Source organism: Albidovulum salinarum, assembly GCF_025673475.1.
Taxonomy (GTDB): domain Bacteria; phylum Pseudomonadota; class Alphaproteobacteria; order Rhodobacterales; family Rhodobacteraceae; genus Albidovulum; species Albidovulum salinarum.
Map to the genome: position 1 here is coordinate 109,584 of NZ_JAOVQO010000011.1, position 51,025 is coordinate 160,608.

The 51,025-nt window shown below is 63.9% G+C and carries 62 protein-coding genes and 1 tRNA gene (1 of these 63 running past the window's edge); 36 read left to right on the forward strand and 27 right to left on the reverse strand.

From position 1 onward, the window contains the following. From rpsA to OEZ60_RS12930, 7 genes are all read left to right on the forward strand, one after another. Window positions 1-939: the 3' portion of a 30S ribosomal protein S1 gene (gene rpsA, locus OEZ60_RS12900; RefSeq protein ID WP_263336802.1), read on the forward strand. Its footprint begins 741 nt before the window's first position; the window shows 939 of its 1,680 coding nt (coding positions 742-1,680); its start codon lies off the left edge, out of view; its stop codon occupies window positions 937-939. A 325-nt stretch (window positions 940-1,264) separates the two neighbouring features. Further along, window positions 1,265-1,546 (forward strand): integration host factor subunit beta, encoded by a 282-nt coding sequence (gene ihfB / locus OEZ60_RS12905; protein ID WP_263336805.1) that lies wholly within the window; start codon window positions 1,265-1,267, stop codon window positions 1,544-1,546. Between the two features lie 18 nt (window positions 1,547-1,564). Then, window positions 1,565-1,918, forward strand: coding sequence for a LapA family protein (locus OEZ60_RS12910; protein WP_317852834.1), 354 nt, complete (start codon window positions 1,565-1,567; stop codon window positions 1,916-1,918). Window positions 1,919-1,956: 38 nt separating this feature from the next. After that, the gene (locus tag OEZ60_RS12915; protein WP_263336807.1) at window positions 1,957-2,610 is read left to right on the forward strand and encodes a phosphoribosylanthranilate isomerase; all 654 of its coding nucleotides are present in this window, start codon (window positions 1,957-1,959) and stop codon (window positions 2,608-2,610) included. Beyond that, a complete protein-coding gene (locus OEZ60_RS12920) occupies window positions 2,607-3,056 on the forward strand; it encodes a GNAT family N-acetyltransferase (RefSeq protein ID WP_263336809.1) in 450 nt (149 codons plus the stop codon). Before OEZ60_RS12915 ends, OEZ60_RS12920 begins: the two co-directional genes overlap by 4 nt. Window positions 3,057-3,069: 13 nt before the next feature. Further along, window positions 3,070-4,302 (forward strand): tryptophan synthase subunit beta, encoded by a 1,233-nt coding sequence (gene trpB / locus OEZ60_RS12925; protein ID WP_263336811.1) that lies wholly within the window; start codon window positions 3,070-3,072, stop codon window positions 4,300-4,302. A 338-nt stretch (window positions 4,303-4,640) separates the two neighbouring features. Then, window positions 4,641-4,946, forward strand: a complete 306-nt coding sequence (locus OEZ60_RS12930) for a hypothetical protein (protein WP_263336814.1) — start codon at window positions 4,641-4,643, stop codon at window positions 4,944-4,946. 62 nt (window positions 4,947-5,008) lie between these two features. On the opposite strand, the gene OEZ60_RS12935 is transcribed toward OEZ60_RS12930, so the two are convergent. The 9 genes from OEZ60_RS12935 to OEZ60_RS12975 all read right to left on the reverse strand — a co-directional run bounded on the left by OEZ60_RS12935 (window position 5,009) and on the right by OEZ60_RS12975 (window position 12,081). Further along, window positions 5,009-5,383, reverse strand: coding sequence for a DUF2237 family protein (locus OEZ60_RS12935; RefSeq protein ID WP_263336817.1), 375 nt, complete (start codon window positions 5,381-5,383; stop codon window positions 5,009-5,011). Continuing rightward, on the reverse strand, window positions 5,377-6,429 hold the full coding sequence (locus OEZ60_RS12940) for a DUF2332 domain-containing protein (RefSeq protein WP_263336820.1): 1,053 nt from the start codon (window positions 6,427-6,429) through the stop codon (window positions 5,377-5,379). Before OEZ60_RS12940 ends, OEZ60_RS12935 begins: the two co-directional genes overlap by 7 nt. Beyond that, window positions 6,426-7,115 (reverse strand): aminoacyl-tRNA hydrolase, encoded by a 690-nt coding sequence (gene pth / locus OEZ60_RS12945; protein WP_263336824.1) that lies wholly within the window; start codon window positions 7,113-7,115, stop codon window positions 6,426-6,428. The genes OEZ60_RS12940 and pth overlap by 4 nt, the downstream gene beginning before the upstream one ends. Before the next feature lie 255 nt (window positions 7,116-7,370). Continuing rightward, window positions 7,371-7,997: a 50S ribosomal protein L25/general stress protein Ctc gene (locus tag OEZ60_RS12950; RefSeq protein ID WP_263336827.1), complete on the reverse strand. Its 627-nt coding sequence runs from the start codon at window positions 7,995-7,997 to the stop codon at window positions 7,371-7,373. Window positions 7,998-8,105: 108 nt separating this feature from the next. Continuing rightward, window positions 8,106-9,269, reverse strand: coding sequence for an alpha-hydroxy acid oxidase (locus tag OEZ60_RS12955; RefSeq protein WP_263336829.1), 1,164 nt, complete (start codon window positions 9,267-9,269; stop codon window positions 8,106-8,108). Between the two features lie 199 nt (window positions 9,270-9,468). After that, window positions 9,469-9,948 carry an MEKHLA domain-containing protein gene (locus OEZ60_RS12960; RefSeq protein WP_263336831.1) on the reverse strand — a complete coding sequence of 160 codons (480 nt, stop codon included), beginning with the start codon at window positions 9,946-9,948 and terminating at the stop codon, window positions 9,469-9,471. After that, window positions 9,938-10,729 (reverse strand): tryptophan synthase subunit alpha, encoded by a 792-nt coding sequence (gene trpA / locus OEZ60_RS12965; RefSeq protein WP_263336833.1) that lies wholly within the window; start codon window positions 10,727-10,729, stop codon window positions 9,938-9,940. The genes OEZ60_RS12960 and trpA overlap by 11 nt, the downstream gene beginning before the upstream one ends. Window positions 10,730-10,809: 80 nt before the next feature. Further along, window positions 10,810-11,247 (reverse strand): nuclear transport factor 2 family protein, encoded by a 438-nt coding sequence (locus tag OEZ60_RS12970; RefSeq protein WP_263336835.1) that lies wholly within the window; start codon window positions 11,245-11,247, stop codon window positions 10,810-10,812. 126 nt (window positions 11,248-11,373) lie between these two features. After that, window positions 11,374-12,081, reverse strand: coding sequence for a DUF6778 family protein (locus tag OEZ60_RS12975; RefSeq protein ID WP_263336838.1), 708 nt, complete (start codon window positions 12,079-12,081; stop codon window positions 11,374-11,376). A gap of 124 nt (window positions 12,082-12,205) precedes the next feature. Here OEZ60_RS12975 and OEZ60_RS12980 point away from each other — a divergent pair, with 124 nt between their 5' ends. The 3 genes from OEZ60_RS12980 to ychF all read left to right on the forward strand — a co-directional run bounded on the left by OEZ60_RS12980 (window position 12,206) and on the right by ychF (window position 14,724). Further along, window positions 12,206-12,475 (forward strand): MoaD/ThiS family protein, encoded by a 270-nt coding sequence (locus tag OEZ60_RS12980; protein ID WP_263336842.1) that lies wholly within the window; start codon window positions 12,206-12,208, stop codon window positions 12,473-12,475. A gap of 3 nt (window positions 12,476-12,478) precedes the next feature. After that, window positions 12,479-13,558: a WD40/YVTN/BNR-like repeat-containing protein gene (locus OEZ60_RS12985; protein WP_263336844.1), complete on the forward strand. Its 1,080-nt coding sequence runs from the start codon at window positions 12,479-12,481 to the stop codon at window positions 13,556-13,558. A 68-nt stretch (window positions 13,559-13,626) separates the two neighbouring features. Then, window positions 13,627-14,724, forward strand: a complete 1,098-nt coding sequence (ychF, locus tag OEZ60_RS12990; protein ID WP_263336847.1) for a redox-regulated ATPase YchF — start codon at window positions 13,627-13,629, stop codon at window positions 14,722-14,724. A 21-nt stretch (window positions 14,725-14,745) separates the two neighbouring features. Here the strand turns inward: ychF and OEZ60_RS12995 are convergent, their stop codons facing one another. After that, the gene (locus tag OEZ60_RS12995) at window positions 14,746-15,099 is read right to left on the reverse strand and encodes a phasin family protein (RefSeq protein ID WP_263336850.1); all 354 of its coding nucleotides are present in this window, start codon (window positions 15,097-15,099) and stop codon (window positions 14,746-14,748) included. A 168-nt stretch (window positions 15,100-15,267) separates the two neighbouring features. Beyond that, window positions 15,268-15,738, reverse strand: coding sequence for an aminoacyl-tRNA deacylase (locus OEZ60_RS13000; protein WP_263336852.1), 471 nt, complete (start codon window positions 15,736-15,738; stop codon window positions 15,268-15,270). Between the two features lie 166 nt (window positions 15,739-15,904). Between OEZ60_RS13000 and OEZ60_RS13005 the strand changes: the two genes are divergently transcribed. Beyond that, a tRNA-Ser gene (locus tag OEZ60_RS13005) sits at window positions 15,905-15,994 on the forward strand. A 620-nt stretch (window positions 15,995-16,614) separates the two neighbouring features. After that, entirely contained in the window at window positions 16,615-16,995 is a 381-nt protein-coding gene (locus OEZ60_RS13010) for a hypothetical protein (RefSeq protein WP_263336854.1), read from the forward strand. 214 nt (window positions 16,996-17,209) lie between these two features. Here the strand turns inward: OEZ60_RS13010 and OEZ60_RS13015 are convergent, their stop codons facing one another. The 4 genes from OEZ60_RS13015 to OEZ60_RS13030 form a co-directional block, all read right to left on the reverse strand. Continuing rightward, a complete protein-coding gene (locus OEZ60_RS13015; RefSeq protein ID WP_263336856.1) occupies window positions 17,210-17,986 on the reverse strand; it encodes an MOSC domain-containing protein in 777 nt (258 codons plus the stop codon). 307 nt (window positions 17,987-18,293) lie between these two features. Beyond that, the gene (locus tag OEZ60_RS13020; RefSeq protein ID WP_263336858.1) at window positions 18,294-19,139 is read right to left on the reverse strand and encodes a class I SAM-dependent methyltransferase; all 846 of its coding nucleotides are present in this window, start codon (window positions 19,137-19,139) and stop codon (window positions 18,294-18,296) included. 420 nt (window positions 19,140-19,559) lie between these two features. Next, window positions 19,560-20,276 carry a winged helix-turn-helix transcriptional regulator gene (locus OEZ60_RS13025; protein WP_263336861.1) on the reverse strand — a complete coding sequence of 239 codons (717 nt, stop codon included), beginning with the start codon at window positions 20,274-20,276 and terminating at the stop codon, window positions 19,560-19,562. 719 nt (window positions 20,277-20,995) lie between these two features. Beyond that, window positions 20,996-21,343 carry a hypothetical protein gene (locus tag OEZ60_RS13030; protein ID WP_263336862.1) on the reverse strand — a complete coding sequence of 116 codons (348 nt, stop codon included), beginning with the start codon at window positions 21,341-21,343 and terminating at the stop codon, window positions 20,996-20,998. Window positions 21,344-21,452: 109 nt separating this feature from the next. Here OEZ60_RS13030 and OEZ60_RS13035 point away from each other — a divergent pair, with 109 nt between their 5' ends. Beyond that, a complete protein-coding gene (locus OEZ60_RS13035; protein WP_263336865.1) occupies window positions 21,453-23,144 on the forward strand; it encodes a winged helix-turn-helix domain-containing protein in 1,692 nt (563 codons plus the stop codon). A gap of 283 nt (window positions 23,145-23,427) precedes the next feature. Here the strand turns inward: OEZ60_RS13035 and OEZ60_RS13040 are convergent, their stop codons facing one another. Genes OEZ60_RS13040 through OEZ60_RS13050 form a run of 3 tightly spaced genes read right to left on the reverse strand, consistent with a single transcriptional unit; the run spans window position 23,428 to window position 25,537 of the window. Beyond that, the gene (locus OEZ60_RS13040; RefSeq protein ID WP_263336868.1) at window positions 23,428-23,781 is read right to left on the reverse strand and encodes a hypothetical protein; all 354 of its coding nucleotides are present in this window, start codon (window positions 23,779-23,781) and stop codon (window positions 23,428-23,430) included. Continuing rightward, the gene (locus OEZ60_RS13045) at window positions 23,778-25,085 is read right to left on the reverse strand and encodes a recombinase family protein (RefSeq protein ID WP_263336871.1); all 1,308 of its coding nucleotides are present in this window, start codon (window positions 25,083-25,085) and stop codon (window positions 23,778-23,780) included. The genes OEZ60_RS13040 and OEZ60_RS13045 overlap by 4 nt, the downstream gene beginning before the upstream one ends. Beyond that, on the reverse strand, window positions 25,085-25,537 hold the full coding sequence (locus OEZ60_RS13050; protein ID WP_263336874.1) for a DUF2924 domain-containing protein: 453 nt from the start codon (window positions 25,535-25,537) through the stop codon (window positions 25,085-25,087). The genes OEZ60_RS13045 and OEZ60_RS13050 overlap by 1 nt, the downstream gene beginning before the upstream one ends. Window positions 25,538-25,844: 307 nt before the next feature. On the opposite strand from OEZ60_RS13050, the gene OEZ60_RS13055 reads away from it, so the two are divergent. From OEZ60_RS13055 to OEZ60_RS13090, 8 genes are all read left to right on the forward strand, one after another. Next, complete coding sequence (locus tag OEZ60_RS13055; protein WP_263336876.1) at window positions 25,845-28,028, forward strand: hypothetical protein; 2,184 nt, start codon at window positions 25,845-25,847, stop codon at window positions 28,026-28,028. Between the two features lie 80 nt (window positions 28,029-28,108). Then, the gene (locus OEZ60_RS13060) at window positions 28,109-28,339 is read left to right on the forward strand and encodes a hypothetical protein (protein ID WP_263336879.1); all 231 of its coding nucleotides are present in this window, start codon (window positions 28,109-28,111) and stop codon (window positions 28,337-28,339) included. Between the two features lie 120 nt (window positions 28,340-28,459). Next, the gene (locus tag OEZ60_RS13065; protein WP_263336882.1) at window positions 28,460-29,167 is read left to right on the forward strand and encodes an RNA polymerase sigma factor; all 708 of its coding nucleotides are present in this window, start codon (window positions 28,460-28,462) and stop codon (window positions 29,165-29,167) included. Between the two features lie 85 nt (window positions 29,168-29,252). Continuing rightward, on the forward strand, window positions 29,253-29,447 hold the full coding sequence (locus OEZ60_RS13070) for a hypothetical protein (protein ID WP_263336885.1): 195 nt from the start codon (window positions 29,253-29,255) through the stop codon (window positions 29,445-29,447). Beyond that, window positions 29,444-29,674: a helix-turn-helix domain-containing protein gene (locus tag OEZ60_RS13075; protein ID WP_263336888.1), complete on the forward strand. Its 231-nt coding sequence runs from the start codon at window positions 29,444-29,446 to the stop codon at window positions 29,672-29,674. The genes OEZ60_RS13070 and OEZ60_RS13075 overlap by 4 nt, the downstream gene beginning before the upstream one ends. Window positions 29,675-29,688: 14 nt before the next feature. Beyond that, window positions 29,689-30,363, forward strand: coding sequence for a hypothetical protein (locus OEZ60_RS13080; RefSeq protein WP_263336890.1), 675 nt, complete (start codon window positions 29,689-29,691; stop codon window positions 30,361-30,363). Then, window positions 30,363-30,671 carry a hypothetical protein gene (locus OEZ60_RS13085; protein WP_263336893.1) on the forward strand — a complete coding sequence of 103 codons (309 nt, stop codon included), beginning with the start codon at window positions 30,363-30,365 and terminating at the stop codon, window positions 30,669-30,671. The genes OEZ60_RS13080 and OEZ60_RS13085 overlap by 1 nt, the downstream gene beginning before the upstream one ends. After that, window positions 30,668-32,074, forward strand: a complete 1,407-nt coding sequence (locus OEZ60_RS13090; protein ID WP_263336896.1) for a toprim domain-containing protein — start codon at window positions 30,668-30,670, stop codon at window positions 32,072-32,074. The genes OEZ60_RS13085 and OEZ60_RS13090 overlap by 4 nt, the downstream gene beginning before the upstream one ends. Before the next feature lie 108 nt (window positions 32,075-32,182). Here OEZ60_RS13090 and OEZ60_RS13095 read toward each other — a convergent pair whose 3' ends face one another. From OEZ60_RS13095 to OEZ60_RS13110, 4 genes are all read right to left on the reverse strand, one after another. After that, the gene (locus OEZ60_RS13095) at window positions 32,183-32,350 is read right to left on the reverse strand and encodes a hypothetical protein (RefSeq protein WP_263336900.1); all 168 of its coding nucleotides are present in this window, start codon (window positions 32,348-32,350) and stop codon (window positions 32,183-32,185) included. Between the two features lie 90 nt (window positions 32,351-32,440). After that, window positions 32,441-32,728, reverse strand: coding sequence for a hypothetical protein (locus OEZ60_RS13100; protein ID WP_263336901.1), 288 nt, complete (start codon window positions 32,726-32,728; stop codon window positions 32,441-32,443). A 269-nt stretch (window positions 32,729-32,997) separates the two neighbouring features. Beyond that, on the reverse strand, window positions 32,998-33,657 hold the full coding sequence (locus OEZ60_RS13105) for an SDR family oxidoreductase (protein WP_263336902.1): 660 nt from the start codon (window positions 33,655-33,657) through the stop codon (window positions 32,998-33,000). A gap of 334 nt (window positions 33,658-33,991) precedes the next feature. Further along, window positions 33,992-34,315 carry a DMT family transporter gene (locus OEZ60_RS13110; protein ID WP_263336903.1) on the reverse strand — a complete coding sequence of 108 codons (324 nt, stop codon included), beginning with the start codon at window positions 34,313-34,315 and terminating at the stop codon, window positions 33,992-33,994. 300 nt (window positions 34,316-34,615) lie between these two features. On the opposite strand from OEZ60_RS13110, the gene acpP reads away from it, so the two are divergent. From acpP to OEZ60_RS13145, 7 genes are all read left to right on the forward strand, one after another. Then, a complete protein-coding gene (gene acpP, locus OEZ60_RS13115) occupies window positions 34,616-34,870 on the forward strand; it encodes an acyl carrier protein (protein ID WP_263336904.1) in 255 nt (84 codons plus the stop codon). 340 nt (window positions 34,871-35,210) lie between these two features. Beyond that, window positions 35,211-36,518: a site-specific DNA-methyltransferase gene (locus OEZ60_RS13120; protein ID WP_263336906.1), complete on the forward strand. Its 1,308-nt coding sequence runs from the start codon at window positions 35,211-35,213 to the stop codon at window positions 36,516-36,518. Next, window positions 36,518-37,003, forward strand: coding sequence for a hypothetical protein (locus tag OEZ60_RS13125; protein WP_263336907.1), 486 nt, complete (start codon window positions 36,518-36,520; stop codon window positions 37,001-37,003). Before OEZ60_RS13120 ends, OEZ60_RS13125 begins: the two co-directional genes overlap by 1 nt. 26 nt (window positions 37,004-37,029) lie before the next feature. Then, window positions 37,030-37,203, forward strand: coding sequence for a hypothetical protein (locus OEZ60_RS13130; RefSeq protein WP_263336909.1), 174 nt, complete (start codon window positions 37,030-37,032; stop codon window positions 37,201-37,203). Between the two features lie 288 nt (window positions 37,204-37,491). After that, entirely contained in the window at window positions 37,492-37,950 is a 459-nt protein-coding gene (locus OEZ60_RS13135) for a phage terminase small subunit P27 family (RefSeq protein ID WP_263336910.1), read from the forward strand. Between the two features lie 55 nt (window positions 37,951-38,005). Continuing rightward, the gene (locus OEZ60_RS13140) at window positions 38,006-38,554 is read left to right on the forward strand and encodes a phage terminase small subunit P27 family (RefSeq protein WP_263336911.1); all 549 of its coding nucleotides are present in this window, start codon (window positions 38,006-38,008) and stop codon (window positions 38,552-38,554) included. A gap of 237 nt (window positions 38,555-38,791) precedes the next feature. Next, on the forward strand, window positions 38,792-39,262 hold the full coding sequence (locus OEZ60_RS13145; protein ID WP_263336913.1) for a DUF1203 domain-containing protein: 471 nt from the start codon (window positions 38,792-38,794) through the stop codon (window positions 39,260-39,262). A 77-nt stretch (window positions 39,263-39,339) separates the two neighbouring features. Here OEZ60_RS13145 and OEZ60_RS13150 read toward each other — a convergent pair whose 3' ends face one another. Beyond that, on the reverse strand, window positions 39,340-40,953 hold the full coding sequence (locus OEZ60_RS13150; RefSeq protein WP_263336916.1) for an amidohydrolase family protein: 1,614 nt from the start codon (window positions 40,951-40,953) through the stop codon (window positions 39,340-39,342). 269 nt (window positions 40,954-41,222) lie between these two features. Between OEZ60_RS13150 and OEZ60_RS13155 the strand changes: the two genes are divergently transcribed. Next, window positions 41,223-41,909 (forward strand): recombinase family protein, encoded by a 687-nt coding sequence (locus OEZ60_RS13155; protein ID WP_263336918.1) that lies wholly within the window; start codon window positions 41,223-41,225, stop codon window positions 41,907-41,909. A 308-nt stretch (window positions 41,910-42,217) separates the two neighbouring features. Here OEZ60_RS13155 and OEZ60_RS13165 read toward each other — a convergent pair whose 3' ends face one another. Together OEZ60_RS13165 and OEZ60_RS13170 are read right to left on the reverse strand one after the other, a co-directional pair. Beyond that, window positions 42,218-43,990 (reverse strand): SLC13 family permease, encoded by a 1,773-nt coding sequence (locus OEZ60_RS13165; RefSeq protein ID WP_263336921.1) that lies wholly within the window; start codon window positions 43,988-43,990, stop codon window positions 42,218-42,220. A 640-nt stretch (window positions 43,991-44,630) separates the two neighbouring features. Further along, on the reverse strand, window positions 44,631-45,110 hold the full coding sequence (locus OEZ60_RS13170; RefSeq protein WP_263336924.1) for a hypothetical protein: 480 nt from the start codon (window positions 45,108-45,110) through the stop codon (window positions 44,631-44,633). Window positions 45,111-45,776: 666 nt separating this feature from the next. Here OEZ60_RS13170 and OEZ60_RS13175 point away from each other — a divergent pair. The 7 genes from OEZ60_RS13175 to OEZ60_RS13205 all read left to right on the forward strand — a co-directional run bounded on the left by OEZ60_RS13175 (window position 45,777) and on the right by OEZ60_RS13205 (window position 50,000). Further along, window positions 45,777-46,091 carry a hypothetical protein gene (locus OEZ60_RS13175; protein ID WP_263336927.1) on the forward strand — a complete coding sequence of 105 codons (315 nt, stop codon included), beginning with the start codon at window positions 45,777-45,779 and terminating at the stop codon, window positions 46,089-46,091. Beyond that, window positions 46,088-46,474 (forward strand): hypothetical protein, encoded by a 387-nt coding sequence (locus OEZ60_RS13180; RefSeq protein ID WP_263336933.1) that lies wholly within the window; start codon window positions 46,088-46,090, stop codon window positions 46,472-46,474. Before OEZ60_RS13175 ends, OEZ60_RS13180 begins: the two co-directional genes overlap by 4 nt. After that, on the forward strand, window positions 46,471-46,944 hold the full coding sequence (locus tag OEZ60_RS13185) for a hypothetical protein (RefSeq protein WP_263336936.1): 474 nt from the start codon (window positions 46,471-46,473) through the stop codon (window positions 46,942-46,944). Before OEZ60_RS13180 ends, OEZ60_RS13185 begins: the two co-directional genes overlap by 4 nt. A 260-nt stretch (window positions 46,945-47,204) precedes the next feature. After that, complete coding sequence (locus OEZ60_RS13190) at window positions 47,205-47,945, forward strand: hypothetical protein (protein ID WP_263336938.1); 741 nt, start codon at window positions 47,205-47,207, stop codon at window positions 47,943-47,945. A gap of 34 nt (window positions 47,946-47,979) precedes the next feature. Further along, window positions 47,980-48,786, forward strand: a complete 807-nt coding sequence (locus OEZ60_RS13195) for a transglutaminase-like domain-containing protein (protein ID WP_411709804.1) — start codon at window positions 47,980-47,982, stop codon at window positions 48,784-48,786. Window positions 48,787-49,132: 346 nt separating this feature from the next. Beyond that, window positions 49,133-49,666: a hypothetical protein gene (locus tag OEZ60_RS13200; protein ID WP_263336944.1), complete on the forward strand. Its 534-nt coding sequence runs from the start codon at window positions 49,133-49,135 to the stop codon at window positions 49,664-49,666. A gap of 82 nt (window positions 49,667-49,748) precedes the next feature. Then, window positions 49,749-50,000 carry a hypothetical protein gene (locus OEZ60_RS13205; protein WP_263336946.1) on the forward strand — a complete coding sequence of 84 codons (252 nt, stop codon included), beginning with the start codon at window positions 49,749-49,751 and terminating at the stop codon, window positions 49,998-50,000. Window positions 50,001-50,364: 364 nt separating this feature from the next. Here the strand turns inward: OEZ60_RS13205 and OEZ60_RS13210 are convergent, their stop codons facing one another. Beyond that, window positions 50,365-50,811 (reverse strand): hypothetical protein, encoded by a 447-nt coding sequence (locus tag OEZ60_RS13210; RefSeq protein ID WP_263336948.1) that lies wholly within the window; start codon window positions 50,809-50,811, stop codon window positions 50,365-50,367. Window positions 50,812-50,832: 21 nt separating this feature from the next. After that, on the reverse strand, window positions 50,833-51,025 hold a 193-nt coding region (locus OEZ60_RS13215), incomplete at its 5' end, for an integrase core domain-containing protein (RefSeq protein ID WP_263336950.1).

The window sequence follows — 51,025 nt, forward strand, 5'->3', positions numbered from 1 at the left end:
GTCCAGGTGATCAAGATCAACAAGGAAACCCACCGCATCTCGCTCGGCATGAAGCAGCTTCTGTCCGATCCGTGGGATACCGTGGAAGCGAAGTTCCCGATCGGCTCGGTCCACAAGGGCCGCGTCACGAACATCACCGATTACGGTGCGTTCGTGGAGCTGGAAGCCGGCGTCGAGGGCCTCGTCCACGTCTCCGAGATGTCCTGGACCAAGAAGAACGTCCATCCGGGCAAGATCGTCTCGACCTCGCAGGAAGTCGACGTCATGGTGCTCGAGATCGACACTGCGAAGCGTCGCGTCTCGCTCGGCCTCAAGCAGACGATGCGCAACCCGTGGGAAGTCTTCTCGGAAACCCACCCGGTCAACACCGTCATCGAAGGCGAAGTCAAGAACATCACCGAATTCGGTCTGTTCATCGGCCTCGAGAACGACATCGACGGCATGGTGCACCTCTCCGACCTCAGCTGGGAACAGCGCGGCGAGGATGCGATCCAGAACTACCGCAAGGGCGACGTGGTCAAGGCCGCCGTCACCGAGGTCGACGTGGAGAAGGAGCGCATCTCGCTCTCGATCAAGGCGCTCGACGCCGACACGTTCTCCGATGCGGTTGACGGCGTGAAGCGCGGCTCGGTCATCACCACCACGGTCACCGCGATCGAGGATGGCGGCATCGAGGTCGAGTACAACGGCATGAAGTCCTTCATCCGCCGTTCGGACCTCGCCCGCGACCGCGCCGACCAGCGCCCCGAGCGCTTCCAGGTTGGCGACCATGTCGACGCCCGCGTGACCAACGTGGACTCGAAGACCCGCCGCCTCGGCCTGTCGATCAAGGCGCGCGAGATCGCCGAAGAGAAGGAAGCCGTGGAACAGTACGGCTCGTCCGACTCGGGCGCCTCGCTCGGCGACATCCTCGGCGCCGCGCTGAAGGGCAACAAGTAAGCATCGCTTTTGCGACGATAAGGAAAGGCCCCGCGGTTACCGCGGGGCCTTTTCGTTTCCGCCGGGCGACGGGCGCGCCGCCCCGCCGGGCGAATCACGGCGCGCGCGCCCACTCCGCGCCCGTCGTTATTCGGCATCCCTCCCTGCCGGTGACCGGGCTGTGGCTTCGCCTTGGCGGGCCCCGGTTGTTCAATTCTTGCCGAGCGGGCGGAAATGCTGCTTTTCCAAAGGCTTTCCTGTTTGTCGAGTCGCGCTTTCCGCCTATAGTTTCGGGCGAAGAAAACTGCGGCTGGCAACCAAGCCGGCACGCGAAGGGGGGTTCCGTATGATCCGGTCTGAACTGATCCAGAAGATTTCCGAGGAGAATCCACATCTCTTTCAGCGCGACGTCGAGAGGATCGTGAACACGATCTTCGAGGAGATCATCGAGGCGCTCGCCCGTGGCGACCGGGTCGAACTGCGCGGTTTCGGCGCGTTTTCGGTGAAGAAGCGCGACGCCCGTATCGGCCGCAACCCCCGCACCGGCGAGTCGGTCGAAGTCGAGGAGAAGCACGTGCCCTTCTTCAAGACCGGAAAGCTCTTGCGGGACCGGCTCAACGGGGGGTAAGGATCGCGCATGTTGCGCATGTTCCGCCTGATTTTTCTTGCCCTTCTGGCCATCGCCCTCGTAGCGGTTGCCTCGGCAAATCGTGACACGGTGACCCTGCGGCTCCTGCCGCAGGAACTCGACGCCTATCTCGGCTTCGGCTGGTCGGCGGAGTTGCCGTTGTTTCTCGTGATCTTCGCCGGCATCGTCGCCGGGCTCGGCATCGGTTTCGTCTGGGAATGGTTCCGCGAGGCCAAGCACCGCGCCGCCGCGAGCCAGCACAAGCGCGAGGCCGGACGGCTGGAGCGCGAGGTGTCCCGGCTCAAGGCCGCCAAGCCCGAGCCCGAGGACGAGGTGCTGGCGATTCTCGAAGGCAAGGGCGCGGCGCGCTGAGCGTATCCCCGCGCCCGACCGGAGCCGGAAACGACCGCATGGACCAGATCCGCGTGAAAATCTGCGGGCTTCGCGATAAAGCCCATGTCGAGGCCGCCGTGACGGCGGGGGCGGCCTACCTCGGCTTCGTTTTCTTCGCGAAATCGCCGCGCCATCTCGAAATTGCCGACGCTGCCCGGCTCGCCCTCGACGTGCCGCCTGGAGTGGCCAAGGTCGCGCTGACGGTGAACGCTACCGATGCCGAGCTCGACGCGATCACCGGCGCGGTGCCCCTCGACATGCTCCAGCTCCACGGCACCGAAAGTCCCGACCGCGTGGCCGAGGTCCGCGCGCGCTACGGCCTGCCGGTGATGAAGGCGGTGGGCGTCGCGGGTCCCGAGGATCTTGCCGCGCTCGATGCCTATGGCCGGGTGGCCGACCAGCTTCTGGTCGACGCCAAGCCGCCGAAAGGGGCGGCGCTTCCCGGCGGCAACGGGCTCGCCTTCGACTGGAGGCTCGTCGCGAAGAAATACTGGCCCTGTCCCTGGATGCTCGCGGGTGGACTCACCCCCCTGAACGTCGCCGAGGCGATCCGGCTCACCGGCGCGCGGCAGGTCGACGTGTCGTCAGGCGTGGAAAGCGCGCCGGGCGTCAAGGATGCCGAGCTGATCCGCGCCTTCATCGCCGCCGCCCGCGGCGCCGTCCCGGCATGACCCGCTTCCGCGAGGGCCGGCGCGAGGATGTCGTGGCGGTGATCGCGCTTCTCGCCGACGACGACTACGGCGCCGGGCGCGAGACCGCGCCGCTCGACGCCTATCTCGCCGCCTTCGATGCGATGCAGGCTGAGGGCACGAACCACCTGATCGTCGGAGAGCGGGACGGCCGCATCGTCGCGACCTATCAGATGACCTTCATCACCGGGCTCTCGCACCGCGCCACGCGCCGCGCCCAGGTCGAAAGCGTCCGTGTCGCCGCCGACCTGCGCGGCCAGGGGATCGGCCGGGCGATGATGGCGGATGCCGAGGCCCGCGCCCGCGCCGCCGGTTGCCGGATGATGCAGCTCACTACCCAGAAGGGCCGCAACCGGGCGCGGGAATTCTACGACCGGCTCGGCTTTACCCCATCCCACATTGGCTATAAACGCGAGTTGAGCCCCTGAAGGAGACGCGACGATGGCCGACGACCTGTTCAACAGCTTCATGAACGGACCCGACGAGCGGGGCCGCTTCGGCGATTTCGGCGGCCGCTTCGTCTCGGAAACGCTGATGCCGCTGATCCTCGATCTGCAGGCCGAGTACGAGAAGGCGAAGACCGACGCGAGCTTCTGGGCCGAGATGGACCATCTCTGGAAATACTATGTCGGCCGGCCTTCGCCCCTCTATTTCGCCGAGCGCCTGACGACGCATCTCGGCGGCGCGAAGGTCTACATGAAGCGCGACGAGTTGAACCATACCGGCGCGCACAAGATCAACAACGTCTTGGGCCAGATCATCCTTGCCCGCCGCATGGGCAAGACCCGGATCATCGCAGAGACCGGCGCCGGGCAGCACGGTGTGGCGACCGCGACGGTCTGCGCCAAGTTCGGGCTGAAGTGCATCGTTTACATGGGCGCGCATGACGTCGAGCGGCAGGCGCCGAACGTCTTCCGCATGCGCCTCCTCGGCGCCGAGGTCGTGCCGGTGACCTCTGGCCGCGGCACGCTCAAGGACGCGATGAACGACGCGCTTCGCGACTGGGTGACCAATGTCCGCGACACGTTCTACTGCATCGGCACGGTCGCCGGTCCCCATCCCTACCCGGCGATGGTCCGCGACTTCCAGTCGATCATCGGCAAGGAGGTGCGCTGGCAACTCGTCGAGCAGGAGGGCGAAGGCCGGCTTCCCGACACTGTCATCGCCGCGATCGGCGGCGGCTCGAACGCGATGGGGCTCTTCTTCCCGTTCCTCGACGATCCGTCGGTCAACATCATCGGCGTCGAAGCGGGCGGCAAGGGCGTCGACGAGCGGATGGAGCACTGCGCCTCGCTCACCGGCGGGCGGCCCGGCGTTCTGCACGGCAACCGGACCTACCTCTTGCAGGACGAGGACGGCCAGATCCTCGAGGGCTTCTCGATCTCGGCGGGCCTCGACTATCCCGGCATCGGCCCCGAGCACGCCTGGCTGCACGAGACCGGCCGCGCGAAATATGTCGCGATCACCGACAAGGAGGCGCTGGAGGCGTTCCAGCTTAGCTGCGCGCTCGAAGGGATCATCCCGGCGCTGGAGCCCTCCCACGCGCTCGCCCATGTGATGAAGATCGCTCCGACGCTGCCCAAGGACCACATCATCGTGATGAACATGTGCGGCCGCGGCGACAAGGACATCTTCGCGGTCGCAAAGCACCTCGGGTTCGACATCAAGACCTGACCCGGGCGGGTGATTCCCGCGCACGAACGTCTCTCGCCGGCCCGGCCCTGCCGTGGCCGGCGTTTTTCTGCCAGCCGTCCTTGCGTTGAAATCACACCGTTTTTTCGGCGGACTCCGCGCCCAGCGCGATGATCGGCAGCGGACCGCCGACCGTGTGAAACGGCGTGGCACATTCTCGACAAAAAGTCATTGTATGCGTTGACCGCAACAGCGGCGCCTTCCAGCCAGGACTGTCCCGAATGGAGGGTCAAACGAGGCACGAACAACCTGTCGATCAGGAGGACGCGATCTTGAAGCACTTGTTGACACTTGCAGTCGCACTAACGCTTGGCGCCACCATGAGCCACGCCGAGGGCGCGATGGAACAGGGACTCATCGATGACGATGACGCCATCCTCGAGGCGGACGATTCCAGCGTGGATGGGTCCGGCTCGGCGGAAACGGACGCGGACGGGTCAGGTGGCTTCGTTCTCGCGCAGACCGATCGCCACAAGGGCGGCGGCGAGAGCGACTCGGACGGATCGGACGACGGCGATGACGACGACGGCGACGATTCCGACGATGACGGGGACGATTCAGACGACGATGGCGACGATTCCGACGGCGGTGACGATTCCGACGGCCGTGACGATTCCGACGATTGAGCTTGCGACGGTGGCGCGGATCTGACCGGTCCGCGCCCGCCTTGCCACTGTCTCGCCCCCTCCTAGCCCAGCGCGTAAGTGCTGAGCACCGAGAGCGGCAGGACTTCCAGAGCGCGCGCATGGGTGGCGGCAAGCCGCACTTTCGGCGCGCAGCCCTCGTCATGCGCCTGGGCGAAGCGTACCGCGCAGAGGCACCACGAATCGCCCGGCTTCAGCCCCGCGAAGCGCAACTCCGGGCGCGGAGTCGTCAGGTCGTTGCCGACGTATTTCGAGAAGGCGAGGAACTCCGCGGTCATCACCACGCAGACCGTGTGGCTGCCGCGATCCTCGACACAGGTATTGCAGTGCCCGTCGCGGAAGAACCCGGTCAGGGGCGCGGTTGAGCAGGGTTCGAGCGGACCGCCAAGGACGTTGAGAGAAGGCATCGGCTCTACCATGGCAGGCTCTCCGGTTCGGGTGGCCGCCAGTCGATCCAGCGGCCGTGAAAGTCGGCGCGGCCGACATAGTGGCGCTGCCCGCCCGGCCACAACGTCATCGACAGCCCGGCGCCCGGGGCGCGGCCATCCGCCTCCATCGCGACGAGCGCAAGCGGCGCTTCAGAACTGCTGCTTCGGCCGGCGGCGGCCAACAAAGCGGTACCGCGAGCGCGCGCGGCCTTGGGGAAATACTGCCATGCCACCGTATGGAACACCATATGCAGCCGCCCTTCGACAGGCGTCGCAAGGCGGCGTTCGAGGAAGTCGATCGCGTCCGCCCGCTCGACCCGAAGCCGCAGCCGGGCTGCCTCTTCAAGCGCCGCGCGCATCCGCTCCAGCCGCGCCGGCTGGTCGGGCCAGATGAACGAGAGCAGCCGTGTTCGCTCCGTCACCGGATCAGGCGGCGCGAGATCGGCGCCGGCGCGGCCGGCGACATGCAGAAGAACGTCCTCAGGCAGAGCGCCGCGCCAGTCCGGGCTCAGCCGCACCGGCGCGCCTTGCGGCCCGAACCACCGGCCACCGACGCAGAGCGCGTAGCGGTCCAGCAAGAGGTTCAGCCCGGCGCTGGCGCCAAGCTCGCTCAGTTCCAGCGGCAGCCCGGTCCGGGCGGCAAGCCAACGCGCCGCGGCGATGAGAAAGGCCGAACGGCCGACCTCGTTGGTCTGCGGCGCATAGTCGAGCCGGCGGTCGATCCAGGCCTCTTCAGCGACCACCGCCGCGCCGATGGCGGCCCAAAGCGCATCGTCTGCCGCCCCTGCCGGCGGATATAGCGCGGCAAGGCCCGGCGCCCGCCGCTCCAGCACCAGCCCGTGCAGCGCGCCGGTCAGGCGCAGGGGCACCGATGCGCCACGCGACGTCGGATCCCCCTGCCAATTCGCGATCCGCGCGGCGACGCGACCCTCCGGCAGACCGCGCGCGGCGATGAGGTCGAGCAGTCGGGCGGTGAACGGCGATCCGAGCGCGGCGCAGTTCACCGCCTGCTCCCGGAATGCCGCGCGCCAGTTCACCTGAACCGGTCCATGAGGCGCTGGAGCGGGGAGCGGGTATCCTCCTCCGGCGCGGGTTCGGCCGCCTTCGCCGGCGCTTCCGGCTTCGCCGTGCTGTCCGCGCGCCCCGAGGATCGCGGCGGCGCGGTCCTGAGCGACACCGCGTTCATGAACCGCGTCGCGTCGCCGGCGGCAAGCGCCGCCGCCCCGTCCGAGATCCCGCGCATGAGGTCGTCGAGCCAGCCCGCCTCGGCCTTGGCGAAGTCCGACAGCACATAGGGAGAAACGCGGTCCTTGTGGCCCGGATGGCCGATGCCGAGCCGCACCCGCTCATAGCCCTCGCCGATGTGCTGGTGGAGCGACCTGAGCCCGTTGTGCCCGGCATGGCCGCCACCGGTCTTCACCCGGACCTTGCCGGGCGCGAGGTCGAGCTCGTCGTGAAAGACGGTGACGTCGCCGGGTTCAAGCTTGTAGAACCGCATCGCTTCCCCGACCGACTGGCCGGACAGGTTCATGAAGGTCCCGGGCTTCAGGAGCGCCACCCGCTCGGTCCCGAGCCGGCCTTCGCTCACCAGCCCCTGGAACTTCGCCCGCCACGGGCCGAAACCGTGATCCGCGGCGATCCGGTCGACCGCCATGAAGCCGATATTGTGGCGGTTGCCCGCATATTTCTGGCCCGGATTGCCGAGCCCGACGAAGAGCCGCATCTCGCCCCCATTAACTGCGCGGCCACCCTAGAGCCGAGCCCCGACCGGCGCAACCGCGCCCCCGGCCGCCGGATCACGCATAGAGGGACCGGACGACACCCCGGCGGGGCTCGGGAAAGCGCGCCGCCGCCCCTTCATCCTGCCCCAGGTATGCCCGCCGGCGGCGGGCCGCCACGAGGGCACGCCGCACAAGGTTACAAACGAAAACGCGGGACCCGAGGGCCCCGCGCTGACTGTATCGCGATGGACGGAGGATTACTCCTCGTCGCCCTCTTCGACTTCCTCGCCTTCCTCGGCATCGGTCGACCGCAGGCCCGAGGGCGCCGCGATGTTGGCGATGACGAAGTTGCGCTGGATCGTCGGCTTCGCACCCTTCGGCAGCTCGATGTCGTTGATGTGGATGACATCGCCGATGTCGCGGCCCGAGAGGTCGACGGTGATGTGATCGGGGATATCGCCCGCGGTCACTTCCAGCTCGACTTCCGGACGCACCACCACGAGCGTGCCGCCCTTGCGGAAGCCCGGCGCCTTGTCCTGGTTCACGAAGTCGACGTGGATGTAGAGGCTGATCCGCGAGGTGCGCTTCAGCCGCATCAGGTCGAGATGGGTCGGCAGGTCCTTCACGACATCGCGCTGGACGTTGCGGCAGATCACGCGGACGTCTTCTTCGCCCTCGACCTTGAGGTTGAAGAGCGTCTGCAGGAACCGGCCCTGCTTCAGCTTCTTGAGAAGCATGTGATAGTTGACGTTGATAGCGATCGGATCCTTGCCGCCGCCATAAACGATGCCGGGTACGTTGCCCTCACGACGAGCTTGACGAGCGGCCCCCTTGCCTGTCCCCGTCCGTACCTCGGCGATAAGATCGGGGATCTCACCAGCCATTGGTCTCTCCATAGGTTAAAAGGGCATCCTCCAAGGGTGCATGCCCATGAAGCGGGGCGTATAGACGGGATCGGCCGCGAAGGAAAGCGGATTCTTGACCCCCTGCCCTCACGCGAAACCGTCGAGGAACCCCTTCGGGATCATCAGGTTGTGGCGGCCGAGCCTTGTCACCGCGGTCTCGCCGCAAAGCGCCATCGAGGTGTCGAGCTCCTTGTGGATCACCTGAAGTGCCTTCTTCACCCCCGCCTCGCCCATCGCCCCGAGCCCGTAGACGAAGGCCCGCCCGATCATCACGCCCTTCGCGCCGAGCGCCACCGCCTTGAGCACGTCCTGGCCCGAGCGGATGCCGCCGTCCATCCAGATCTCGGTCTTGCCTCCGACCGCCGCGGCGATCTCCGGCAGCATCCGGATCGACGACAGCGCACCGTCGAGCTGGCGTCCGCCGTGGTTCGACACCACGATCGCGTCGGCACCCAGCGCCGCGGCGCGCTCGGCATCCTCGGGCTCCATCACGCCCTTCAGGATCACCTTGCCGCCCCACATGTCCATGAGCTTGCGGATCTTGTCCCAGTTGAGGGCGTGGTCGAACTTCTCGGCCGTCCAGGCCGAGAGCGAGGCAGGATCGCTCACGCCTTCGACATGACCGACGATATTGCCGAAGAACCGCCGCCTGGTGCCCAGCATCTCCAGCCCCCAGCTCCATTTGGTGGCGAGATTCAACATCGTCGGGATCGTCAGCTTCGGCGGGGCGGAAAGGCCGTTCTTGAGGTCTCGGTGGCGCTGGCCGAGGATCTGAAGGTCGACGGTGATCACCAGCGCCGAACAGCCCGCCGCCTTCGCCCTGTCGATGATCCGGCGATTGAAGTCGTCGTCGTTGAGCGTGTAGATCTGGAACCAGAACGGCTTTTCGACATGGGCGGCCACGTCCTCGATCGAGCAGATCGACATGGTCGAGAGCGTGAAGGGCACACCGAACTTTTCCGCCGCCCGCGCCGCCTTGATCTCGCCATCGGCGTTCTGCATCCCCGTCAGCCCGACCGGCGCCAGCGCGACCGGCATCGTCACGCGCTGGCCCGCCATCTCGGTCGCGGTCGAACGCCCGGTCATGTCGACCGCGATCCGCTGCCGGAGCCGGATCTGGGCGAAATCCGAGGAATTCTCGCGGAAGGTCTGCTCGGTCCAACTGCCCGACTCCGCGTAATCGTAGAACATCCGCGGCACCCGGCGCCGATAGAGACGCTTCAGATCGTCGATGCAGGTGATCACGGGCATGGCGGCCTCCGATTGGATTGGTTATTTTTCTTTACCAATTTATCGAGCGGCTGACAACCCGCTTCCGGCTTGCGCTTCGGCGCGTCGCCCTGTGCACTGGCTTCCGGAAGCACGGTACACGGAGACGATCCTCTGGGCCTTTCTGACCAGCCTCGCCGAGGGGCCGACGACCGACGTCGGCGCGATCGCCCGGCGCAGGTCAGAGCATGTGCCAGCTGCCGATCAGCGCCGCCTGCCCGTGCCGCACCCCGCCGCGGTCGACGACGTTCCACAGGACCGTCCGCGCGATCCGGAACCGCTGTCCGGTCGCGGAAATGCGGATCCCCTCGTAATCGTCGATCCAGCCCTTTTCGAGCGCCGCTGCGAGCAGCCGGGAGCGGTCGCCCTGGATCGCCGGGTCGGCCTCGGCCGAGTGGCGCGAGGGCAGGCGCGTGAAGCGCGCCCAATCCAGTTTCCAGAGTGCGAGCGCGGCGGCATTGGCGTAGTAGAAGACCGGATCGGCCTCGGTCCCGTGCGCGACGATGGGATCGGGCAGCCGGAACAACGCCTCGGCCAGCGCCGGACCGTCGAGGCCCGGCACGAGGTCGCGTCCGGTCAGGCGCCGGAAACTGTCGACAAGAAGCGCGCTGTAGGCGGCGACCTCGGAGCGCCGGAACGGTTCCGCCGCCTCAGGCGGCATGCGCGCCCGCGGCAAGCCCTTCGACGAAGGCGAGGATTTCGGGCACCGGCTTGCCCTCGCCCACCATCTTGACGATGGCCGAGCCGACGACGGCGCCGTCCGCGACCGAAGCGATCGCCTGCGCCGTCTCGGGCGAGCGGATGCCGAAGCCGACGATGACCGGCAGGTCGGTCGCGGCCTTGATCCGTGCCACTTCCGGACCGACATCGCCCGCCTCGGCCGCCGCCGCGCCGGTGATCCCGGTGATCGAGACGTAGTAGACGAAGCCGGACGTGTTCTGCAGCACCTTCGGCAGCCGCCGGTCATCGGTCGTCGGCGTGGCGAGCCGGATGAAGTTCATCCCCGCCTTCTGCGCCGGGATACAGAGCTCGTCGTCCTCCTCCGGCGGCAGGTCGACGACGATCAGGCCATCGACCCCGGCCGCCTTCGCATCGACGAGGAACTTGTCCACGCCGCGCGAATAGATCGGGTTGTAGTAGCCCATCATCACGATCGGCGTCTCGTCGTCGCCCTTGCGGAACTCCGCCACCATGTCGAGCGTCTTCTGCAGTGTCTGCCCGCCCTCGAGCGCGCGCTGGCCCGCGAGCTGGATCGTCGGCCCATCGGCCATCGGATCGGTGAAGGGCATGCCGAGCTCGATCACGTCGACGCCGGCGCCAGGCAGGCCTTTCATCAACGCGAGCGAGGTCTCGAGGTCCGGATCGCCCCCCATGATATAGGCCACGAAAGCCTTCTTTCCGGAGGCTTTCAGGGCGGCGAACCTGGCGTCGATGCGTGTCATGGGCGTCCCTTTCTCGGTATCGCCCCGATGTGCAGAAACGCGCGGGGAAAATCAATGGCCAGCTTACCCTTGGGTGCGTCTCATCCGGCCGGCGGGACCGAGCTGCCTTCCTCCTGGCCTGCGGCCGGCAGCGAGTAATGCGCCTGAACCGCCCGCCACGCGCCATCCTCGCGCTGAAGCACATAGGTCACCCGCGCCGGCAGGGTCATGTCCTGGCCGCCCGCCGTGATCTCGAACGCGCCGTCGGACGACACCCAGGCGATGTCGCCGGCGGCGGAGACCGCGGGGTTGAACAGCTTGATCGCTATGGCGTCGGTCTGCGCCCAGTCGCGCTTGACCTGGGCCTCGATGGCGGCGGGCCCGACCGGCTTTTCGTCCGCGCCGGTGCCGAACACCGTCACGTCCGGGTCCGTCCCGAAACAGGCCATGAGCTCCTTCAGGTTCCGTTTTGCATAGTGTTCGGAAATCGCCGCGATCACTTGCTTGATGTCGGCTTCCGTCTTCCCATCGGCTTTCATCTTCACGTCCCCCTGTCAGGCCGGTCTGGCCGGCATTCTCCCAGATGAAAAGGCTCCGTGCGCCGGAGTTTAACCGGAATTGCCGATTCTCTTGTTCGGAAATTAGTCGCTCGCGACGGGCGAGGGTCAGCGGCCGACGCTGGTGAACTCTTCGCGGGGATCAGGACCAATACCCAGCCAGCCTGCGGTCACCTCGGCGAGATGTTCGCGCAGGCGCGATTTCTCATCCGAGCCTTCAAGCGAGGCGGTGATGAGGTCCGCGCCGACATGGGCTGCCAGATCGGCATCGACCTCCGCCGGTTCGGTGAGCGCCGCACCGGTGTCCGCATCCACCGCCCGGATCGAATAATGGATGTTGTAGACAGCGGAGGGAGCATTCACCATCGCGATCGGTGTGACCCCGTGGAACTCCCTGAGCACCACCTCGAGCTTGACCGGTCGATCTCCGACGAGGCCCGTCGTGCCTGCCGCGATGCCGTCATTGAGGATAGCCGAAACCTGCGCGCGACGATCGCCGTCGGGATCGCCATGCCAGACAATATCGGCAGGCGGCATGAGGAGGTTTTCGTCGCTGACGGTCAGTTTCTCGGGGATCAGGACATCGACCTCGTGGACATGCCAGGTCCGCGTCACCTCCGCGTCGAGCGGTGCGGCGTAGTCAGTGGACCAGTGCGTCGCGCAACCGGTCAACACGAGGCAGGCAATCAGGGGTTTCAACCAGCTCATCGGATCCTCACTCACAACACGTTCAATGCCCACCGGGATCGGTGCCGGCCAGAACGAGGGCACCGTGGCCCAGTTTGACTGTGCATTCAACCAGCCGACTGTATTCACCTGCGTTAAAGGCAAAACGCTTGCCGAAATGTTGACCGGATGGCCACACTATCGGGCCCGAAGGGAGCCCGCGGCAGCATTGAGCGGAACCGAGGTTCATGCGAGGATGGCCGAGGGAGGCGCCATGCCGGTGATCCGCTTCACCGCCAATCTTGTCCGACACCGTCCGGTGCCCGAGATCACCGCCGGCGGCGCCTCGGTGCGCGAGGCGCTCGAGGAGGCCTGGGCGGGCGATCCGCTGCTGCGCTCCTACATCCTCGACGAGCAGGGGCGGCTTCGTAAACATGTCAACGTCTTCGTTGACGGCGAGATGGTCACCGACCGGCTGCGGCTGTCCGACCCGGTGGCGCCGGGGGCCGAGATCTACGTTCTGCAAGCACTTTCAGGAGGATGACAGATGGACCGGCTCTGGGTGGGTACGCGCAAGGGGCTTTTCCGGTTCGTGGCCGATGGCACGGGCTGGCGCCAGGACGGCCCGCCCGCCTTCCTCGCCGCGCCGGTGAGCCAACTGCTCGAAGACAAGCGTGACGGCGCGATCTATGTCGCGCTGAACCACGGCCATTTCGGCTGCAAGCTGCACCGCTCCGACGATGACGGCCGGAGCTGGGCGGAACTGCCCTGCCCCGCCTATCCCGCCTCGGACGCGCCCGACGCCCCGGCGCTCGAGATGATCTGGGCACTTGCGCCCGCGGGCGCCGACCGGCCCGGCGAGCTCTGGACCGGCACGCTGCCCGGCGGGCTCTTCCACAGCGCCGACCGCGGCGAAAGTTGGCGCCTGGTCGAGAGCCTCTGGGACGTGCCGCAGCGGGCGAAATGGTTCGGCGGCGGCTATGACCACCCCGGCATCCACTCGATCCTCGTCGATCCGCGCGACAGCGACCGGATCGTCCTTGGTGTCTCTTGCGGCGGGGTCTGGCTGACCGAGGACGCCGGCGTGACATGGCAGCAGGGCGGCCACGGCCTGCGCGCCGATTTTCTGCCGCCTGACCAGGCCACGGATCCCACGAGCCAGGACCCCCATCTCATCGCCCATTCCGCCGCCGATCCCGACCGGATCTGGTGCCAGCACCATTGCGGAATCTTCTCCTCGAAGGATGGCGGCCGGACCTTCGCCGAACACAGCGCCAATGCCCGCCCCTCCGCCTTTGGTTTCGCCGTCGCGGTCCACCCCGCGCGGCCCGACCACGCCTGGTTCGCACCGGGCGTGAAGGACGAATGCCGGGTGCCGGTCGACGGCAGGCTGGTCGTCACCCGCACCACCGATGGCGGCGCCACATTCGACGCGCTCTCGGCCGGCCTGCCGCAGGACAATGCCTATGACCTCATCTACCGCCACGCGCTCGTCGTCGACGACAGCGGCAAGCGGCTCGCGATGGGGTCCACCACCGGCAATCTCTGGACCTCGGCCGATGGCGGCGATAGCTGGTCGCTCGTCTCGGCAAACCTGCCGCCGATCGCGCAACTCGCCTTCGCCTGACCCTGCGGGGCTTGACCGCGGCGACCCTTCCCCCGTAGATGCGCCCGACCTTAAAGGAGGGCGCGCAAATGGGCTTCAGGATGGGCATCGTCGGTCTGCCGAACGTGGGCAAGTCGACGCTCTTCAACGCGCTGACCCGCACCGCCGCGGCGCAGGCCGCGAACTTCCCCTTTTGCACGATCGAGCCCAATGTCGGCGAGGTCGCGGTGCCCGACGCGCGGCTCGACAAGCTTGCCGCCATCGCCGGCTCCAAGCAGATCATCCCGACCCGGATCACCTTCGTCGATATCGCCGGCCTCGTCCGCGGCGCCTCGAAGGGGGAAGGTCTCGGCAACCAGTTCCTCGCCAACATCCGCGAGGTCGATGCCATCGCCCATGTGGTCCGCTGCTTCGAGGACGGCGACGTCACCCATGTCGAGGGCCGCATCGACCCGATCGCCGATGCCGAGACGATCGAGACCGAGCTGATGATCGCCGACATGGAATCGATCGAACGCCGGCTCGCCAACATCGCCCGCAAGATCAAGGGCGGCGACAAGGAGGCGGTGGCACAGGAACGGCTGATGAAGCAGGCGCTGGCCTCGCTCGAGGCCGGCAAGCCGGCCCGCACCGTGCAGGTCTCCGAGGAGGACGCGAAGGCCTGGGCCATGCTCCAGCTCCTGACCTCGAAGCCCGTGCTCTTCGTCTGCAACGTCGAGGAAGCCTCGGCCGCCACCGGCAACAGCCAGTCCGCCCGCGTGGCCGAAATGGCCGCGAAGCAGGGCGCCGGCCATGTGGTGATCTCGGCCAGGATCGAGGAGGAACTGGCCCAGATGCCTGCGGAGGACGCAGCCATGTTCCTTGAGGAAATGGGGCTCGAGGAGGCCGGGCTCGACCGGCTGATCCGTGCGGCCTATGACCTCCTCGGCCTCCAGACCTATTTCACCGTGGGTCCCAAGGAGGCCCGCGCCTGGACGATCGAGAAGGGTACGCTCGCGCCGCAGGCGGCCGGCGTCATCCACGGCGATTTCGAGCGCGGCTTCATCCGCGCCGAGACCATCGCCTATACCGACTACATCGCCGGCAACGGCGAAGCCGGCGCCCGCGAGGCCGGCAAGTTTCGCGTCGAGGGCAAGACCTACGAGGTCAAGGACGGCGACGTCCTGCACTTCCTCTTCAACGCCTGATCACCTCGGCCCGAACCGCGCTCACTGCCGCGACTTGTGGATCGCTCCCTCGAGGATCTCGTTGCTCATCCGCACCAGCTTGCCACCCTCGGCAACATACTGGTCGAGCGCCTTCTGCAGGAACTCGCGCTGGATGCGCAGGAGATCCGCAGGGTTGCGGCAATGCAGGATCGCATGCTGGGTCTTGACGTCTTCGGCAATCCGTTCGGCCACGAACTGCGCGGCCTCTCGCCCGAGATCCCCCATCCCTTCCAGCCACGCCATGTAGATCTGCGCCACGGAACCGGCGTCCGCGGTCTGCAGTTTGGTCATCGCCTTGAGCGCCGTGTCGCCCGGGTCTGACAACGTTACCCGCGAGGTCGTCTTCTCGGCCATCTTGCGTCCTTTCTGAGTCGTCGCGGGCAAGATTCTACCCGCTTTTCCCCGGCCCACCTTAACTCGGCGCAATCCCCGCATCGAGTGCGCGGATTTTCGCCGAACGCCATCGGGGTACAAATTTTGTATTATTTCAATCGCTTGATTCGCGGACACCAGACCAACCGCTCACGCCCTGTGGCCGAATTCCGCGTGCCGGGCATCCTTCATGAGCTTGTCGAAATCCGCGCCCGTCACCGAGATCAGGGTGCGATGATCGCCGCCCTCGAACCAGACCCTGTCTAGTCCGGCGAGGCTTTCGTCGATCACGACCGGCACGCCATAGGCCGCCCCGACCGGCGGCGCCGCCCCGACATCGCAGTCGTCGAAGATCTCCTTCACCTCGGTCTCGCTCGCCAGCCCGAGCCGGCGGTCGAGGATGCCCTGAAGCGTGCTCAGATCGACCCGGTGGCTGGATGGAACGACGGCGAGGACATGGCCGTCCTCGAGGTGGATCGCCACCGATTTCGCCAGCTTGTCGCCGGGGATATGCGCGGCCTCGGCCGCCTCGCTCGCGGTCGCGGTGCGGGGATGGGAGACGGTTTCGTAGGGGATGCCTTTGCCGTCGAGATGCGCCTTGAGGCGCTTCGCAATCGTCATGGTGACCTCCGTGCCAATGGGCGCGCGGACCGCGGAACGCGAGCGCCTCGCGCCGGCTTCCTGAACGCCCATTCTGCGCCTCATCCCGCGACCCGGCAAGTCAGGGTTGCACACAACCGCCCTTTCCCCCTTGCTCAGCGCCGCCCCTGCGATTAAACGGGTCGACGGAGACGTGGCCGAGTGGTCGAAGGCACACCCCTGCTAAGGGTGCAGACGGGGAACCGTCTCGAGGGTTCGAATCCCTTCGTCTCCGCCACTTGCCCTCGCGAAAGCGTTCTCCCGATCCGGCTGCGGCCGGATTTTTCCATTGTTTTCGAGGGTTATGCGGTTGGGGCTGAGCACTGACTGCGGCGCGAAACAGCCGAAATCGTTCTCTCCGGCGCAATATTCTCTGAACCTGATGACTGCGCCGATTTGGTGCAGAGGTCGTAGCCTCCTGAAATCCCTATCCTTTTCAAACTGGCAGCTTGAACACTTCGATGCAAGTGGCGCTCGGTGAGATGGAACCGAAATCGAACGTCCGCCTTCGTCCGCGTGCCGGCCGCACCCGAAAATCGATCCGGCAGGATGCCCTTGTTCGGCCGAAGCGGTCGTTCGCTGCGGCCCGACCAAACGTCCGGGTTGCGTACTAAGCGGTCATTCGCTGCCTTTGCCTCAATAGGCCGCCTTTGTGCCGACTTCGGTATTTGCTGAGAACGCGTTGCTGGTGATCGAGCAGATCAGGGCAAGGGCACATCCACCAACCACACCACCGCCGGGCTCTGTTCGCGACGACGTGAACGGGCACGAAGTTGCCGCAGCCGGGAATTCCGTGTGAGTGTACTTTCCGAGCGCATTCCGCGCGTTTCAACACTCTCTAAACATGTGGAGCGATGGATGATGAAGAATCTCGGACAGCGCGGCGTTTTGGCAGTGTTAATGCTTGTTGCTGGGGCGGTCATGGCTTGGGCGGATATCTCGGGGTCGTATTTCGTCTACGGGCGGCACGGCGACGGGCGCGCCTTTGAGGGGACAGCAACAATTACCGCCGCTAACGAAGACCGTTATGCGGTCGAATGGATTGTTGGTTCCGGAACCTATAACGGCATTGGGGTTCTGGAGGGCCGGGTCCTGACCGTCGACTGGGACACCGAAGCACCGGCCATCTATGTGGTGATGCCCGATGGCGAATTGCACGGTACATTCGAGGATGGCCTTGCCGTGGAACTGCTAACGCCGGAGCGGCGGCAGCTCGACCGGGATCAGGGCGCCGATTAGGGATTTCCGTGTGGAGACCTTTCGGGGTCCTTCCCGAGTGAACATGCCACCCATCGTCACCGACATTCGCCGTCCCGCAGTATCTTGGTCACTGTGGGCTTAAACCAGTCACTCGATGGTTTCGTTCAGGCACCACGGCGATATGACGCCCCGAACGACCGCTAAGCGGACAAACCAGCCACTAAGCGAAGCCGGCCGATCTTGCAGGCAGCGGTTAGGCAATGACACTCACTGGTGCCCCTTCGGTAACCTCGCCGCCCTCCAGGACTTCTGCGTAAACTCCTAGGTCCAGGTGGCCAAAGTTTTTCTTCAGTGCGACCGGAACATTGACGTCTCGTTCGCCCGTGGCCGGGTTGACCATCGTGGCGGCACAACGAACCGTCCGCGACACGACTTTCAGTCGCGCGTCGCCGATTTTTAGCAGCTTGCCGACCCAGTCGAATTCGAGCCATTCCGGCATGTCCTCGATGTAGAAATTGGACCGGAACCTTATCGGGTCCAGGGTCACGCCCATGGTCCTTTCAAGCGCTGCGATAGTCGCGAGGTTCATCAGCGAGACGTATTTGTAGGTCGCCGACCCTGGCTTCTCGCTAGCATTCGTAAGGGCATGCCCCACTCCTCCGACGATCCGGAGTTCCAAGGTTCCAGTGTCCGACAGAAAGCCGCTGATGAAGTGTTCTAGTCGGTGCCGATCTTCCGGGTCGTCAATAATGCCCGCTTCGAGCAGACGGCCGTCACGCCGGATTTCCAGCCTGCCTTCTTCCGGGTCGAAATGCGTGCGCAACTCAGCAAGTTTTTCGTCACGCATCAACATATAGAACTGCGTCTTCGGCAGGTATTGCGGGACATCGGGGTCGAATTGGCAGTCCGGTCGCGCAAGGCCGTAGCGACGATCGTAGGGTAGCACTTCATGTGGCTCCAGCATCACCCGCCGAAGACCCTCGGGGCTAAGGCCCTTAACGGGATACCGATAGATGCTCTTGATGCGCATGGGCTTCTATGTCCTTACCCGCTTTTGCTCGTACGTTCCTGATTTTCATTCTGACATGGAGCAAGAGCAGAGCGTAAGCAGAATTCGAACGATCCACGTTAGCACCTGGTTTGTCGCAAACGGGCTCAAAACAAACGTTGGTTGCGTTTTGCGTCAAACGCAGCACAGGGCCTTCCGCGCTTGGGCGCAGATCAGGTCATCGGAGCCGGCTGCCGCAGCGCCGCATGACCACTCCGAGCCCATCCAAGACATTCGTGCTTGGCGCAGCAGCTCACGACCGACGATGCTTGCCGCACTCAATTGGCAGCTACATCAAGGATGGAGTCCTAAGGACGTATATTGCAATCGGCGACATCTTCGTTTCGTCGCGCCACTCTATTCCCTCGTCAGGTGAACCAAGCGGCTTGTGAAGCTTGGCAAGGCCCAGTCCGGCGCGTTCGGCAGCTCCGATGTAATCCTCCTCTGTCCAGAAATAGTCATACAAGACGACGTCGATACCCTGAATCAGCAGTTTGACCGTGTCGCCGCTTTGGAGCGTTTTGTCGTTCTCGGGGAACGCGTACGACAATGATACCCAGTTTCCCTCAGTCGCCTCGGTCGAGGAGGTCACTAGGATGATAATTCCATCCTTCTTAAGGACCCGCTTCAATTCCTTCAGGATATTCTCGATTTCCTCGATCCGTGAAACTTCGAGGAACACGTAGCTGGCAAAAATCAGATCGAAAGCGAAGTCGCCGAATGGCAAGCGCCCGCTGGGGACATGGTAATACTGGCCCGCCTCGTCCTTGGAGCGAGCTTGCCTAAGCATATCCTGGCTAATGTCTACACCGATTGCATCGTAGCCGAGGCGCTTCAAAAACCGTGTCGAGCGCCCCGCACCGCAGCCATAGTCGAGCACGGACGCGACGGAACCTGCGTGCTCACCGATCAGCGTGGGTATGTCACGAAACGCGAGGTATTGTGTCCCTTGCATCTCCAGGTCGGCAAATGCGCCGGCGTGCTTTTCGTAGTCGTGTGTTTTGATGCTCATCCGAGCCATCTCCGCGCAAACGTGGCCATCTTCGCCATCCGAAGCGGTCTCGCCGGCCGCAAGGCCCGAACCTACGGTGCACCAAAAACTGAACGAGCCGGCCATTAGAGGCAGACGTTTCATTCTAGCAGATCAATGAATTGGAGTGAATTCGGCATCGTCAGACCAGAAGCGGTTGCTACGCGGCCTCAGACAGAGTGCGCCCTGAAAGACCGCTTCGTCCGCTTTGCTGACCTCGACACGAGTCCAGCCATAGCGTTTGCAGCGAACGGCCGCTTCGACGGGCCGCGTCGCGGCATAGTCACCTGGGGCTGAAGGTCGGCAACGGGACGTCTGCGCTTGAGCGCAGATCAGGCCATCGTCGCCGGCTGCCACAGCGCCGCATGACCCCTCCGAGCCCGAAGTGCCGGATGCTGCACAAAGCACGAATGGCCGGAAATGGCTCTGTCCGCAAGCAGCCACACGTCTTCTGATTTCGCGTTTCCTTCAACCGATCTTCCGTAGCGGAGTTGGGGCGCGGTTCAGTGGCGGTGGCCTGCCGATCTACGCGCGGCGTTTTGTCGGAAGAGTGGCGATGCCGTCGATCCGACCATAATCTCCCACGGGCAGCCAGCGATCCATCGTGCGCGCCAGCCTGGCGTCACCACTGACGAATAGTGAACCCCGGTCTGTCTCGCGGGCGATCGTGCTGCGCCCGATCAATATGCCGGCAAGCGAGATGACTTCGGTCTCGATGTACAGGTCCACATCGCAGCCCGGATCGGAGGTGCAGAGCTCCGGCAGCGCATCCGGTTGGATCACCATCCAGTAGGTGTCGTAGGGGAGATCGTCATCGCTGAAATGGAAGCGGATTACGACACGTCGATCTGGCATCTCCGTGACGTCGATCCAGCGGCGTATCTTCCACATGAGCGTGGACAGGTTCGTATCGCAAAGTGCGATTTCGGCTTCGATGTAGCGTTGCGCCCAGACCGCCAGCGCGTTCAGCGCAGGCTCCAGCGCGATCGCCTTGTCAGTACGGATGTAGTCGACCGTCCCGGCTGCTTTGTCCTCAATACGCTCGACTAACCCAGCGGCTTCCAGTTCTTTCAGGCGTTTGGAGAGCAGCCCGGGGGAAATGCTTCCGATGCCACGGCGGATATCGTTGAAGCGGGTCGAGCCCGACCAGAGCTCCGTCAGGATCTGAATCGACCACCTCGGCACCAGAATCTCGCACGCCTTCGCGATTGGGCAGAGCATCCCATAGGGTTTTTGCGGCATGGGCCGTACCTCCCCTCGATGGAAGGCTACTCTCATTGACGCGCGGGGATCCAGTTCGAAAAGTGTACTGAAACCGGTTCACTCGCCGCACTACCCTGGAGCGGTGCTGCTGCGCCAGACTGCCTGCATCGCAAGCGGCATTGAACGCCGCAGACAAGGGAGGCGATGACATGGCAATGAAATCAATTGGACAGCGCCAGTCCGAGCGAAGGACCCGTGCGGTTCTGGGTATCGGATCACAATGCCTTCTGGCGGCCGCCGAGATACGCGACCGCCTAGCAGCGAGGCGAGCGTTTCGCAGGCTCTCCACCAGGCAGATGCGCGACGTCGGCCTTACCCATGACGATGTGAAGGCCACCTGCCGGGCACCTCTATCCGTGAACATGGGCCGCAATCTCCGCAGGATCGCGCGAGGGCGGGCCGGGAACTGGTAGATTGAGCGGATCTAGCTATGTGGCAAGTCTGCATTTGCGACCATGTGACTATTGAGCCAAAGAAGGGTCAAAAGCCGTCGCAGCCACCTGGACAATCAGCGCTGTTGGGTTCCGCACTAGGGCGCCCGCTCGGTCCGGCATGATGAACCTTGGATGCATTCTGAGAAGTTCCGGACCTGGCAGAAAGCGTCGGATGACAACTTCAAACCCGCATCCATTATTTCCATGTGAGACTGGATCCGGACCTCGGTTCGCCTGAGGCCCGAATCCGCAAACCGATTCTTTTCACGAGGCCGGAGAGGGATCAGTCTCGGAGTTCGGAACGAACAGGAACTTCAGCTCACGTTTGTTCTTGTGCAGGTCGGATCGGACGGCGTCCATTCGAGGCGTGGCGGCCGGACGGGTGCAAACATGAAACTCTTCGCCGGTAGCCCGCACGACGCGGGGATCGTCGAACCGTAGTTGAACGGAGAAGCTGCGGATGTAGTAACCGGCTGGGTTAGATGTGACATCCCCTACACCGGCGGCTTCGTTGACGTGGCCCTCACCGCACAGCTTGTCGATCCGGGATTGCGCCTCGGCTGACCCCGCAAACAGGACCAGTGCCACGATCAAGCTAGACTGCATAATCATCTCGGTACCCCCTTTGCATAGTGCGTTCCGTCTGCCGCCGTAAGAGGTCAACTCTGTTGCGAGGACGGCGGCGGGTTCGCTAGACTATTGGGGCAGACGGGGGGGCGAAATGTCCCGAAAACGCGCCGAATTTGCGATGAAATCCCACGAAATCATAAAGCTGGGCAGTTACCGCTTTGACCCTAGCGACAAGACGTTGCGGGACAGCTCAGGCGGCGTCGTTCCACTGCGCAGCCAGAGCGCAGATGTCTTGGCCTATCTTGCCCAGCGGCACGGGCAGATTGTCGGCAAGGACGACATCATCAGCGCGATCTGGCGCGACACATTCGTGACCGATGACAGCCTTGTTCAATGTATCGCCGACATTCGGCGAGCACTCGGCGATCAGGAGCACGCACTTGTTCAGACCCATCCGAAGCAGGGCTACCGGCTGCTTGTGACGTACACCGAAGGGCGTCGAGAGGTCTCGCTGAAATCAAGGCGGATCGCATTTCCATTTCGGATTGCGGCTGTCGTCGCTGTGGTCCTGTTGTCGATCGCCTCGCTCGTTCTGTGGCAACCGCGGCCGACCGTGCGCCAAAGTCCGGTTCCGGACGACGCGCCACTGTCCTTGCCGATGAAACCGTCTATTGCCGTTCTCGCGTTCAGCGATCTTAGCAAAGGCGCGAATGCAGACTTTCTCAGCGATGCGATCGCTGAGGGAATTATCACCGAATTGTCGCGGTTCGCGGAATTGTTCGTCGTCGCGCGCAATTCGAGCTTCAGTTATCGCGATCAATCGACGGATGTGCGCGACATCGCTCGGGACCTCGGCGTACGATACGTCCTGGAGGGCAGCCAGCAGAAAGCTGGCAACCGACTAAGAGTAACCGCCAAGCTTATCGACGCCGTTTCGGGTAATCATGTCTGGGCGGAAACCTATGACCGGGACATCGAGGACGTCCTCACCCTGCAGGCCGAAATCACCAGAACCGTCGCCGCCACGGTTGCCCCAAGGCTCATCGTCGCAGCGACGAATGAGGCCGCCAGATTGGATGCAAATAATCTTGAAGCCTTCGCTCACTGGCTGAGGGGGAACCGTCTCCTTTACGATTACACGCGGGAGAGCACCGCTAAAGCGCAGAGCGAATTCCTGGCGGCTTTAGCGGCGGACCCGAACATGGCACGCGGCCATGTCGGCCTCGCCTATGTTTATATCAACGGAGTCCGTTGGGGTTGGACCGACCTCGAGCGCGGCCTAGCCCTGGATCTGGCGCTGAAGGAAGCACAGACCGCGCTGGATCTGGCGCCGGAGGATTACTACGCGCATGAGACCATGGCATATATCCTCATGCAGGCGGGTGAACATGAAGCGGCAATCACCAAGTTCCGGGTTGCGTTGCAGCTAAACCCGAACTCAGCGGACGTGCGGGCGTCCATGTCGGAGGCGCTGAGCTACACAGGGCAGATACCTGAAGCCATCAGCCTGATACAGGAAGCGATGCGGCTCGATCCACATCATCCGGACTGGTTCAATTGGGTCCTCGCGTGGTTGCAGTGGTATACGGGTGACTGCGAAGAGGGCCTTGCGTCCATGGATCGCATGGCACAGCTGCCCAATCTCGCCCGGCGAACGCTGGCTTCATTGTATGTTTGCGTCGGTGATGTTCCGAAGGCGCGTTCGGTCATCCACAAGTTTCTTGAACAGGAGCCCGGCTATTCCATCGCAGATGTGCGGGCCAGCTTGGCCCACAAATACAAAAAACCCGCTGACCTTGAACGATGGATCGACGATCTGCGCAAAGCAGGGCTTCCCGAGTGAAGGATTCTACCAAATCGCCCGTTGTCCGATTTCGAAAGAAACCAGAAACGTCCCTGAATCGCCAACCTCGCTTGGCCGGAAAAAGATTTGTTCTCGGACCGATGAATGCTGCTGTGTGAATGCTCGTCGAAGGGCCAACGACGGATTTGTCCGCTTTGCTGACCTCGACACGAGTCCGGCCCTTGCATTTGCAGCGAATGGCCGCTTCGACGAGCCGCACCGCAGCGTAGTCGCCTGGGTCTGAAGGTCGGCAACGGACCGTGAGCGTCGATACGGTGAAGGCTTATTCCTGCGCGCACCACTCCAGCGGGAACGGTTCCAGCATTCGCGCCAGCGTCACCCCCGGTCCCTGCCTGCCGTCCAGGATCGCCTCGACGATGACGGGCGCGAGGAGCGTCAGGCGCAGGACGCGGGTCATGTAGGAAGAAGCGATCCCTTCGCGTTCGGCCAGTTCGGCGATGGTGGCGAACTCCCCCGCGTCCAGCATCCGCTTCCAGCGGAAGGCGCGCGCCAGCGCCTTGACGAGCGTGTTGTCGATCTCTCGTTTTGGCGGTGCGCCTGGAGGCAATTGAATCTCCTTGCGCCCGCCGCGTCGATGGAGCGTAATCGGTATGTGGACGGACACGATGTCGCTCATGCGGCCGCCCTCGTGCCGCTGGCTTGAATCTCCACAAGCAGATGTGACAGTCCGTCCACACGCAGCCTGAGATTGAGACCATCGGTGCCGACCTCCACGCGCTCGACCAGCAGCGCCGCGATGCGGGCCTGCTCGGCAGGAAAGAGCTCGTCCCACAGCGGGTCGAATCGTTGAAGGGCCGCGCGGGCATCGGCCTCGGTGATGTCGGCGGCATGGGCGCGCGCGGCCTTCCAAGTGCCCGCAACGATCTCGGGCTGACGGAACACGACACGGAGCTGGTTGACGACGGCTGCCTCGATCTCTCCCGCGGGCACGCGGCCAATTGGGCAGGCTCCGGCACCATGCTTCAGCACGGACTGGCTGACATAGTAGCGGTAGAGCCTGCCGCCCTTGCGAGTGTGGGTCGGCGAGAATGCAGCGCCGTCTGGGCCGTAGAGCAGTCCCTTCAACAGCGCGGGTGTGTCGGCGCGGGTGCGTGCGGCGCGCCTCCGAGGACTCTCCCGCAGGATCGCGTGCACGCGGGTCCACGTCTCGCGGTCGATGATGGCGTCGTGCTCGCCGGGGTATGCCTCGCCCTTATGGACCGCCTCGCCGATGTAGGCGCGGTTCGAAAGCATCCGGTACAGGTACTTCTTGTCGATCCGGTTGCCGCGCGGCGTGCGATGACCGCGCGTGCCGACCTCCCGTGCCAGTTCCGTGCAAGATCCGATCTCGAGAAACCGGGCGAAGATCCAGCGAACCTGCGCGGCAGATTCGCCGTCGACCACCAGCTTCCGGTTCTCGACCCGATATCCGTATGGTGGGACGCCACCCATCCACATGCCCTTCTTACGGGAGGCAGCAACCTTGTCTCGGATGCGCTCGGCGGTGACCTCCCGCTCGAACTGAGCGAAGGAGAGCAGGATGTTCAGCGTCAGCCGCCCCATCGACGTTGTCGTGTTGAAGGACTGCGTGACCGAAACGAAGGTCACGCCGTTCCGGTCAAAGACCTCGACCAGCCTCGCGAAGTCGGCGAGCGAGCGCGAGAGTCGATCGATCTTGTAGACGACGACCACGTCGACCAGCCCGTCCTCGATGTCCTGCAGCAGCCGTTTCAGGCCTGGGCGTTCGAGCGTGCCCCCCGATATCCCGCCATCGTCATATTGATCGCGGACCAGCACCCAGCCTTCGGAGCGCTGGCTGGCGATGTACGCCTCGCAGGCCTCGCGCTGGGCGTGCAGGCTGTTGAACTCCTGTTCCAACCCTTCCTCGGAGGATTTCCGGGTGTAGACCGCGCATCGGCGTTTCAATTTGACCTCCGCCATCAGCGGCCTCCCTGACGTTTGAGCCCAAAGAAGACGAGCCCGTTCCAGCGGGTCCCGGTGATGGTGCGTGCGATGGCGGAGAGCGACTTGTAGGGTCGCCCCTGCCATTCGAAGCCGTCGGCGGTGACGGTGACGACGTACTCTATCCCCTGCCACTCGCGCAGCAGCCGTGTGCCGGTGATCGGGCGGTCGCGGTCGAGGCGCACTCCGCGCTTCTTCTTGTCCCCGCCGTCAAGTTCCTCGCCCAGCTGCTCCAGCCGCCGGATCGTTTCGGCTTTCAGCCCGCCATAGGCGAGCTCCTGGATGCGATAGGCGAGCCGGCTTTCGAGGTAGCGCCGGTTGAAGGGCGGTGGCTCGCTGTCGAAGAGCTCACGCCATTGCGCTTTCAGCTCCGGCGTCGGAATGGTCTTCAGCGCGGCGAGGCGCGCGGGGATGGGATCATGCGTCGTCATGCGGGTCTCCGGCTCATGGCGGTCGCATGACCGCTCCGGTCGGCGGTGAAGGGAAGCGAACTTTCTCCGTCCGGATCAGATCGTTCGCTTGACTGCGCGGCACGAAGCCGAACGAGCCCGAGCGCGAGGATGCGGCAGAGCTCGGCGCGGCGCTCAATCGGAGAAAGATGAGAGGGGTGCAGTGGGTTCATACCCGTGAAAAGCCATCCGCCACGGTGGATTGGGACATCGGAGCGCGCGAATCCACTTGAAGGCGAGCAGAGACAGGTCAAAGTCGCCTGAAAGAGAACATGCTTTGGAGACCCAGATGGCACGATCCCGACAACCATTCGCACCGAACCTGCAGAAGGTTCTGGATCGCGCGCCGGCCCCGGTCGCGCGGGATCTGTTCAATGCGCCGCGCCGTGGGAGCGGACCAATCGTCGATTTTGCGGATCTCGATCCGGCATGTGACACGGCTGGGCTTGTCGAGTTTGTCGGCAAGCTGGATCAGGACGTTCTCAAGGAACTTGACGACATCTGCCGGCAGGTCGTCGATCTGAGCGATGCAAAAGGCGCGACGTCGCTGACCACCGTTGTCAATCGCAAGCTCTACAACACCGACATCGCGACCTACGACGCGCAACCGGACGAACTTTGCAAATCGATCTGGGTCTACACGAAGTTTCACAACGTATTTCTGGACGCCCAGAGCTTCTACACGGCGCGCAGATACCGGGATCACGGAAAACTGTATTCCGCGTTCGAGGTTGCCGATGACGCTTCGATGGAGTTTGCCGCAGATGGCGTCGACGGGGAGGTGTTGGCCCGTCGGATCGGCGAAGCTCTGGACCTTCCAAGCAAGTCGACCGTTACCGCGATCGATCTGCCAGACACGGACACCCATCCCAGCTCCGTGATGGTTGCGGTCAGACATGGCGGCGCGCTGTCGAGCATCCAGGACCACCGGGACGACGGACTGCGGGAAACGCGGTATTACCGTCCGGCAGAGGAAGCGATCCTGATCTACACGCCGTCGCTCAGGAAGCTCGAGGTTTGCGCCCGGGGATATGTGGTGCGCGACCATGCCTCGCGAGCCTTCGCGGAAGTGGTCCTGGGGCAGGATCTGAAGAGCAAACCGCTGACCGGGCGGAACTTCAATCTCGACCGGTTCGGAAGATCGCTTCAACTCCCGCTGCCCGAACTCGAGGACGTCGAGATCATCCACGCAAAGGTGACCGAGATCGAGACACGGCTCGGCAGTTGGAAGCGTCGCCTCCTGCTTCAGGTCACGATTGACGACGACATCGAGGACTTCGCCAATCGGTTCATGGGCACAACGAAGGCGGCTGCGTCACGTTTCGGATACAGCCGCGTCGCCATTGCCGTCGCCTACAAATATCGTGAGAGCGGCGAGTCCGGGACACTGAAGCTTTGGGTCTCGAGCGGCAACACGTCGAACGCCCAGAACGAACGCGATCCGAAATTGCGGGACCTGAGTCTGAGGCTGCTCGAAGCCTGGGGCATCATGAACAGGCAGCGCCTCCTCGACGAACGGGAGCGGGCGTTTTACTTCGACGACTTGCTCTTTCTCTTTGACTATCCGGAAAATGAAGTCGCGGGCGCGGTACTGTCGAATGCGGGTGTCGATCGAAAACGCCTCCTGTCGGCGCAACTCCTCGGAAAGAAGGGACGCCAGGACATCGTTCTGATCGACGATGACGACGGGCCCGTCGAAGCCGAACTCGACACCGGAGCGCGACAAGGTACTTTGACGCTGGAGGGGTCGTTCGGAGAAGATCTGGGCGCCGTTTCCGAGGACGACCACGTCATCTACCGGATCAACCGCGCCTACCTGTCCGAAATCGTGATCGATGCGTTGAAGCGGGAGCTCGGCGCATCTCGCGCGACGGTTTCGAGCGATCACATCGCGGAGTTCGGTGACGTGCCGATCGGGTTCCAGACGATCCCGATCTATCTCGTCCGGGCTCTGGCAAGCCTGAAGAAGCCGGAAGACCTCGATCTCGAGTTCCGACGTCGCCATCTCGCCGGGCCGGGGCTGATCCTGTCTGCGGGTGACACCGGGATCAGGTATCTTGGCGCGAACGTCGTCATTCCGTTGCGCCGTGTCATCTCTCTCGAAGGGGACGAGATCGTCCTTGATCCCGGGGCCCTCGAGCAGGCTTACCGGTCGGGCCAGTTGCTCGTGATGGCGGGCGATGCACCGCAGATCATCCTTCATGGGCCAAAGCATGCGACGCTTCACATCCCCAGCCGGCCGCCGTTCAACCTGTTCGGTGAGACGAAGATCCTTCTCTTTCAGCGCCTCGTCGACGCCGCTTTGAATGGCGAGAAGGATGTCCGCACCAGCGAGTTGATGCGCGGGATGGGATCGAAGTCGCCTCGGCAACTCTTCCAGAGTTCCGAATGGGCCGCGCTGCACAACGCCTACATCTGCAGTGTTCGAACCCGAACCTGGCGCCTCTGTGAGGACGCCCCCCCGCCCATCTAACCTTCATCTAAAGATCGGGATCTGACGATCTAACCATCCGTGCGCGAATTGAGGGGCTCCAGCATGACAGGAGCCCTCACATGGCGACACGGACCGAAACCCACCGTTCCTCCCCCCGGCCACGGGCCGGCGACGACCCGCTGTGCAACTGGCGCTGCCGCTGCTGCGGCGCGCTGCTTGGCCGATATCTCGACAATCGCCTGCAGATCCGTTTCGCGCGGGGCCACGAATACTACGTGACGCTTCCGGTGACGACGCGGTGCCGCACCTGCATGTCGCTGAACGAGCTCGTCGGCCGCAAGGCCGACTGACCACCTCCATCCCCCGAACATGAGGCGCGCGACGCCCTGACTGGCCACCAAGAGGCGCGAGACGCCCGGCCGTAAGGCAGGCGTCTCATGCGAGCCGAATGGCATTCGCTTCATGGCCGGTTGGACCGGCTCACACGGATCAGGCAGTTCGAAGACGAGTTCAGGGAAATCTGCGGGAGGCATCCCGACCTCGGGGCCTGGTCGGAACCGGGGTCCCTGACGGCCATGCTGCATGGCCCCGGCGATGCGGGAGACAAGAACCGCGTGCTCCGCGCGCTGGTCTCGATCGCGCAAGACGGCGATAGTCCGCACCGCGTGGCCCAGGTCGTATTGATCCTCGCGCTCTGGCCGGGGCTCGATGCTGTTTATCGGCGGCACCGCGCCCGGTTCCGATCCGACCCGGCGGCGCTGGCATCGGATCTTCTCGCCGATGTCGCGGAGGGCATCCTGCGGCTTCACCTCGACCGGGTCCAGTGGATCGCCGCCACGCTTCTGAGAAACACGGAGCGCGACCTGTGCCGCCAGGAGATCGCACTGCGAAAGCGACAGATGGAACTGTGCGACGTGACGGATGCGGTGATCGCGAAATCGGTCGATTCCGCCCGGATTCCTTCGGTCGAGGTGGTCAACGACGATCCAAGGACAGAGGCCCTGTCGCGGCTCATGAAGACGCTGCCGCCGGAAGACGTGGGGATGCTGATCGCAGTGGCCGTTCTCGGCGAAACCCAGCGCCAGGCGGCGGAACGGTTCGGCATTGGCTACGAGGCGGCGCGGAAACGCTACCAGCGGACCCGTGACCGGTTGCGCGCGGAGCTCGACCGCGCATGACGAGCCATGTCCCATTCTCGTGGTGGGACTGGCTTTTCCTTCAGAGAGCGCCGGGATCGGCCCGGCGCAGTGGAGAAGACCCGCAATGTTCGACGAACCCGAACCGCGTGCCGAACCCGTGAGATTGCCCGGGCTGTACCGTGCCTGGGAGATCGGCTGCCTGATCGAGACAGAGCGGCGCTACAGCGTCGAAGGGGTCGGCGCGACCCTCGACGGAGCGCCGCTCTTCGCCGTCTATGCCATCACCCATGATGCGGATCGGGTGGAGGATCAGACATGATCCGGTCCGCCGACGCGATGTCCGCCCGGATCAGCGGCCTGCCGGACCGGGTGACGCAGGACGAACTTGCCGACCACTGGCGCCTCAGCACCCGCACGCTGGAGAGATGGCGGGCGAACCGCACAGGTCCGGCCTGGATGAAACTCGAAGGCCGCGTGCTCTACCGGGCCGAGGACATCCTCGCCTTCGAGGAGACGCAGATGCGGCACGCGGAGAGCTCGTCATGACGGGATGGTTTGCCATGAAACGAGGGGTCACCTCGCATCCGCTGTTCAAGGGCCATCCCGAGCGCATCGCCATCTGGCTCTGGCTGATCGACAATGCCGCGTGGAAAGAGACACGTCATGACGTGAACGGCAAGACCATCACGGTGGGTCGCGGGTCCGTTTGCGTGAGCCAGCGGCGCCTCGCGGAGGATGTCGGCGTCGGCTACCAGGTCGTGCGGAGCCTTCTCGCCCGTCTTCAGTGCGACGGGATGGTCCGCGTCACGCCAACGCATGGTCGGACCCTGATAACACTCTGCAACTACGAGAAATATCAGCGCCCGACGGGATCGGGCAACGCGGCTCCCAACGCAGGAGCAACGCAGGGCCAACGCACAAAAGGACAAGGAGACAAGGAGACTTCCGTTTCTGAAGAAACGGCGAAGGCGAAGGACCCGTCCAGGCAGGCATTCGACCTCGGCGTCGCGCTGCTCGCCCAATCCGGCATTGACGCCGGTCGGGCGCGGGGTCTCGTGGGAAAGTGGCGGCGCGATCATGGCGATGCGGCGCTCATCGCGGCGCTTGGCCGTGCCGAGCGGGAAGGCGCAGTCGAGCCCGTCGCTTTCATCGAGGGGATTCTGCGGAAATCCGGCCGGGCACATGACTGCACGCATTTCGGGGCCTTCGGCAACATTCCGGAGGTGGCACCGTGATGGACCTCGATGAATGGGAAGAGCGGGCCGCGATCATGGAGTTCGAGGCAGGGCTGACGCGGTTCCGGGCCGAGACCGAAGCGGCACGGCGTCAGGGCTATCAGCGCTGGGAGATCATCGATGCGCTCGACAAACGAAATATTGGCCCGGCACGGGATCATGGTGAGGCGAACGAGCGGAACCAGCCGGACGACCTGTCCGGCCTGCAGCGCGGGGCGGAAGAAGAAGACCGACCGATGTCTGTCGGTCACGGTTCGGGCGGACAGCGTGGTCTGGTACTGCCATCACTGCGGGTTCCGGGGAGGTGAGCACTTCGATGGACGCGATGACCTGGCTGACCGCGGAGCGCGGGCTCGACGCCGCGCTCTTGGCGGAGATGGGGGTGCGGGCGCAGGAGATCGACGGCTACGGCCAGGGCGTCGCGTTTCCCTATCGCCGCGACGGTGAAACCTATGCCGGTAAGTTTCGCACGGTCTCCGACAAGCGGTGGCGGAGCACCAACGGCGTATCCCGGGGGTTCTACAATGAGGACTGTCTCGAGGGCGCCGAGGGACCGATCGTCATCACCGAGGGCGAGATCGACTGTCTGAGCGTCATTCAGGCGGGTTACGAGCGCGCGGTCTCGCTGCCGGACGGCTGGACCGAGGCGGGAAACAAGCGCGACGTGCTCGTGAACGCCGAGGAGCGGCTCCGGGCATCACCGTATGTGATCGTTGCCGGCGACAACGACGCCGCCGGCGCGTCCCTCCCTCGGACCGTGGCAAATGTCCTTCTCGGGCATGATGTGCGCCGGGCCGAATGGCCGGAGGGCTGCAAGGACGCCAATGATGTCCTCGTCCGCCTTGGCGAGCGCGTCCTTGCCCGATGTCTTGCGGATGCGAAGCGGGTCGATCCCCCGGGCGGGTTCGTGACCGCGATCTCCGATCTTCGCTGCATGGCGCCGCGACGGGTGCTTCGGACCGGCAAACGGGTATTCGACTCCGTCCTTGCCTTCGAGGTCGGCGCGATGTCTGTCGCGACGGGCGTGCCGGGTTGCGGAAAGTCGACCTTCACCACCTTCATCGCGGATCTCGTCTCGCGGCACGAGGATGTGCGCGTCGGCCTGCTGTCGTTCGAGACACACCCCTACCGGACCCGGGATCACCTCAGCCGTCTCGATACAGGATGGGGGTGGGACGATCTGGCGGCCGACGAACAGAGGGCGCTCGCCGTTCGCCTCGATGACCGGTTCCGCATCGTTCACCGGACCTACGAGGAAGGCGCGCACAATCTCGGTTGGCTCAAGTCGATGGTCTACACGCTGGCGGTTCGCGATGGCTGCAAGCTGATCGTCGTCGATCCCTGGAACGAACTCGAGCATCTGCCCGAACCGGGAGAGAGCATGACGGCCTACATCAATTTCGCACTGCAGCAGATCCGGGTCTGGGCGGAACAGTTCGACACGCATGTCTGTGTCGTCGCTCATCCGCGCAAGATGCCGACGGACGGCAGGCCGCGCGCGCCCGTCGGGTATGACATCTCCGACAGCGCGGCATTTGCCAACAAGCCGGCGCTCGGCGTCACCGTCCACCAGGACGAAACCGATGACGGTCGCCCGTTCGTGCGCGTCATTACCTGGAAGGTGCGTGACACCCAGCTCTATGGCTTCGAGAAGGGACAGATAAAGCTGGAGTTCCGGCGCGATCAGATGAGCTACGCAGCGCTCCCGTGATGCGGCGACCGCGGAGCTTCGCGGGGGCGGTCTTCGACGGCGACCGTGTCAGGCGGGGCGGTGTGTCAACCAACGGGCCGGCCTCTTGACCGCCATCGACGTCCCGCCTCAGCGATAGAGGCCGGGTTTCTTCGCACGCTCCTTGTCCTTGGCTCGTGCGAGGCGCCAAAGCGTGTGCTCCATGTTCTCGGCCCATTCCGGGACCTTGTCGGCTTCCGCTTTGGGCTTGTGCTCCTCGGGTTCGGGCGTGTCATTCGATGGCGTGGGTTTCCGCATCTCTGGGTGATCTTTCGTTCAGGGGGCGATGGCACATGGGAAGCTCCGGCGTAGCGCGTGGTTGCACTCCGGGTCCCTCGTCTCATGGGGTCAGAAGGAGGAGTCTCCTGGGGGCCGGTCCCGCTGCTCGATTCGCCGGCGTGCCCGTTCCAGCTTGTCCCGCGCGGCCACCAATCGTTGCAAAGCCCTCTCCCGCGCCTCGTAGAGCCGCCGAACCCTCGAACCGGGCTCGCCAAGACCCGACACCTGTGGCCGGTCGCGGGGCTGCACCCAGGACAGGGACTGCTCAACCGCCACGGTCCAGTCGTGATCGGCATCGAGGTAGCGTCTGTAGGACTTGACCAGAACCTTGCGCTGCACACCGAGATCAGGATGCATCTATTCGCCTCCTCACAAAACTCGCGCTGGGGAAATCCTAGCAAATCCCGAACCTGTCTCAAGCGGGCGGGCTACTTGCGGTCATCTCGGTCGTGAGGGGCGGGGAAATTTGTGTCCGGAATCGAACGGTTTTTCCCGCGGACAGCGCTCGCGTCTGGGATCACCTGTCGCCATGGCGTGCCATTGCGAAGGCGGGTCGTCCACCTCAATCACATGCCTCATGCAGCGTCTGACACGACGCCACCAGGAACCGATCCCGCGGCAATTGCTCACCAGGGCAGTTCGTAGCCCTCGGCGTGCCAGAACCGGCCACTGTTCTGAAGGTTCAGGGCATCGATGCGCTCGATCAGCCCTTGCGCGGCCTTGGCGGGAGCGACGCCCTGACCACCAGTCATGTCGGTCGCCACCATTCCGGGGTGCAGCAACACGACAGCGATGCCGCGGGGCGCAAGGTCATGCTTCAGGTTGGTCCCGATCTGATTAACGGCCGTCTTCGAGGCTCGGTATCCGTAATTGCCGCCGGAACTGTTGTCTTCGATCGATCCGACCCTGCTTGACACGATCGCAACCTTGGACCCCTCCCTGAGGTTGTCCGCAAGCGCTTTGGTGATCCGGAGCGGACCCAGCGCATTGACCCGGTACTGTTCCAGCATCGCGTCGTAGTCGAGGCTGCCGAAGGCATCCCAGATTGCGATGCCGGCATTGTTGATGATCACGTCCAGGGTCTGGTCGGCGATCTCACCCTTGAGGCGTTCGATCGATGCCGCGTCGCTGACGTCGATCCCGTCGATGATGCGCACGTCGAGATCCGCGAGTTCCGCACTGGGAGCTCGGCAGACGGCGATCACGTCGTCGCCGCGCGCACTGAGCTGCGTGCAGAGTTCGAGGCCGATGCCGCGGCTTGAGCCGGTAACGAGAATGGTGGACATCGCAATATTCCGTTGAGTTGTATTTACGGGCGGTGACAGCTGGCCAGCTTGCTGCACATGGCACCGTGTCGACGTTGATCTTCGGAGCTTGGTCCGAAATGGAAGCGGATGCAACGAACGCAGGGATGTTCGGTGCTACGGCTATTCACGGTCAGAGGCCTAAGGCTGGTGTACAGCGACCCTTCGTGAACGGTTCCAGGGGCCAAACGTAATCGGCTCCGTCCGCAACGCCGTCCATCACCTTGGCCATTTTGCCGGGCTTCGCCGACACTAACGGTCGGATGACGACTCTTAATCCAGCGTGACCGTTCGGTCGCAGCCAATGTCAGGGGGGCTATGTGGCAGAGCCCGACAGCTTCATCAGCACGATGCCAGTGACGATCAGAAGCGCGGCGATCAGACGCATCGGGGTTGCAGCCTCCCCCAACACGATGACGCCCACTGCGAAGGCGCCTACCGCACCAATGCCGGTCCAGATAGTATAGGCGGTGCCGAGCGGAAGCGACCGCATGGCAAGTGAAAGAAGCACGACGCTCGCGATCATTGCAACAATGGTTATCACGCTAGGCACGATCAGCGTGAAACCGGCGGCCTTCTTCATGGAGAACGCCCAGATGATTTCCAAAATTCCAGCAAGAACGAGATGAACCCAAGCCATGCCACGACCCTCAGTGTCAGGCTCGGGCCGTCCCGAGAAAAGTGCATGAGGCGCGGGTCGTCCCGCACAAGGCAATCTAGTTTTGCGGTTGCCGACAATCAATGTTCCGGAGCAGATGACCGACACCTGAACTGCTACAAATCCCGCAAAGCAGACACAGGCCGCCGCCGGCTGCGTTTCGCTCTGAAGCACCGGGCGCGATCCGCGCACCCGAATTTTCCGTTCGCCGGGTCCGCGCGATGCTGTTACCGTTTCCTGGTCCTGCTGCGCCCCTGACCTTCCCAAGCCCGGAACTGCACAATGCCCGACACGGAACACCGCCTTCGCGCGATCACCGCAGAAATCCTCGATGCCGATCCCCAGCGCATCGCGCCTGTCACACGGTTCGTGGATGACCTTGGCGCGGGCAGTCTCGAAGCGGTCGAGTTGCTGATTGCCTTCGAGGACCAGTTCGGCATCGAGATCCCGGATGACGTCGTGGAGACCCTCGGGACCTTTGGGGCCGCCGTCAACTACATCCGGACCAGCCGAACCCAGGCAGGCCCGGCCGCGTAGCCGCCGGAGCCGAGATTATCGCGCCGGTTCCAGGCCCCCCTATCCCTGTCGGTTCGAGATCAGCGCCGGCCTCATTGATCCTGGTCGGCTTCGACCGATCCGTGAGACGACCTGCGACGCCGTTGGAGGGCGTCTGACACAGATATCGGTGGCGTTCAGTGCCGCGCTCGCCGAACGTCGTGCGGCGCACCGCCGCTGGCAGCTGCCCAATCAGGTCAAAGTTGTCGCCCGGCGGCGGCAATTGGCATTTATTGTCATGATTACAATGCATTAATCGGATGGTATACTGCCCTGAGAGGCAGGCACCCGCGAATTTCGACAGGTGGGGGATAGGGGCACGATGGGCAGGCAGGCGGCAGCGGCGGCGGAAACGGATCAGTCAGCCCAGCGGGCGGCGCTCGCGTCCGGGTCGAGCCTGCGTCTCGAGCATCGGGCGGTCGCGGAGCTGGTCCCCTATGCCCGCAACGCGCGGACCCATTCGGAGGCGCAGGTCGCGCTCATCGCCGGGTCGATCCGCGAATACGGCTTCACCAATCCGGTGCTGGTCGATGGCGCGAACGGGATCATCGCCGGCCACGGCCGGGTGATGGCGGCGCGCCAGCTTGGGCTCGCGACGGTGCCGGTGATCGAGCTCGCGCATCTCAGCGCGGCGCAGAAACGCGCCTACATCCTCGCCGACAACCGGCTGGCGTTGCAGGCGGGGTGGGACGCAGATCTGCTCGCGATCGAGATGGGCGAGCTTTCCGAGCTCGGCATCGACCTGGGCGCGCTCGGCTTCGATGCGGGCGAGATCGACGCGCTCCTGCGGTCCGGGGAGGTCGATCCGCGCGAAGAGGAGACGCCGGCGCCGCCCGCCGTGCCGGTCTCCCGGTCGGGCGATCTCTGGGTGCTCGGTCGGCATCGGCTCATTTGCGGCGACGCGACGGATGCGGCGACGGTGGAACGCCTACTCGCCGGGGTGCGCCCGCATCTTCTCGCCAGCGATCCGCCCTACGGCGTGAGCTACGATCCGGACTGGCGCAACCGCGCCGGCGCCTCGGAGACCAAGCGCGTGGGCAAGGTCCTGAACGATCACCGCGCCGACTGGCGCGAGGCCTGGGCGCTCTTTCCCGGCGATGTCGCCTATGTCTGGCACGGCGCGCTGCACGCCACCACCGTGGCCGAGAGCCTCGCGGCGGTGGGCTTCGAGGTCCGCTCCCAGATCATCTGGGCCAAGGAGCGGCTGGTGCTCTCGCGTGGCCACTATCACTGGCAGCACGAGCCGTGCTGGTACGCGGTCCGCGCGGGCGGCACCGGGCACTGGTCCGGCGACCGCAAGCAGTCGACGCTGTGGCAGATCGCGAGCCGCGACCAGGACACCGCGACGGTGCATGGCACCCAGAAGCCGGTCGAGTGCATGCGCCGGCCAATCCTCAACAACTCCTCGCCGGGACAGGCGGTCTACGAGCCGTTCTCGGGCTCCGGGACGACGATCATCGCGGCCGAGACGACGGGGCGGGCGTGCTACGCGCTCGAGCTCGATCCGGCCTATGTCGATGTCGCGGTTCTGCGCTGGCAGGCCTTCACCGGGCATGCGGCGGTGCTGGACGGGGACGGCCGGCCGTTCGACGCGGTCCGGGCCGAGCGTGCCTCGGAAGGAGCCTGCTGATGGGGCGCCCGGCAAGAACCCTGAACGCGTGCCAGAAGGCGGAGGTCGAAACCCTTGCCGCGGTGCTCTCGACGGCGCAGATCGCGGATTATTTCGGCATCGGCCGCACCACCTTCTTTGCGATGATGGAGCGCGATGCCGAGATTTCCGAACGCTATAAAAGAGGCAAGGCGCGGGCAATCGGCGCGATCGCCCAGGGGCTGATCGCCAAGGCCCGGGGCGGCGACACCGCCTCGATGATCTTCTACCTCAAGACCCAGGCCGGCTGGCGCGAGACCGCGGCCGTCGAGCATTCGCTGGCCGAGGACGGCCCCTCCGCCGCTGACACCGCCTGGAAGAAACTGACCGCGAAGCTCGACGAGATCGCCGAACGCAAGCGGAGGGCCGGGCTGATCGAAGGGCTTGCCCAGCCGATCGGTGCTGCGGTGTGCGCGGGCGCGTCCGTATCGGACGGAGATAAGCATAGTTCAGGGGGCTGCGCATGAGGCGGTGGCGCGTTCGGTTAGGGCTCGTGTCACTCGCTACGGCCCTGGTGGGCGTCGGCCTGCAGCTCGTCGCATTCCCGGTCGTGGGGCTCGCCGCGACGCCGCTGCAGTCTGGTGCGGCCCGCGTGCTCGTCTCGCTCATTCGCGGTTTTCCCCTGTGTCGGCACTTCGACCGCGTTATGCGGGGAGGTCTGGAGTGATGGCGCGCAGGCCTGATCGCGAGGGGCGCGAGACCCCGACGCCAAGGGTGCTCCCCCCGGGGGGTGGGTCCATCTCTGGAAGCTCCGGGATCGGGACCGGCGCGGGCGTCTGCGTACCACAGCCGCGAAATTGCCGACCGGGTATCCCCGGGGCGGACTTGGAAAGAGTCCCTTGTTGCTGGGGTTTTCCACCCGCAGACCCGCATTCGCGCGGCGCCATTGGTCGACAAAGTCGGGGGCTCGTCGCCGGTCCCGATGCCACGGAACTTCATCGGGCAGGAGGCTGAGATGAGAGGACGCAAGCCGAAACCGACCGCGCTCAAGCTGATCGAGGGCAATCCCGGCAAGCGGCCAATCAACGGCTCTGAGCCGAAGCCGCCGACAAGCCAGCCGACCTGTCCCGCACATCTCTCGCCCACCGCCAAGACCGAGTGGAAGCGGCTCGCCACTGTGCTGAACGAGATCGGTCTCCTGACCCAGATCGACCGTACAGTGCTCGCCGCCTACTGCCAGGCCTATGGCCGCTGGGTCGAGGCCGAGCGCAAGCTCGCCGAGACGCCGCCGCTCATCAAGACCCCGGCCGGCTACGTCCAGGTCTCGCCCTGGATCACCATCTCCAACAAGCAGGTCGAGCTGATGACCCGTCTCATGGCCGAGCTCGGCCTGTCGCCCTCCGCCCGATCGCGTCTCGCGATCCAGGTTCCAAACGGCGCGAAGCCCTGGGAGTTCAGGGTTGCATTCGAATGACGATGAGCCGTTCCGCCAATCATCCTGGTCCGTACCCGCATCGGGAGGCGACACCATGACCCGGGGGCGCAAGCCGAAGCCGACCGCGCTGCGCCGGGCCGAGGGCAATCCCGGCAAGCGCGGCTACAACGCCTTGGAGCCGGTGCCACCGGAGGGGCTGCCCGCCTGTCCGGCGCATCTCTCGGCGGCGGCGCAGGAGGAATGGCACCGCATCGCCGGACCGCTCCACGACATGGGGGTCCTCACGCTCGTCGACCGCGCCGCGCTCGCGGCCTATTGCCAGGCCTGGGGTCGCTGGGTCGAGGCCGAGGAGAAGCTGAAGGAAACCCCGGTGATGCTGAAGACGCCCTCGGGCTATGTCCAGCAGTCGCCCTGGCTCGCGGTCGCGAACAAGCAGCTGGAGCTGATGGGCCGCTACATGGCCGAGCTCGGCATCACGCCGGCCTCGCGCTCACGGGTCGCTGTCAGCGATCCGGGCGATGACGTGGCGATGCCGGTGGTGATCGAGATCCGGGCGCACGAGCCGGCAAAAGAGGGCGTCCCGCCGCGGATCACCCGGCATGATGGCGGGCCGACCGAACTGCCGGGCCATCGCGATCGCTGATGCGGACGAAGTCTTTCGTGAGACTTGCAGCTCAGGGGGGCGAGGCGATCCCGCCGTGCGCGATCAGTCGCCCCTGTCGCGGGAAGCAGAGATCTTGACCCGGTCCGCTTCGACCAAAGCCCGTAGATTTCCGGGCGCGCCGCGAAGGCCTGCTCGGAGTGAATTACGCAGGATACGGGTCGTCACTCTGTCGGCAAAGAGGCATGTTTGAACCAAGCAGCATAGGGGCATTTAGCCATGAACTTTCAAATTCATTCACTTCCCGCCGGTGACTTTTCGCCCCTCTTCAATCTGACCGACGAGGAGCTTGCGGCGCGGAATGCGTGCAGGATGATCGTCAAGACTAAGCCTGGAACACCCTGTCGGGTCAGCATGGAAGACGCAGAGGTTGGTGAGACCGTCATTCTCCTGAACTATGCTCATCTGCCTGAAGCAAGCCCTTTTAGGGCTACACACGCGATCTACGTCCGGGAGAACGCCGTTCAAGCTGAGCTTGCGGTCAACGAGGTGCCGCAAATGCTGCGTTCCCGGCTCATTTCACTTCGTATGTTTGACGAAAATCATATGATGATCGACGCCGATGTTGTGGCAGGCGAAGATCTCGCTCATGCAATATCGGCTTCGTTCGCTGACACCGAAGTATCTTACATCCATCTTCACAATGCGAAGCCCGGATGCTTCGCGGCATCCGTAAGTCGGGCAGGATGAATCAAATTGGGAAGCGGACACAGGAGCTTGGCGCATTTGGATTCGCAATGCGCCCACTCGGCCGGCCTAGGATAATATCAGTAGCTCGCCACCAATTCGGCGGTCAGTTCGTCAAGCTCCGCCTGACTGTACCAGAGGCCTCGTGCCATAACTCCGATACGGTCGCGGGTCGATCCGTTTTCGATCAAGGGGTTGTGCCGAAGTAGCACCAGGTCGGCCCGTGCGCCAGGTGTGACCGTGCCGATCACGTCGCCGAAACCAGCACGGCGCAGGCTTTCACCTGCGTTCGCAGTAGCCGCGCGCAGTGCCTCGTAGCGGCTGAGACCCGCCTCGGACAGAAGTTCGATCTCGCGATGTATGTGCCATGGCACGATCCCGTCAATCGACACGTCGGTGCCGGTCAGGATCGGCACGCCGGTCGCGTGTAGTTCCCGAACCAGCGCAGCGAAAAGCGGCTGCCAGCTGTCGCGCCGGATGTCTTGCTGCCCCTGCCACCTGACCACTCGACCGGTGCGCCAGCCGGCCAATGTCTCGGGACGGATGACACTGTATTCCGGTCGGTCGAAATAGGATGGTCCCGCCTCGAGGTAGTGCCACACGTTTTCGTCGGCGACCATGTTCGACACTACCATCAGGTCCTGGCCAGCGATGGTCGCGACGACGTCTGGCAGGCTCGCCATGTCCACCGGCACCGGGCGGAAGTTCCAAGGGTCGATCTCTTCGACAAGGAAATAGTCTAGCAACTCGTCGACATGGGCGAATTCGTCGACACCTGAGGTCACGATATCTTCGAGCTGCGCGCCGGGATCGAGATGCGAGATGCTGTACACACCGGACGCCTCGGCCGCTTCCTGCGCCGCAAGCCAGACCGGGCCGCCCATGAACTCGTAGATCTTCACCATCCGGTAACCGTCGTCGACCTGGCGCGAGACCCAACGGCGGGCCTCGGTCTCCGTTTCGGCGACATCGGCAAAGGGAAAATAGATGGAGGTGAAGGCATCAAACGGAATCGCCCGGGTCATCATCATGCCGAGACCGGCCGCCAACATCACGGCGCTACAGCCAAGCATAGCCGGTCGCGCCGGCCAGCATCCGCGCGCCAGCCTCAGAGCCGCCGCCGCCAGCAGGAACAAAATCAACGGTCCAGAGATCAGCGCGATCCGAAACCCGTAGAGCAGAGGAACAACGTCCGGCGGCGGTCCAACGATCGAGGGGCCGGTATTGTAGATTGTCGGCCCGATCCTTTCGCCTGCCAGCACTTCCTCGGCCCAGTTGCGGTGATCGGGCACGGTGTTGAGGTTGCGGACGGTGGTAACGCCCTCGGCAAGCCAGAGGCGCATGAAATCCGGGCTCGGGTCGACCGCAAGATGCATGTGCATGTCGGCAAAGCCGGGAATCAGCCAGCTGCCTTCGGCGTCGATCACGGTTGCGCCGTGCGGGACTTCGACCTCTGAAGTCGGTGCGACTGCGACGATGCTGTCGCCGTCAACCACGACTGTCTGCTGGAGCAGCACCTTGTTCTCGTCCATCGGAAGAACGTTGGCGTTGACGAACGCAAAAGCGTCCGCCGCCGCCTCCTGCGCCGCAATATCGGCGAGAACGAGAAGTACAGAGGTCACGATTCCGCGCCTCATGGCTTCCACCTCCAAAGACAAGAATACCATGAAAAGAGAAGAAAATCGTTTCGCCAAGTGGGTCTTCCGAGACCTCGCCTGCCGCGCCGACGGGACGACTGACCGCGGGACCCGGGAATTCACAACTGTCTCATCGTGCTCCGCTGGTTCTATTGCGGAGCCGGCCGAACCGAGGTCTCAACTTTCCACATTTCAAGGATGGCACGCGAGTGGGGCTAGACACGCTCACATAGAGAAATCCGACCGCATGAACCACTACGTGATCTCGCGAACCTACGGTACAGAACTGCGCAACCAACGTTACGCAGTTTTGTACACCCCCGCCCATGACAGCCACGTCGCCCCGGTTCATCGCCTACGAGCGGGTTTCAACTGCCAGGCAGGGGCAGTCGGGGCTGGGGCTCGAGGCGCAGAGGAATACGATCGAGGCCTTTGCCATATCGCGAAGCGCCGACCTCCTCGCCCGCTTTACCGAGGTCGAGAGCGGCCGCAACCCTGACCGGCCCGAGCTTGGCAAGGCCATCCGGCTGGCACGCCTCACCGGCGCGACGCTGGTCATCGCCAAGCTCGACAGGCTGTCGCGCAATGCCGCGTTCCTCCTGACGCTCCGGGACTCGGGCGTGAAGTTCCTCGTCTGCGACATGCCGGAGGCCAATGACCTGACCGTGGGCATCATGGCGCTGGTCGCGGAAGCGGAGCGCGAGGCCATCTCGCGGCGGACGAAGGAGGCGCTCGCGGTGGCCAAGGCGCGTGGCGTGAAGCTCGGCAACCCCAATGGCGCGGCGGCGCTCCGGCGGGCGGGGAAGGGCGGCGGCCCCCTGCGTGCGGCGGTCCGGGGAAATGCGGATCAGCACGCGCGCGATCTGGAGCCGATCCTCGACGACCTCGCCCGGCAAGGCATCACCAGCCTTCGAGGCATCGCAGACGAACTCAATGCCCGCGGCATGCGCACCCGGCGGGGCGGACGGTGGCATGTGTCGAACGTGCGGAACCTGCTCGTGCGGCTGATGTGAGGTCTCAGAATCAGGCCTGGCGGGCCGGATGATCCGTTTTCATTGAGTGCTAGCTCTTCGAAATCGCGACTCCGTCTCCAACCACTTCAGCCAGGTACGCAGCCTCTCCTCCCGCGCCAGCTTCAAGCTGAACCGCGCCGCTGCTCACGTTGAGTGGCGCGGTTTCTGCACCGTGTAAGGGACCGGCCCGCTGTCCCAGCTGAACGAGTTCGGATTTATCTGCCAGCACCCCGCGATGAGGTTCTGGGGAATGCCGCTTAGCTCGAAGCCGCCCGAAGGGTCCATATACGTCCACAAATGACACCACCCTAGAACGGGAAGAATATCGGGATCGCGCCGACCACCGCCGCGCCGACGACCAGATTCATCGGAATGCCGATCTTTAAGAAGTCGGAAAATCTGTAGTTCGCTGCGCCGTATATCAGCGTATTCGTCTGGTAGCCGACCGGGGTCGCGAAGCTCGCACTCGCACCGAACATCACCGCGACGACAAACGGCCGCGGATCGACGCCAAGCTGCTCGGCGAGGCCAATCGCGAGCGGGGTGACGACAACGGCCACGGCATTGTTGGTGACAGCCTCGGTCAGCACCGACGACAATAGGTAGATGGCGGCAAGCGTGACAAAAGGAGGCAGTCCTCGCAGTGCCGGCGTTATGCTGTCGACGATGAGGCTTACGGCCCCGGAATTCTGCAAGCCCGTGCCGACGATCAGCATCGAGAAGATGAGCACAAGGATGCCAGCGTCGATCGAGTTCCATGCCTCGATGTTGTCGATACATCCGAATACGAGAATGCCCGCGACGGCTATGAGGGCAAGCACGCTGATCTCTGCAATGCCGGCGGCGGCAAGTGCCACGACCGAGAAGAGCGCGAGCAGAGCAAGCGGCGCTTTCCTGCGGCGGAACGCACGGCCCCCCGCATCGGTGATTGCGGCAAGATCGCCCGCCTCGGTCAGACGGGCAAAGCCTTCAGGCGTTCCTTCCAGAAGCAGGGTATCGGCAGGGCGCAAGAGCGCGGTGGACAGGTCAGGCCCAAGCAGTTCCCCATGTCGGTGGGCGCCAAGAACGCGCATGCCGTATCGGTGCCCCATGGCAAGCTGGGCAATTCGCACGCCGCGGCTTCGGCGCGAAAGCGTCACGATTGCCTCTGCGACGATTAGGTCGGAGGCGGTTTCCGGCGCTGGACCCTGACGTAATCCGACTTCGATCCCTGCGAGCTTTCTGAGCGTAAGCAGTTCCGATGTCGCCACTTTGGCGATGATTCGGTCACCCGGCTCGAGAATGTACTCGCTCAAACCTTCTCGTTTCACACCAGACCGCGCGCGAATGCCGACGATCTCTATGCGTCGCTGATTCAGGGCGGCGATTTCATCAATACGTCGACCGATGTTTGGGTAATCCTCTCGTGGACGCAACTCCGTCAAAAAGGTCGCTTCATCGTCTCCGCCCAGTTCTGAAAGATCCTTTCGGTCAGGCAACAGGACAGGTCCCAGCAAGAATAGCGCCAAGCCACCTGTGGCCGCGGCTACCAAGCCGACGGGTGTGATCTCGAAAATTGAAAACGGCTCCAAGCCAGACGCCAGGGACACGCCGTCCACCAGCAGGTTGGTCGACGTGCCGATCAGAGTGCACGTCCCGCCCAAAACCGCCATGTAGGATAACGGGATCAACAGGCGCGTCGCAGCAAAGTCGAGGCTCTGCGCCAAACGGATGGCCACCGGTATCAGGACGATGACGACCGGCGTGTTATTCATCAGGCCCGAGGCGACAAGCGTCGCGATGAGAAACACCGCTGTGCCCGCAATCGGGCTGTTGCTCGCCACGTCGACAACCCGGTTCGCGAGTGCGTCGAGAAGCCCGGTTCGGACCAGCGCACCGCTGATTACGAACATCGCGGCAATCGTGATAGGTGCGGGGTTCGAAAATGCCGCCAGAACTTCATTCGTGGGGACAAACCCAAACACGATAAACAGCGCGGCAGCCCCCGCAGCGGCTACGTCCGGTGCGAAGCGCTCGAAGAGAAAGGCTGCAAACAGCAGAAGAACAACTGCGAGCGCGAGATAGGGTTCGTAGCCCGTCATGAGATCGATCGACCCATCCTCCGTGTTATACACATTCACCGCTGATGGTTTTCCGGTCGCGTCCTCCGCCCTCTCGAATAAAGCACTAACAGACAGATCGACCCAAGTTCCCTCGACATTTTAGGCTCATAACGAAACGTGATTGGCGGAGATGCAGGCGTCCGCGGCGCGAGGTTGCCATGCATGCCGACCGAAACGCGTGTGTCGCGCACGCTTACGTTATCCGCGCACGCTCACGTTATCAAAGCCCTTCCCGCCGGTCTCGCCCCGCGAACTCCTCCGAGCCGATAATGCCGGCCAGAGCTATTGGCCGGCGCCTTCGGTCAGCACACAGCTTCCTCGCGCCGGTGTTGTCAGATAACCGGAGTAGAGATGTCGAAGCTTCGCCACGAGTTGTGCCAGCGGCTTTTTCTTTAGGGCCTTATCGTGTTTCATAACGGTTCCCTTCCGGCCCACGGCCGTTCAGTTTCGTCACGGCGCCGGAGTCACCGCGCCGGGAGCGTTCCCCTACACCCGGTTTCTCCTGCGACGGGCCGCACCCGTTCCGAACGCTCGGCCTGATCCGGTTTGGGCCGCATACCCTCGTTCTCGGCAGTCTGTATCGGGTACTTCTTCGGCGGGGTCGGTTGCGCGCCATCCGTCATTGAAGGGACAGCTTCAGCAAGGCCGCCGCCGCAAGGGCGTGTCTCTTTTCGTAATAGTCGCCGCGCAACTCGCCGTCGACCTGTACCTCCCACATCCCATTCCGCTCTCTGAGCTGAACTCGATCACCTTGGGTGGATCGCTTTCGGGAGTGTTCTGGGCGCAATTGCTCTTGCGGCGATCGCGTCAATCCAACCTTCGCTTCATTTTCCAACAACCGGGGCTCGCGCGCCTCTCCAAGCAGCATCACGGCGCGAATGAACTCTTCAGCGTAGTCGTCAGCACCCCGGTATCCGTGTTCGTGCCGCGCCATGTTCATCGGTTCCACGAACCGTTCTCTCAGATGGTCGACGAAACGCGGTTCCGAACGAGACATGTAGGCGATGAGCGCCTGAAGGACCCTCTCATGGGCGAGCACTCGCCGTTCGAGATCAGTTGTCTCCGGTTGGGTTTTCGGGTGCGTCGTTGCAGGTTCCATAGCTTCTATCGTCTTTCATGCGCGAGTTGGTGACCGATTTGGATCTTTCAGAACTCGAGCGACACAAGGCAGGCCTGCGCAATGTCTCGGTCCGGAGCCTCCGTTCCTGGAACCGTCGCCCAGCCTGCCGCCATGACGGCAACGCGCCTCGGGAAGCAGCTGGCTCAGGTCTCGTGCGACCCTGCCGTGATCGCTTGCGAGCGGGGGAACATCCCGAAATCGGGCAAGCAGCGTTCCCAACCGCGCTCGTGCGGCGTCGCGCCCCAGCGTGACCAGTACAGCGGTTTCCTTCCATGGATCGAGGTCGAGTCGCGCGAGCGTGGAGACGACCGAGGCATAGAGAAACCGATCGAACTCGGGCGGGTGCGGGTTGAGAAAATTGGGGTCGGCCATCGCCAATCCTTTCAAGGGTTGCAGGAATGCAGATCATCCCTGTTTCCCAAAGGATACGCGCAGGTCGGCCTCGCCGCCCTTACACAGGTCAGTGGGGGGCGACTGCCCTCAGGGAGGTCGCAACCGGTTCGGGGCCCGAGACTAACATGCGTCAGCGCCAGTCGGACGATCTCGACGTACAAGAGAATAAATCGTTCGACTGGTCCGTCCCGGCCTCCAAGGGGCCGTCAACAGTGGTGAGCGACGGATCTGCCAACATCGCGGAGACCAGAGATGAACATGCGGTCGACCAGATCGACAGTGACGTTTTCAAACCCGTTTATCTTGCCGGGATACCCGGGCGATTTGCCCGCCGGCGACTACGAAGTTCTTGTCGAAGAGGAGCTCCTCCAGGGCCTCAGCTTCGAGGCCTATAGACGGACGGCGACGTACCTGACGGTGCGCGGCAAGGGTGCTCATGCGGGAAGAACTGAACTCCGGGTGACAACCGAGAGCGACCTGAAAGAGGCGCTGAGCCGGGATGCGACCACAAATGGAACGAACAATCACAGCGAGGCGGCGCTTTCCCCGCAGGAGGCATTGAAATGAACACTCCCGAATGGCTCAAACCCGGCATCTATGGCGCGCTGATCGGTGCGGTCTGTGTCGGTGTCGTCGGCTTCACCTGGGGCGGCTGGGTGACAGGCGGAATCGCGGCTGGTAGGGCCATGACCATGGCCCGTGACGATGTGGTCGCGGCTCTGGTGCCGGTCTGCCTCGACATGGCACGGTCCGACCCGGAGCGCGCAGAAATGTTGGCTACAATCCGAGGATCTTCGAGCTACCAGAGGCGCGGTGCCGTCATGGCGGCAGGCTGGGCGACCATGCCGGGAACCGATGCCTCGAACCGGGATATCGCGCAAGCTTGCCTGTCAGCCCTCGATGTCGATGGATCACCGGAGCGCGCGGAAAGCGCGGTCGAAGGAGGATGAACCGCGCCATGCCAATAGCGTCACCCGAGACCACCGATCTGGAACGGCGTGTGCTCGCCCATGAAAAGGTGCTTCAAGCCCTGATCGCTTTCATGGCCCGCGCGGAGCCACGTTTCATCGAGCACCTGAAAGAACGGTTCGTCGAACCGATGAGTATGGCCCGGCACGAGCACGACCACCGCCAAACCGACGATTATGCGGAAGAATTCATCCGGGCCGTGATGCTGCTTGGGGAAGTCCGGACGCCTGGTCCCAAGGAAACCAACGTGATTGATGAGCAAAGCGGATCACGCAAAGGCCAAGAGAGAAAAGGATCTCTCATGGAGCACCCCGCGAAGTTTGATCGGGTTCAAGTGCGCGACAGAAATGGCATCTGGGAAGTGAAGGTCGACGGAAAGTTCAGCGGCGATTACCATCAGAAAGAGCAAGCAGTTGCGGCGGCAGCCTTACTCAAGTTGTCCCTGCGATGACCGATCGCACTCCCCCGACAGTAACGCAGGAATTCTCGATCCAGGTGGCCGAAAACGAGGGCATGCCCTCGAGACCGAATTCCAAGGGCTCCACCCCATCGGTCGTGCGCACCCGACGGCTGACCGGAACGCTCACGCTTGGGCCATCGAAGACACGGGCGGCAACGGACGGACTCTGGTCGGCAAAGGAAGCGAAAATGAGACACCTCAAAGAACCGGCGAGGCACCCGCTGGCAAGACTGATCTCGAGGATGGCAGTCGTGGCCGGTGTGATCGCGTCCATGGCCTTCCCCATCCTTGCGCAGGATGGCACCGGTCCGATGCCTCAGAGCGCTCAGGCGCGCAGCTATGGTGGCGGATGGGTCTGCGATCTTGGCTTCCGGGTGGAGGGCGCCGAGTGCCTGGCTCTCGATATCCCTGAGCATGCCTATGCAACCGGGCGCTCCTATGGGACGGGCTGGGAGTGCGGCCGCGGGTATGAGGAGGTGGACGGGACGTCCTGCAATCCCATCCCGGTGCCCGCCAATGCCTTCCTCCGGTCTTCCGGCTACAATTGGCAATGCAAACGCGGGTTCCGGCAGGAGGACGAGGCATGCGTAGCCATTGTTCTTCCCGAGCGTGCCTACTTGACAGAAGACAGCTCGGGCACGGGATGGACCTGCGATCGTAGCTATGAGGCCGTTGCAGGAACATGTACGCCGATTGCCGTGCCAGAGAACGCATATCTCACCAACGCAGACTATGGCGCCGCCTGGGCTTGCGAGAGAGGCTTCGTCAAGATCGACGACCGATGCGACGCCATTATCTTGCCTGCGAACGCCTATCTTGACCAGGCGTCCTATGGACCGGGCTGGAGCTGTGAGCGTGGATACGAGCCGCTGAGCGGCGCCTGCGTCGCCATCGATCTGCCGGAGAACGCCTATCTCGACCGATCCGGCAACCGGTGGAGCTGCAATCGAGGCTTCCAGCTCTCCGACGGGGCGTGCATCCTTGCAAGATGATGGTGACAAGACGACGCGCGGCCGTGTGTCCGGCATGCGCGTCAGCATAGGGTGTCGTCTGCGATACAGCTTCCCTCAGCCGACGCCGCTGATCGCGCTGCTGAACGTGCACTACTCGCGGTTTGGCGATCTGGAGTGCGCCGATTATCTCGTGACGTCGCCGAGTGTGCCACTCGAAAGCTACCGGGATGGCTTCGGCAACTGGTGTACGCGCGTCCTGGCTCCGGCGGGCGACTTCTGCCTGTCGACGGATGGCATCTTCCGCGACACGGGCCGACCCGATCCCGTCTCTCGCGGTGCACAGCAGCACGCCGTTCAAGATCTACCGTTCGAAACTCTCGTGTTTCTGCTGGACAGCCGGTATTGCGATACAGACCTCCTCTCGGAAGAGGCCTGGCGTCGCTTTGAGACCACCGAACCCGGATGGTCACGCGTTCAGGCGATCTGCGATTTCGTGCACGGGCATGTCCGCTTCGACTACATGCAGGCGAAATCGACGCGCACCGCATCGCAGACCCTGGCCGAGCGGCAGGGCGTCTGCCGCGACTTCGCCCATCTCGCCATCGCCCTGTGTCGCTGCATGAACATTCCGGCCCGCTACTGCACCGGATATCTGAGCGACATCGGTGAACCTCTGCCTCATCCGCCCGGGGATTTTGCCGCGTGGATGGAGGTATTCCTTGCTGGAGAATGGCACATGTTCGACCCGCGGAACAACAAGCCGCGGTATGCGAGAATCCTGATCGCGCGCGGCCGCGATGCCGCCGATGTCCCTCTGACCCAGACCTTCGGCCAGAACACTTTGGCGGAATTAAAGGTCTGGACTGATGAATTGGCCTGACTGTCGTTGGCTTCCTTCTCGACACGCCATCGTAAATCGGGTCGCCAGCCCCCATATATGTAGTATCGATGCCAGGCATCCCGGTCCGACATGGATAAGGAGTTGGCGCCGGCCAATCAAAGGATCGATGACATGTCCTTCAAGGACCTGACCGCCAGGGCTGCGGCCGCAATGAAGCCGAAGCCTGCGGAGACCGCCACGACCCCTGTCAAGGAGAAAGAGGCGAAGGCCGCCGGCACGGAAGCACCAGCGAAATCTAGGACATCTTGAGATGTGCACCGGCCACGCGCCTCATTCTTTACGGGCGCGCGGACCACCCACAGCAACAAGGGAGAGGATCACGCCGATGGAAGAACTGACGAGCAAGACCGTCGCGGTTTTTTCCCGGCCGTTCTCCGTTCCGGGCTTTGCCGAGACGCTCCCCGCGGGAGAGTACGAGATCGAAACGGAGTTGGCTTCACCGCCGGATCAACAGGATCCCGCAGCCTGGAAAGCCTCGGTTCTTGTAAAGCTTCATCCCAGGGCATCGCATCCTGGACTGGCGAGGACGCTCACCGTTTCCCTTGCCGACCTGGACCATGCACGCGCCAGGGACAAGCTGACGGGCAGGGCGTTGTCCGACTTCTTCTTAGAGGAAATGCTGGCTGATCCGATGATACGTCTCGTGATGAAGGCCGACGGCGTCTCCGAGGCGCACCTGCGAAATCTCTACTCCGGACTCGGGACGCCTGATCCCAGCTTGAGTCCGCCGTCTTCGAAGACGACCGCCCAAAGGGCGCGGGACAACGAGGCGATCCGGGCCGCCGAAAACGAAGGCATGCCTTCGCGACCGGACTCGCGGTCGCCCTTGCGCACCCGCCTGGCAGCGGGACAATCGTGATGACGGACAAGGCCATCGCCGAAGGAGCAGCGCCGGACATCGAGACCGCGAGGGCCTTGGGCGATGTAGCGCAAAACCGCCGATGCCTGCGATGCAGTGCGTTGTTCTGGAGCGAAGGTTTCGGAGAACGGATCTGCCGGCGCTGCAAGGGGTTGAACGCCTGGAGGAACGCCGCGCCCGTCAGCCCGGGCGCATCTCGCCGCCGCTGATCCCCGTCGACGCGCGCGCCGTCCTCCTCGAGCCGTACTGGAACACCATTTTGGCCTGTCTCGACATCGTTCACACCACAACCTACCGATACCGTCACGAGGTCAGGATTGCGGCGACCCATTAAAATAACTCAAGATCAGTACCTTAATATCCTGAGAAGGTTGGATTTCAGGCCCATCCTCTCCGCCACAGAACTTAGCCAACGCGTTGAGCTCGAACATGAATTCTTCTCCTTCGCTTTCCGAGGTACATTTCGCGGTACATCGCCGCTGAATGTGCGGTTGATCGTCCAAAGATCGCGGTTTGCGATCGTCAGCATGTCATGAGGGCGCGACAACCCCAAAACTCTTTCGCGGTGCCAGTTAGATTCGTGTCGGCGGGAACGTGACGTCCGTTTATTCCTGCAAGCTCTGCGGACCTTTTCGGTGCGCTTGCCCGACCTGATGCCTCAGGCCCGGAAGATGTCGCCAGGCGGTTCCGGGCCATCTTCAGGGTCGGCACTGGCACCCCGGACTTGCCGGAGCCAGTCGTCGATGGAACTGCCGCTCAGGAGCCGCTCTTCGGCGAGTGCCCCCTGCCATCCGCTCCAGCAGGTCACTGTTTTCCCGGAGGATTGCCGTCGCTTGCCGTTCAGCCTTCTCGATCCTGTTGCGGACGCGCTGGCGGGTCGCGGGATCGTGCAGGAGCGCGCCGTCGGGCGCGTCCAGATAGATCGGCCCCCAGGCGCCGAGCCCGTAGCGGCTGTCGATGTGGACGGCGAGGCGCGTCGCGATCGCGAGGTCGGAGTCTGCGGTCCCGCCCGCCCCGGCGGAGAGGCTTGAAAGGACAAGCCGCTCCGCCGCCCGGCCGCCGAGCGTGTAGGCAAGCTCGGCCTCGAGATCCTCGAGCCGGGTCTCGCTGTGGCCGCGTTTCCGAAGGATCTTGATCGGCCCCACCTGAGTGGTCCGATTTGATTGTTAGTGCATGACTGGCCTCTGGTCCATCGGGATGACGGTTTCAGGGGCCGGCGGGCGGTAGCCCAAAGCACTGTGGGGGCGTTTCGTGTTGTAGTGTTTCCTCCATTGCTCGATGAGGATCTTGGCCTCTCGGAGGCTGTAAAAGACCTCGCCGTTGAGCAGCTCGTCCCGGAACCTGGCGTTGAAGCTCTCG

Coding starts and splice junctions, on each gene's coding strand:
- OEZ60_RS13050 (WP_263336874.1), bottom strand. CDS start 25,537: ATGACGACGCATGATCCCATCCCCGCGCGCCTCGCCGCGCTGAAGACC.
- OEZ60_RS13045 (WP_263336871.1), bottom strand. CDS start 25,085: ATGGCGGAGGTCAAATTGAAACGCCGATGCGCGGTCTACACCCGGAAA.
- acpP (WP_263336904.1), top strand. CDS start 34,616: ATGCCCGACACGGAACACCGCCTTCGCGCGATCACCGCAGAAATCCTC.
- OEZ60_RS13180 (WP_263336933.1), top strand. CDS start 46,088: ATGAACACTCCCGAATGGCTCAAACCCGGCATCTATGGCGCGCTGATC.
- OEZ60_RS13020 (WP_263336858.1), bottom strand. CDS start 19,139: ATGAAACGTCTGCCTCTAATGGCCGGCTCGTTCAGTTTTTGGTGCACC.
- OEZ60_RS12970 (WP_263336835.1), bottom strand. CDS start 11,247: ATGAAAGCCGATGGGAAGACGGAAGCCGACATCAAGCAAGTGATCGCG.
- OEZ60_RS12995 (WP_263336850.1), bottom strand. CDS start 15,099: ATGGCCGAGAAGACGACCTCGCGGGTAACGTTGTCAGACCCGGGCGAC.
- OEZ60_RS13120 (WP_263336906.1), top strand. CDS start 35,211: ATGGGCAGGCAGGCGGCAGCGGCGGCGGAAACGGATCAGTCAGCCCAG.
- OEZ60_RS13060 (WP_263336879.1), top strand. CDS start 28,109: ATGGCGACACGGACCGAAACCCACCGTTCCTCCCCCCGGCCACGGGCC.
- OEZ60_RS13075 (WP_263336888.1), top strand. CDS start 29,444: ATGATCCGGTCCGCCGACGCGATGTCCGCCCGGATCAGCGGCCTGCCG.
- OEZ60_RS13145 (WP_263336913.1), top strand. CDS start 38,792: ATGAACTTTCAAATTCATTCACTTCCCGCCGGTGACTTTTCGCCCCTC.
- OEZ60_RS13100 (WP_263336901.1), bottom strand. CDS start 32,728: ATGCATCCTGATCTCGGTGTGCAGCGCAAGGTTCTGGTCAAGTCCTAC.
- OEZ60_RS12980 (WP_263336842.1), top strand. CDS start 12,206: ATGCCGGTGATCCGCTTCACCGCCAATCTTGTCCGACACCGTCCGGTG.
- pth (WP_263336824.1), bottom strand. CDS start 7,115: ATGCGGCTCTTCGTCGGGCTCGGCAATCCGGGCCAGAAATATGCGGGC.
- ychF (WP_263336847.1), top strand. CDS start 13,627: ATGGGCTTCAGGATGGGCATCGTCGGTCTGCCGAACGTGGGCAAGTCG.
- OEZ60_RS13175 (WP_263336927.1), top strand. CDS start 45,777: ATGAACATGCGGTCGACCAGATCGACAGTGACGTTTTCAAACCCGTTT.
- OEZ60_RS13165 (WP_263336921.1), bottom strand. CDS start 43,990: ATGACGGGCTACGAACCCTATCTCGCGCTCGCAGTTGTTCTTCTGCTG.
- OEZ60_RS12955 (WP_263336829.1), bottom strand. CDS start 9,269: ATGCCCGTGATCACCTGCATCGACGATCTGAAGCGTCTCTATCGGCGC.
- OEZ60_RS12915 (WP_263336807.1), top strand. CDS start 1,957: ATGGACCAGATCCGCGTGAAAATCTGCGGGCTTCGCGATAAAGCCCAT.
- OEZ60_RS13080 (WP_263336890.1), top strand. CDS start 29,689: ATGAAACGAGGGGTCACCTCGCATCCGCTGTTCAAGGGCCATCCCGAG.
- trpB (WP_263336811.1), top strand. CDS start 3,070: ATGGCCGACGACCTGTTCAACAGCTTCATGAACGGACCCGACGAGCGG.
- OEZ60_RS13070 (WP_263336885.1), top strand. CDS start 29,253: ATGTTCGACGAACCCGAACCGCGTGCCGAACCCGTGAGATTGCCCGGG.
- OEZ60_RS13040 (WP_263336868.1), bottom strand. CDS start 23,781: ATGAGCGACATCGTGTCCGTCCACATACCGATTACGCTCCATCGACGC.
- OEZ60_RS12910 (WP_317852834.1), top strand. CDS start 1,565: ATGTTCCGCCTGATTTTTCTTGCCCTTCTGGCCATCGCCCTCGTAGCG.
- OEZ60_RS13035 (WP_263336865.1), top strand. CDS start 21,453: ATGTCCCGAAAACGCGCCGAATTTGCGATGAAATCCCACGAAATCATA.
- OEZ60_RS12950 (WP_263336827.1), bottom strand. CDS start 7,997: ATGGCTGGTGAGATCCCCGATCTTATCGCCGAGGTACGGACGGGGACA.
- OEZ60_RS13200 (WP_263336944.1), top strand. CDS start 49,133: ATGGAAGAACTGACGAGCAAGACCGTCGCGGTTTTTTCCCGGCCGTTC.
- OEZ60_RS13030 (WP_263336862.1), bottom strand. CDS start 21,343: ATGATTATGCAGTCTAGCTTGATCGTGGCACTGGTCCTGTTTGCGGGG.
- OEZ60_RS12930 (WP_263336814.1), top strand. CDS start 4,641: ATGAGCCACGCCGAGGGCGCGATGGAACAGGGACTCATCGATGACGAT.
- OEZ60_RS13205 (WP_263336946.1), top strand. CDS start 49,749: ATGCCTGCGATGCAGTGCGTTGTTCTGGAGCGAAGGTTTCGGAGAACG.
- OEZ60_RS13055 (WP_263336876.1), top strand. CDS start 25,845: ATGGCACGATCCCGACAACCATTCGCACCGAACCTGCAGAAGGTTCTG.
- OEZ60_RS13010 (WP_263336854.1), top strand. CDS start 16,615: ATGATGAAGAATCTCGGACAGCGCGGCGTTTTGGCAGTGTTAATGCTT.
- OEZ60_RS13085 (WP_263336893.1), top strand. CDS start 30,363: ATGGACCTCGATGAATGGGAAGAGCGGGCCGCGATCATGGAGTTCGAG.
- trpA (WP_263336833.1), bottom strand. CDS start 10,729: ATGACACGCATCGACGCCAGGTTCGCCGCCCTGAAAGCCTCCGGAAAG.
- OEZ60_RS12920 (WP_263336809.1), top strand. CDS start 2,607: ATGACCCGCTTCCGCGAGGGCCGGCGCGAGGATGTCGTGGCGGTGATC.
- OEZ60_RS13015 (WP_263336856.1), bottom strand. CDS start 17,986: ATGCGCATCAAGAGCATCTATCGGTATCCCGTTAAGGGCCTTAGCCCC.
- OEZ60_RS13025 (WP_263336861.1), bottom strand. CDS start 20,276: ATGCCGCAAAAACCCTATGGGATGCTCTGCCCAATCGCGAAGGCGTGC.
- OEZ60_RS13125 (WP_263336907.1), top strand. CDS start 36,518: ATGGGGCGCCCGGCAAGAACCCTGAACGCGTGCCAGAAGGCGGAGGTC.
- OEZ60_RS12935 (WP_263336817.1), bottom strand. CDS start 5,383: ATGGTAGAGCCGATGCCTTCTCTCAACGTCCTTGGCGGTCCGCTCGAA.
- OEZ60_RS13095 (WP_263336900.1), bottom strand. CDS start 32,350: ATGCGGAAACCCACGCCATCGAATGACACGCCCGAACCCGAGGAGCAC.
- OEZ60_RS13185 (WP_263336936.1), top strand. CDS start 46,471: ATGAACCGCGCCATGCCAATAGCGTCACCCGAGACCACCGATCTGGAA.
- OEZ60_RS12985 (WP_263336844.1), top strand. CDS start 12,479: ATGGACCGGCTCTGGGTGGGTACGCGCAAGGGGCTTTTCCGGTTCGTG.
- OEZ60_RS13170 (WP_263336924.1), bottom strand. CDS start 45,110: ATGGAACCTGCAACGACGCACCCGAAAACCCAACCGGAGACAACTGAT.
- OEZ60_RS12960 (WP_263336831.1), bottom strand. CDS start 9,948: ATGCCGCCTGAGGCGGCGGAACCGTTCCGGCGCTCCGAGGTCGCCGCC.
- ihfB (WP_263336805.1), top strand. CDS start 1,265: ATGATCCGGTCTGAACTGATCCAGAAGATTTCCGAGGAGAATCCACAT.
- OEZ60_RS13140 (WP_263336911.1), top strand. CDS start 38,006: ATGACCCGGGGGCGCAAGCCGAAGCCGACCGCGCTGCGCCGGGCCGAG.
- OEZ60_RS13195 (WP_411709804.1), top strand. CDS start 47,980: ATGCGCGTCAGCATAGGGTGTCGTCTGCGATACAGCTTCCCTCAGCCG.
- OEZ60_RS13135 (WP_263336910.1), top strand. CDS start 37,492: ATGAGAGGACGCAAGCCGAAACCGACCGCGCTCAAGCTGATCGAGGGC.
- OEZ60_RS13110 (WP_263336903.1), bottom strand. CDS start 34,315: ATGGCTTGGGTTCATCTCGTTCTTGCTGGAATTTTGGAAATCATCTGG.
- OEZ60_RS13000 (WP_263336852.1), bottom strand. CDS start 15,738: ATGACGATTGCGAAGCGCCTCAAGGCGCATCTCGACGGCAAAGGCATC.
- OEZ60_RS13105 (WP_263336902.1), bottom strand. CDS start 33,657: ATGTCCACCATTCTCGTTACCGGCTCAAGCCGCGGCATCGGCCTCGAA.
- OEZ60_RS13155 (WP_263336918.1), top strand. CDS start 41,223: ATGACAGCCACGTCGCCCCGGTTCATCGCCTACGAGCGGGTTTCAACT.